The 54,777-nt window shown below is 70.5% G+C and carries 56 protein-coding genes and 1 pseudogene (1 of these 57 only partly in view); 23 read left to right on the top strand and 34 right to left on the bottom strand.

The genetic code is table 11. From position 1 onward, the window contains the following. Positions 1–880: the 5' portion of an acyltransferase family protein gene (locus tag ACK4HH_RS04120; RefSeq protein ID WP_409648547.1), read on the bottom strand. It extends 542 nt beyond the left edge of the window; the window shows 880 of its 1,422 coding nt (coding positions 1–880); the start codon lies at positions 878–880; the stop codon falls past the left edge of the window. 61 nt (positions 881–941) lie between these two features. On the opposite strand from ACK4HH_RS04120, the gene ACK4HH_RS04115 reads away from it, so the two are divergent. Further along, positions 942–1,595, top strand: coding sequence for a TrmH family RNA methyltransferase (locus tag ACK4HH_RS04115; RefSeq protein WP_409648545.1), 654 nt, complete (start codon positions 942–944; stop codon positions 1,593–1,595). Positions 1,596–1,626: 31 nt separating this feature from the next. Further along, a complete protein-coding gene (locus ACK4HH_RS04110; protein WP_409648543.1) occupies positions 1,627–1,998 on the top strand; it encodes a nuclear transport factor 2 family protein in 372 nt (123 codons plus the stop codon). Here ACK4HH_RS04110 and ACK4HH_RS04105 read toward each other — a convergent pair. Both ACK4HH_RS04105 and ACK4HH_RS04100 read right to left on the bottom strand, forming a co-directional pair. Continuing rightward, entirely contained in the window at positions 1,995–2,411 is a 417-nt protein-coding gene (locus ACK4HH_RS04105; RefSeq protein ID WP_409648541.1) for a DUF3253 domain-containing protein, read from the bottom strand. The genes ACK4HH_RS04110 and ACK4HH_RS04105 overlap by 4 nt on opposite strands. A 175-nt stretch (positions 2,412–2,586) precedes the next feature. Beyond that, positions 2,587–3,852, bottom strand: coding sequence for an MFS transporter (locus tag ACK4HH_RS04100; RefSeq protein ID WP_409648539.1), 1,266 nt, complete (start codon positions 3,850–3,852; stop codon positions 2,587–2,589). A 90-nt stretch (positions 3,853–3,942) separates the two neighbouring features. On the opposite strand from ACK4HH_RS04100, the gene ACK4HH_RS04095 reads away from it, so the two are divergent. The 3 genes from ACK4HH_RS04095 to ACK4HH_RS04085 are packed head-to-tail and all read left to right on the top strand — an operon-like array spanning position 3,943 to position 6,526. Next, positions 3,943–4,596 (top strand): TetR/AcrR family transcriptional regulator, encoded by a 654-nt coding sequence (locus tag ACK4HH_RS04095; protein WP_409648538.1) that lies wholly within the window; start codon positions 3,943–3,945, stop codon positions 4,594–4,596. Between the two features lie 40 nt (positions 4,597–4,636). Continuing rightward, the gene (locus ACK4HH_RS04090; protein WP_409648536.1) at positions 4,637–5,923 is read left to right on the top strand and encodes an adenylosuccinate synthase; all 1,287 of its coding nucleotides are present in this window, start codon (positions 4,637–4,639) and stop codon (positions 5,921–5,923) included. Between the two features lie 15 nt (positions 5,924–5,938). Next, on the top strand, positions 5,939–6,526 hold the full coding sequence (locus tag ACK4HH_RS04085; RefSeq protein WP_409648534.1) for a GNAT family N-acetyltransferase: 588 nt from the start codon (positions 5,939–5,941) through the stop codon (positions 6,524–6,526). Here the strand turns inward: ACK4HH_RS04085 and ACK4HH_RS04080 are convergent. Next, the gene (locus ACK4HH_RS04080) at positions 6,523–7,188 is read right to left on the bottom strand and encodes a hypothetical protein (RefSeq protein WP_409648532.1); all 666 of its coding nucleotides are present in this window, start codon (positions 7,186–7,188) and stop codon (positions 6,523–6,525) included. The two genes, ACK4HH_RS04085 and ACK4HH_RS04080, sit on opposite strands and share 4 nt — an antisense overlap. Before the next feature lie 73 nt (positions 7,189–7,261). On the opposite strand from ACK4HH_RS04080, the gene ACK4HH_RS04075 reads away from it, so the two are divergent. Both ACK4HH_RS04075 and ACK4HH_RS04070 read left to right on the top strand, forming a co-directional pair. After that, entirely contained in the window at positions 7,262–7,576 is a 315-nt protein-coding gene (locus ACK4HH_RS04075) for a chorismate mutase (protein WP_409648530.1), read from the top strand. Further along, positions 7,573–8,517 carry a DMT family transporter gene (locus ACK4HH_RS04070; protein ID WP_409648528.1) on the top strand — a complete coding sequence of 315 codons (945 nt, stop codon included), beginning with the start codon at positions 7,573–7,575 and terminating at the stop codon, positions 8,515–8,517. Before ACK4HH_RS04075 ends, ACK4HH_RS04070 begins: the two co-directional genes overlap by 4 nt. On the opposite strand, the gene ACK4HH_RS04065 is transcribed toward ACK4HH_RS04070, so the two are convergent. Both ACK4HH_RS04065 and ACK4HH_RS04060 read right to left on the bottom strand, forming a co-directional pair. Further along, entirely contained in the window at positions 8,438–8,899 is a 462-nt protein-coding gene (locus tag ACK4HH_RS04065) for a hypothetical protein (protein ID WP_409648527.1), read from the bottom strand. The two genes, ACK4HH_RS04070 and ACK4HH_RS04065, sit on opposite strands and share 80 nt — an antisense overlap. Positions 8,900–8,965: 66 nt before the next feature. Then, entirely contained in the window at positions 8,966–10,897 is a 1,932-nt protein-coding gene (locus ACK4HH_RS04060; RefSeq protein WP_409648525.1) for an HAD-IC family P-type ATPase, read from the bottom strand. Positions 10,898–11,068: 171 nt separating this feature from the next. On the opposite strand from ACK4HH_RS04060, the gene ACK4HH_RS04055 reads away from it, so the two are divergent. Then, positions 11,069–12,046, top strand: a complete 978-nt coding sequence (locus ACK4HH_RS04055) for an Abi family protein (protein WP_409648523.1) — start codon at positions 11,069–11,071, stop codon at positions 12,044–12,046. A 10-nt stretch (positions 12,047–12,056) separates the two neighbouring features. Here ACK4HH_RS04055 and purL read toward each other — a convergent pair whose 3' ends face one another. Then, positions 12,057–14,435 carry a phosphoribosylformylglycinamidine synthase subunit PurL gene (gene purL, locus ACK4HH_RS04050; protein ID WP_409648521.1) on the bottom strand — a complete coding sequence of 793 codons (2,379 nt, stop codon included), beginning with the start codon at positions 14,433–14,435 and terminating at the stop codon, positions 12,057–12,059. Positions 14,436–14,621: 186 nt separating this feature from the next. Between purL and ACK4HH_RS04045 the strand changes: the two genes are divergently transcribed. Next, positions 14,622–15,845: a mechanosensitive ion channel family protein gene (locus ACK4HH_RS04045; protein ID WP_409648519.1), complete on the top strand. Its 1,224-nt coding sequence runs from the start codon at positions 14,622–14,624 to the stop codon at positions 15,843–15,845. Positions 15,846–15,860: 15 nt separating this feature from the next. Here the strand turns inward: ACK4HH_RS04045 and ACK4HH_RS04040 are convergent, their stop codons facing one another. From ACK4HH_RS04040 to purD, 9 genes are all read right to left on the bottom strand, one after another. Next, positions 15,861–16,349 (bottom strand): DUF3817 domain-containing protein, encoded by a 489-nt coding sequence (locus tag ACK4HH_RS04040; protein ID WP_409648517.1) that lies wholly within the window; start codon positions 16,347–16,349, stop codon positions 15,861–15,863. Positions 16,350–16,353: 4 nt separating this feature from the next. Then, positions 16,354–17,049, bottom strand: coding sequence for a phosphoribosylformylglycinamidine synthase subunit PurQ (purQ, locus tag ACK4HH_RS04035; RefSeq protein WP_409648515.1), 696 nt, complete (start codon positions 17,047–17,049; stop codon positions 16,354–16,356). Next, on the bottom strand, positions 17,049–17,315 hold the full coding sequence (gene purS / locus ACK4HH_RS04030) for a phosphoribosylformylglycinamidine synthase subunit PurS (protein ID WP_409648513.1): 267 nt from the start codon (positions 17,313–17,315) through the stop codon (positions 17,049–17,051). Before purS ends, purQ begins: the two co-directional genes overlap by 1 nt. A 61-nt stretch (positions 17,316–17,376) precedes the next feature. After that, on the bottom strand, positions 17,377–18,060 hold the full coding sequence (locus ACK4HH_RS04025) for a nucleoside/nucleotide kinase family protein (RefSeq protein ID WP_409648511.1): 684 nt from the start codon (positions 18,058–18,060) through the stop codon (positions 17,377–17,379). 26 nt (positions 18,061–18,086) lie between these two features. Then, positions 18,087–18,848 carry an SGNH/GDSL hydrolase family protein gene (locus ACK4HH_RS04020; RefSeq protein WP_409648509.1) on the bottom strand — a complete coding sequence of 254 codons (762 nt, stop codon included), beginning with the start codon at positions 18,846–18,848 and terminating at the stop codon, positions 18,087–18,089. 44 nt (positions 18,849–18,892) lie between these two features. After that, positions 18,893–19,708 carry an SGNH/GDSL hydrolase family protein gene (locus tag ACK4HH_RS04015; protein ID WP_409648507.1) on the bottom strand — a complete coding sequence of 272 codons (816 nt, stop codon included), beginning with the start codon at positions 19,706–19,708 and terminating at the stop codon, positions 18,893–18,895. A gap of 84 nt (positions 19,709–19,792) precedes the next feature. Next, on the bottom strand, positions 19,793–20,710 hold the full coding sequence (locus ACK4HH_RS04010; RefSeq protein ID WP_409648505.1) for a VOC family protein: 918 nt from the start codon (positions 20,708–20,710) through the stop codon (positions 19,793–19,795). 121 nt (positions 20,711–20,831) lie between these two features. Further along, on the bottom strand, positions 20,832–21,698 hold the full coding sequence (locus tag ACK4HH_RS04005) for a phosphoribosylaminoimidazolesuccinocarboxamide synthase (protein ID WP_409648504.1): 867 nt from the start codon (positions 21,696–21,698) through the stop codon (positions 20,832–20,834). Beyond that, complete coding sequence (purD, locus tag ACK4HH_RS04000) at positions 21,698–22,945, bottom strand: phosphoribosylamine--glycine ligase (RefSeq protein ID WP_409648502.1); 1,248 nt, start codon at positions 22,943–22,945, stop codon at positions 21,698–21,700. Before purD ends, ACK4HH_RS04005 begins: the two co-directional genes overlap by 1 nt. A gap of 35 nt (positions 22,946–22,980) precedes the next feature. Here purD and ACK4HH_RS03995 point away from each other — a divergent pair, with 35 nt between their 5' ends. Together ACK4HH_RS03995 and ACK4HH_RS03990 are read left to right on the top strand one after the other, a co-directional pair. After that, positions 22,981–23,337, top strand: coding sequence for a sterol carrier family protein (locus tag ACK4HH_RS03995; protein ID WP_409648500.1), 357 nt, complete (start codon positions 22,981–22,983; stop codon positions 23,335–23,337). Between the two features lie 34 nt (positions 23,338–23,371). After that, complete coding sequence (locus tag ACK4HH_RS03990; protein ID WP_409648498.1) at positions 23,372–23,695, top strand: hypothetical protein; 324 nt, start codon at positions 23,372–23,374, stop codon at positions 23,693–23,695. Between the two features lie 4 nt (positions 23,696–23,699). Here the strand turns inward: ACK4HH_RS03990 and purF are convergent, their stop codons facing one another. Further along, a complete protein-coding gene (gene purF / locus ACK4HH_RS03985; RefSeq protein WP_409648496.1) occupies positions 23,700–25,157 on the bottom strand; it encodes an amidophosphoribosyltransferase in 1,458 nt (485 codons plus the stop codon). Between the two features lie 73 nt (positions 25,158–25,230). Here purF and purM point away from each other — a divergent pair, with 73 nt between their 5' ends. Then, positions 25,231–26,328 carry a phosphoribosylformylglycinamidine cyclo-ligase gene (gene purM, locus ACK4HH_RS03980; protein WP_409648494.1) on the top strand — a complete coding sequence of 366 codons (1,098 nt, stop codon included), beginning with the start codon at positions 25,231–25,233 and terminating at the stop codon, positions 26,326–26,328. Between the two features lie 4 nt (positions 26,329–26,332). Here the strand turns inward: purM and ACK4HH_RS03975 are convergent, their stop codons facing one another. Next, positions 26,333–26,548, bottom strand: coding sequence for a DUF3073 family protein (locus tag ACK4HH_RS03975; RefSeq protein ID WP_409648492.1), 216 nt, complete (start codon positions 26,546–26,548; stop codon positions 26,333–26,335). 160 nt (positions 26,549–26,708) lie between these two features. Here ACK4HH_RS03975 and ACK4HH_RS03970 point away from each other — a divergent pair, with 160 nt between their 5' ends. The 3 genes from ACK4HH_RS03970 to ACK4HH_RS03960 all read left to right on the top strand — a co-directional run bounded on the left by ACK4HH_RS03970 (position 26,709) and on the right by ACK4HH_RS03960 (position 28,492). Beyond that, complete coding sequence (locus ACK4HH_RS03970) at positions 26,709–27,809, top strand: NAD(P)-binding domain-containing protein (RefSeq protein WP_409648491.1); 1,101 nt, start codon at positions 26,709–26,711, stop codon at positions 27,807–27,809. 83 nt (positions 27,810–27,892) lie between these two features. Then, entirely contained in the window at positions 27,893–28,195 is a 303-nt protein-coding gene (locus ACK4HH_RS03965; protein WP_409648489.1) for a hypothetical protein, read from the top strand. Positions 28,196–28,252: 57 nt separating this feature from the next. Then, positions 28,253–28,492: a hypothetical protein gene (locus ACK4HH_RS03960; protein WP_409648488.1), complete on the top strand. Its 240-nt coding sequence runs from the start codon at positions 28,253–28,255 to the stop codon at positions 28,490–28,492. Here the strand turns inward: ACK4HH_RS03960 and ACK4HH_RS03955 are convergent. Genes ACK4HH_RS03955 through ACK4HH_RS03930 form a run of 6 tightly spaced genes read right to left on the bottom strand, consistent with a single transcriptional unit; the run spans position 28,415 to position 35,008 of the window. Further along, positions 28,415–30,418: an amylo-alpha-1,6-glucosidase gene (locus ACK4HH_RS03955; protein WP_409648486.1), complete on the bottom strand. Its 2,004-nt coding sequence runs from the start codon at positions 30,416–30,418 to the stop codon at positions 28,415–28,417. The genes ACK4HH_RS03960 and ACK4HH_RS03955 overlap by 78 nt on opposite strands. Next, positions 30,415–31,338 carry an SMP-30/gluconolactonase/LRE family protein gene (locus ACK4HH_RS03950; RefSeq protein ID WP_409648484.1) on the bottom strand — a complete coding sequence of 308 codons (924 nt, stop codon included), beginning with the start codon at positions 31,336–31,338 and terminating at the stop codon, positions 30,415–30,417. The genes ACK4HH_RS03955 and ACK4HH_RS03950 overlap by 4 nt, the downstream gene beginning before the upstream one ends. Positions 31,339–31,340: 2 nt before the next feature. After that, positions 31,341–32,078 (bottom strand): SDR family NAD(P)-dependent oxidoreductase, encoded by a 738-nt coding sequence (locus ACK4HH_RS03945; protein ID WP_409648482.1) that lies wholly within the window; start codon positions 32,076–32,078, stop codon positions 31,341–31,343. After that, entirely contained in the window at positions 32,075–33,004 is a 930-nt protein-coding gene (locus ACK4HH_RS03940; RefSeq protein WP_409648480.1) for a hypothetical protein, read from the bottom strand. Before ACK4HH_RS03940 ends, ACK4HH_RS03945 begins: the two co-directional genes overlap by 4 nt. An 18-nt stretch (positions 33,005–33,022) precedes the next feature. Continuing rightward, on the bottom strand, positions 33,023–33,790 hold the full coding sequence (locus ACK4HH_RS03935; RefSeq protein ID WP_409648478.1) for a FadR/GntR family transcriptional regulator: 768 nt from the start codon (positions 33,788–33,790) through the stop codon (positions 33,023–33,025). 18 nt (positions 33,791–33,808) lie between these two features. Next, on the bottom strand, positions 33,809–35,008 hold the full coding sequence (locus ACK4HH_RS03930; protein ID WP_409648476.1) for a mandelate racemase/muconate lactonizing enzyme family protein: 1,200 nt from the start codon (positions 35,006–35,008) through the stop codon (positions 33,809–33,811). 445 nt (positions 35,009–35,453) lie between these two features. On the opposite strand from ACK4HH_RS03930, the gene ACK4HH_RS03925 reads away from it, so the two are divergent. Genes ACK4HH_RS03925 through ACK4HH_RS03915 form a run of 3 tightly spaced genes read left to right on the top strand, consistent with a single transcriptional unit; the run spans position 35,454 to position 38,595 of the window. Continuing rightward, positions 35,454–36,788: an ABC transporter substrate-binding protein gene (locus ACK4HH_RS03925; RefSeq protein ID WP_409648474.1), complete on the top strand. Its 1,335-nt coding sequence runs from the start codon at positions 35,454–35,456 to the stop codon at positions 36,786–36,788. Then, entirely contained in the window at positions 36,785–37,732 is a 948-nt protein-coding gene (locus ACK4HH_RS03920) for a carbohydrate ABC transporter permease (protein WP_409648472.1), read from the top strand. Before ACK4HH_RS03925 ends, ACK4HH_RS03920 begins: the two co-directional genes overlap by 4 nt. Positions 37,733–37,734: 2 nt before the next feature. Next, positions 37,735–38,595: a carbohydrate ABC transporter permease gene (locus tag ACK4HH_RS03915; RefSeq protein WP_255160491.1), complete on the top strand. Its 861-nt coding sequence runs from the start codon at positions 37,735–37,737 to the stop codon at positions 38,593–38,595. A gap of 212 nt (positions 38,596–38,807) precedes the next feature. Here ACK4HH_RS03915 and ACK4HH_RS03910 read toward each other — a convergent pair whose 3' ends face one another. The 5 genes from ACK4HH_RS03910 to ACK4HH_RS03890 all read right to left on the bottom strand — a co-directional run bounded on the left by ACK4HH_RS03910 (position 38,808) and on the right by ACK4HH_RS03890 (position 41,478). Continuing rightward, positions 38,808–39,326, bottom strand: a complete 519-nt coding sequence (locus tag ACK4HH_RS03910; protein WP_409648469.1) for a DUF4265 domain-containing protein — start codon at positions 39,324–39,326, stop codon at positions 38,808–38,810. 11 nt (positions 39,327–39,337) lie between these two features. Further along, positions 39,338–39,565, bottom strand: a complete 228-nt coding sequence (locus ACK4HH_RS03905; RefSeq protein WP_409648468.1) for an HNH endonuclease — start codon at positions 39,563–39,565, stop codon at positions 39,338–39,340. Between the two features lie 370 nt (positions 39,566–39,935). Continuing rightward, positions 39,936–40,793, bottom strand: a complete 858-nt coding sequence (locus ACK4HH_RS03900; protein ID WP_409648669.1) for an IS3 family transposase — start codon at positions 40,791–40,793, stop codon at positions 39,936–39,938. Positions 40,794–40,801: 8 nt separating this feature from the next. Then, complete coding sequence (locus ACK4HH_RS03895) at positions 40,802–41,119, bottom strand: transposase (protein ID WP_409648466.1); 318 nt, start codon at positions 41,117–41,119, stop codon at positions 40,802–40,804. A gap of 140 nt (positions 41,120–41,259) precedes the next feature. Then, complete coding sequence (locus ACK4HH_RS03890; RefSeq protein ID WP_409648464.1) at positions 41,260–41,478, bottom strand: hypothetical protein; 219 nt, start codon at positions 41,476–41,478, stop codon at positions 41,260–41,262. A gap of 371 nt (positions 41,479–41,849) precedes the next feature. Between ACK4HH_RS03890 and ACK4HH_RS03885 the strand changes: the two genes are divergently transcribed. Further along, entirely contained in the window at positions 41,850–42,218 is a 369-nt protein-coding gene (locus ACK4HH_RS03885; protein ID WP_409648462.1) for a hypothetical protein, read from the top strand. 211 nt (positions 42,219–42,429) lie between these two features. On the opposite strand, the gene ACK4HH_RS03880 is transcribed toward ACK4HH_RS03885, so the two are convergent. Continuing rightward, positions 42,430–43,179, bottom strand: coding sequence for a ThuA domain-containing protein (locus ACK4HH_RS03880; protein WP_409648460.1), 750 nt, complete (start codon positions 43,177–43,179; stop codon positions 42,430–42,432). Beyond that, entirely contained in the window at positions 43,179–44,303 is a 1,125-nt protein-coding gene (locus tag ACK4HH_RS03875; RefSeq protein ID WP_409648458.1) for a Gfo/Idh/MocA family protein, read from the bottom strand. Before ACK4HH_RS03875 ends, ACK4HH_RS03880 begins: the two co-directional genes overlap by 1 nt. Positions 44,304–44,396: 93 nt before the next feature. On the opposite strand from ACK4HH_RS03875, the gene ACK4HH_RS03870 reads away from it, so the two are divergent. From ACK4HH_RS03870 to ACK4HH_RS03860, 3 genes are read left to right on the top strand one after another with little or no spacing between them, the layout of a single operon-like run. Then, positions 44,397–46,463 (top strand): alpha-galactosidase, encoded by a 2,067-nt coding sequence (locus ACK4HH_RS03870; protein WP_409648457.1) that lies wholly within the window; start codon positions 44,397–44,399, stop codon positions 46,461–46,463. 33 nt (positions 46,464–46,496) lie between these two features. Further along, entirely contained in the window at positions 46,497–49,532 is a 3,036-nt protein-coding gene (locus tag ACK4HH_RS03865) for an alpha-mannosidase (RefSeq protein ID WP_409648455.1), read from the top strand. Then, the gene (locus ACK4HH_RS03860) at positions 49,529–52,519 is read left to right on the top strand and encodes a glycoside hydrolase family 2 TIM barrel-domain containing protein (protein WP_409648454.1); all 2,991 of its coding nucleotides are present in this window, start codon (positions 49,529–49,531) and stop codon (positions 52,517–52,519) included. Before ACK4HH_RS03865 ends, ACK4HH_RS03860 begins: the two co-directional genes overlap by 4 nt. Here the strand turns inward: ACK4HH_RS03860 and ACK4HH_RS03855 are convergent. Continuing rightward, complete coding sequence (locus tag ACK4HH_RS03855) at positions 52,512–52,874, bottom strand: fluoride efflux transporter FluC (protein ID WP_409648452.1); 363 nt, start codon at positions 52,872–52,874, stop codon at positions 52,512–52,514. The genes ACK4HH_RS03860 and ACK4HH_RS03855 overlap by 8 nt on opposite strands. Then, entirely contained in the window at positions 52,871–53,311 is a 441-nt protein-coding gene (locus ACK4HH_RS03850; RefSeq protein ID WP_409648451.1) for a fluoride efflux transporter FluC, read from the bottom strand. Before ACK4HH_RS03850 ends, ACK4HH_RS03855 begins: the two co-directional genes overlap by 4 nt. Positions 53,312–53,390: 79 nt before the next feature. Between ACK4HH_RS03850 and ACK4HH_RS03845 the strand changes: the two genes are divergently transcribed. Then, positions 53,391–54,038 (top strand): hypothetical protein, encoded by a 648-nt coding sequence (locus ACK4HH_RS03845; protein WP_409648449.1) that lies wholly within the window; start codon positions 53,391–53,393, stop codon positions 54,036–54,038. 285 nt (positions 54,039–54,323) lie between these two features. On the opposite strand, the pseudogene ACK4HH_RS03840 reads toward ACK4HH_RS03845, so the two are convergent. Next, positions 54,324–54,777: pseudogene (locus ACK4HH_RS03840) on the bottom strand (hypothetical protein); the annotation flags it as partial.

The following is a 54,777-nucleotide window of genomic DNA, read 5'->3' as shown; positions in this document are numbered from 1 at the left end:
AGATCTGCATGGCGTTCGTGTTGATCGCGCCGCTCAGCCCGGCGAAGGTCTCGCGCTCGGCGAGGCGGGCGAGCCACGGCCGCAGGAACGCGAACAGCAGCGTCTGCCCGACACCGAGCACGAGAATGGCCGCGGTCGGCGGGTTGAGGTTGTCGTACATGTCGGTCGAGTACCCGACGACGGTGGTGAGGAACAGCAGCCCGCCGAAGGCGGCGAGACCGGCGAGACCGAGCATCCACCGACGGCGCCAGTCGAACCAGCCGTCGGCGAGGCAGAAGCCCAACTGCTGCACGAAGAGCCACACGAACAGCAGGTTGAGGGCGCCGATGAGCGGCTGCACCGTGAGCAGGGCGACCGTGTCGATGATCATGACGGCGCCGAGCATCGTGAGCAGGGTGGCCCACGGCGCGCGCTCGTGCAGGCGGGCCATGAGGGGCACGAGGCCCGAGCATCCGAGATAGACGGCCAGGAACCAGAGCGGCTGCCCGATGCGGAAGCCGACGTCGGCGAGCACCGGGTCGGGCAGGCCGACGAGACCGAGCACCGCGAGCGTGATGCCGACGAGCCCGAGCGGCAGCAGGGCGGGCCGCGCGAGGCGGGCGACGCGGTCGCGCACGTAGTCGGCTCCGGTGACGCCGCGCTCGCGCTGGCGCCGCCAGGCGAGCAGGCTCGAGAAGCCGCCCATGACGAAGAACAGGGGCATGACCTGCACGAGCCAGGTGCTCCAGGCGAAGATCGGATGCCCGTCGAGCGAGTTCGTGATGGCGAGCCCGTCGGTCTCGACCGTGATGCCCGCCATCATGACGTGCAGGCCCACCACGACGACGAGGCAGGCGGCGCGCACGAGGTCGACGGCGTGATCACGGGTGGGTGTTGCCATGATGGCTTCAGGGTACGTCAGCATGCCCGGCGGCGATAGCGGCGCCCCGTAGCCTGGGGGCATGACCGAGGCCGAGCAGACCGGCGAGCCCCCGCCCGAGCCCACCCTCGAGTGGACAACCCACGGCGTCGGCCCCTGGACGGGCCCCACGCCCGACGACCCGCGCCTCGACCCCGAGCTGCTCGCCACCGGCGACACCCGCAACGTCATCGACCGCTACCGCTACTGGTCGATGGAGGCGATCGTCGCCGACCTCGACGCGCGCCGGCACCCGTTCCACGTGGCGATCGAGAACTGGCAGCACGACATGAACATCGGCTCGATCGTGCGTAGCGCCAACGCCTTTCTCGCCGCCGAGGTGCACATCGTCGGCCGCCGCCGCTGGAACAAGCGCGGCGCCATGGTCACCGACCGCTACCAGCACGTGTCGCACCACTCCGACATCGGCGAGCTCGTCGCGTTCGCGCGCGCGAAGGGCCTGCCGATCGTGGCTGTCGACAACGTCGAGGGGTCGAGGCCGGTGGATGCCGCACCCCTGCCGCGCGCGTGCATCCTGCTGTTCGGCCAGGAGGGCCCCGGGTTGAGCGACGACGCGCTCGCCGCCGCCGACGAGGTGGTCGAGATCCGGCAGTTCGGCTCGACGCGATCGATCAACGCGAGCGCTGCGGCCGCGATCGTCATGCACGAGTGGTTGCGGGCGCACGCGAGCCCTTGACGAGCATCCACCCAGCCGATGGACTGAGCGCATGACCGCGATCACCGACGATCTGCCCGCCCTTCTCATTCACCAGGAGCACGACCTGTGGGAGGCGATGCGGCACGGCGACGGCGGCACGCACCTGCAGCAGGCCATGACGGCGGATGCGGTGCTCATCGACGACGGATCGCTCGTCGAGCGTTCCGCCGCGATCGTGGCCCTCGACGGCACGACGTGGGGTGCGGCGACGATGAGCGACCAGCGCGTCGTGCGGCTCGGCGACCGCGCGGCCATGCTCGCCTACCGCCTGCGCGGCGACCGGGGCGGCGAGCCCGTCGACGTGTGGGCCACGACGACCTACGTCTACACCGAGGGCCGCTGGCGCGTCGGCGCACACCAGCAGTCGCCCGCCGCCGACTAGGGCCGCGCGCGCCGCACGCGGATCGGGCCTTTCGCCGTCGAGGGATCGACGACCCGGCCGCCCTGCGTGATCTCGACCTCGCCCGCCGCGACGAGGCGCCGGGCCGCGCGCCGGGCGGGTTCCATGAGCTCGCGCCAGGCGTCGTCCTCGTCGCCGCCGACCGCTCGGGCCGCCTCGCTCGGGCAGATGGTGGCGTCTCCGGCGCGGCCGGCGAGCAGGCTCCGGATGCTCTCCTCGAGCGCGCGATCCACGGGCCGCACGCCCCGAGCGCGGCAGGCGTCGCTGCACCAGCGCACGGCCTCCCAGTCGCGCGCCCAGCGCGCCCGCCACTCGATGCGGCGGCCGCACGAGCCGCAGGTCTTCTCGGCGCGCACGTCGGGGGATTCCCCGTCTCGATCACGCTGCCGACCCATGCCGCCAGTCTCGCCGCTCTGGCCGAGCGCGCGCCGAGCATCCACCCCCGCCTGCCCCGCTGTTCTCCACAATTCAGGAGTCGCCGCGTGGACCCGCACGGCAGTTCCGCCCGCGCACACCGCACGACGGCGTGTCGGCGGCTCGTGCGCTGCCGAAACTCCTGAATTGTGGAGATCAGCCGCGGCGCTCGCGGGCGAGCATCAGCCCGACCGCAGCGATGACGGCGACCGCGATCGCCGTGCCGCCGAACAGCAGCAGCGCGCCGCCTGCCTCGTAGGCGAGGCCTGAGACGCCGGCCGCGATCGTCGCCGCGGCGAGCCCGATGCCGCGCAGCAGGCCCTGCGCCGAGCCGGCGCGCGCCGGATCGACGGCGTGCGCCATCGCGGCCGCGGCGCCGATGAAGGCGAGCGCCTGACCGGTCGACTCGACGAAGCCCATGCCCGTGGCGATGAAGGGGTTGCCCACGAAGCCGTAGAGCGTGACGATCGGCAGCAGGATGAGCAGGCCGCGCGTGTAGGCCGAGACGCCGCCGCGGCGATCGGCGAGGCGACCGGCCCAACCGGCGACGAGCACGTAGGGCACCGCGAAGAGCGCGTAACTTGCGGCCGTCAGCACCGGGCCCGCGCCGATGTCGGCCATGAAGCGCGGCCACACGCCGTCGTAGGCGCCGGTCGGCACCATGACGGCGGCGTAGAGCAGCACGATGCCGATGATGCGCGGCGAGCGCAGCAGGTCGAGGCTCGTGCGCGGGGCGCTCGCACCGAAGCGCAGCGTGCGGTCGGCATCCGTGCCGTCGAAGCCGATGACGCCCGCGGCGATGCCGCCGGTGGTCGGGTGCGGGTCGTCACCGCGGAACGCCGAAGCGCTCGCCTCGCGGAACCCGACGAGCACGGGAACGAGCGCGAGCAGCACGACGACGGCCGAGACGGCCAGGATCGCGCTCGGGCCGGCGAATGACAGCGCGAGACCCGAGGCGAGCGGGCCGACGGCGATACCCGCGAGCTCGGCGGCGCCGAGGCGGCCGAGCAGCTCGCCGCTGCGCCGGTGGTCGAAGCGCACGATGAGGGCGCTCGCGGCGATGACGAAGATGCCGAAGCCGAAGCCGCCCACGGCGCGGCCGGCGATGAGCTGCCAGCCCTCGACCGCTATGGCACTGAGGCCGAGCGACGCGGCGACCATGATGACCCCGATGACGGCCATGAGGCGGGCGTGCCCGCGGTCGGCGGCGGGGGCGACGAGCAGCTCGGCGACGAGCGCCGACGCGAAGCCGGCCGCGGCGAGGTAGCCGATCTCGGCGGTGCTCACGCCGAGCGAGCCCTGCAGGGCGGGGATGAGCGGGAAGATCACGAACGACGCCGACGACAGCAGCACCATGGCCGTGACGACGCTCGGCACGAGGAGGCGTGCCTGCCGGTGCTGCGCGTTCATGATGACGATCATCCCGTTCGTGTGTTATCCAACTGGACAACAACGCTAGCACGCCCTATCCGGTTGGACAATATCGCGCCCCTGCGGCCTATGCTCGACGCTGTGGCAGAACGGAAGAACGCCGAGCGCAAGTCGAGCGATGAGCGTCGCGACGAGATCGTGCGCGCCACCCTGCGGCTCGTGGCCGTCAAGGGCTTCGCGGGCGTCACGCTGCGCGAGGTCGCGACCGAGGTCGGCGTCGTGCACGGGCTCATCCGCCACTACTTCAGCAGCCGCGACGAGCTCGTCGCCGCCGCCTTCGACTTCGCCGTCACGAGCGAGCTCTCGAGCGACCGCGCGCTGCTCGACGGCCTCGACCCCGTCGCGGCGCTCGCCGGCTGGCTCGCCGCGACCCCCGAAGACCACTACCGCGTGTGGATCGACGCGTGGAGCGAGGCCCCCCGCACCCCGCCGCTCGCCGCCGCGCTCGACCGCCACCATCGCGACTGCGAGCGCATCCTGACTGCCGTCATCGAACGGGTCGTGGATGCCGGGCTCGGCGCGAGCGCCGACCCCGCGGCCGACTCGCGCCTGCTCACCGCCGTCGCCGACGGCGTGGCCGTGCAGCACCACGCCGTCGGAGTCGTCGACGTGGACGAGGCGAACGCGATCGTCTTCGCTGTGGCCGAACGGCAGCTGGCGCTCGAGCCCGGCAGCCTCGCGCGCGCCAACCCCGTGCCCGCCCGCGGGCAGTGGGCCGAGGGCGCCGCCCGATAGACTCAAGGGCAAGCCCTCACATCTCTCGAAGGGACCACCCATGCCTGCCGTCGTCATCATCGGCGCCCAGTGGGGCGATGAAGGAAAAGGCAAGGCGACCGACCTTCTCGCTGGCCGCATCGACTACGTCGTCAAGTTCAACGGCGGCAACAACGCGGGCCACACCGTCGTCGTCGGCGACGAGAAGTACGCACTGCACCTGCTGCCCAGCGGCATCCTCACCGAGGGTGTAACCCCGGTCATCGCGAACGGCGTCGTGGTCGACATCGAGGTGCTGTTCGGCGAGCTCACGGCGCTCAGCGCGCGCGGCGTCGACGTGTCGAAGCTGCTCATCAGCGCCAACGCGCACGTCATCACGCAGTACCACCGCACGATGGACAAGGTGACCGAGCGCTTTCTCGGCAAGCGCCAGATCGGCACGACGGGCCGAGGCATCGGGCCCGCCTACGCCGACAAGATCAACCGCGTCGGCATCCGCATGCAAGACCTCTTCGACGAGAACATCCTGCGCCAGAAGGTCGAGGGCGCCCTCAACGTCAAGAACCACCTGCTCGTCAAGGTCTACAACCGCCGCGCGATCACGGTCGACGAGGTCGTGGAGGAGCTGCTGAGCTACGCCGAGCGCCTGCGGCCCATGGTCGTCGACACCGGCCTCGTGCTGCACCAGGCGCTCGAGCGCGGCGAGACCGTGCTCTTCGAGGGCGGCCAGGCGACCATGCTCGACGTCGACCACGGCACCTACCCCTTCGTCACCTCGTCGAGCGCGACGAGCGGCGGCGCGGCGACGGGTTCGGGCATCGGGCCCAACCGCATCGATCGCGTCATCGGTATCGTCAAGGCCTACACGACGCGCGTCGGCTCGGGCCCCTTCCCGACCGAGCTCTTCGACGAGTCGGGCGAGTTCCTCCGCAAGACGGGCTTCGAGTTCGGCACGACGACGGGCCGCCCGCGCCGCTGCGGCTGGTACGACGCGCCCATCGCCCGCTACACCGCGCGCGTCAACGGCGTCACCGACTTCGTCATGACCAAGCTCGACGTGCTCACGGGCCTGACGAGCATCCCCGTCTGCGTCGCCTACGAGGTCGACGGCGTGCGCGTCGACGAGGTGCCCGTCTCGCAGAGCGACTTTCACCACGCTAAGCCCATCTACGAGAACCTGCCGGGCTGGTCAGAAGACATCACGGGCGCCCGCACCTTCGACGACCTGCCGAAGAACGCGCAAGACTACGTGCTCGCCATCGAGGCCATGAGCGGCGCGCGCATCTCGGCCATCGGCGTGGGGCCGGGCCGCGACGCGATCGTCGTGCGGCACGACCTGCTCGACTGAGCACGGGCTGCGCTCATGACCGCCGCTGACCTGCCTTACACCGCGCTCGAGGGTCACGGCCTGCGGCTCGAGCCCTACGAACCGACGCATCTGCCGGGCCTCACCGCCGCCCTCGGGCGGCCCGAGGTCTTCGCGGGCGGCTGGGGCGGCGGGCCCGCCGGCGCGCGCTCGGGCGACGAGTTCGCCGCGTGGCTACCCACCTACCTGCCAGTCGGGCGCGCCCACGTGTATGTGGTGCTGGATGCTCACCGCACGATCATCGGCACCTCGACCATCTTCGACCTCGCCCCCGCGGCCGAGTCGGCCCACATCGGGTACACCGCGTACTCACCCGACCAGTGGGGATCATCCGTCAACCCGGCGGCGAAGCTGCTGCTGCTCGGCCACCTCTTCGACCACGGCTACGGCCGCGTCAAGCTGCAGGCCGACGTGCGCAACGCGCGCTCGCGCGCGGGCATCGAGAAGCTCGGGGCGCAGTTCGAAGGAATCGCCCGGCGCGACGCGCAGCGCGCCGACGGCTCGTGGCGCGACGCGGCGGTGTACTCGATCGTGATCGACGAGTGGCCCGCCGTGCGGGCGGGGCTGCTCGAGCGGCTCGCCTAGGCCGCGGTGGCGGCGGCCACGGCCCCGAACCAGGCGATCCCCAGCGCGATGCCGGCGAGGGTCGGAACGATCGCGGTGACGAGGGCGAGAATCCAGTCGCCGGCGGTCGGATGGTTCTCGCCGGGGGCGGGCGGCGTGCGCAGCGAGAGGGCGTGCGGGCGTGCGGGGTGGGCCTCCCAGAAGGGGCGGCCCTGGGCATCCACCCGCCCCAGCAGCATGCGCTGCGGCGCCGAACGCAGCATCAACACGAGCGGGGCGAGCCCCATGACGACGAACATGATGCCGATGAGCAGGCCCGAGAGGTCGGCGTAGAGCAGGAACGAGCGGAAGAACGTGACGGCGAGGCTCACGAAGAGCGCAGGCCACGCGAAGGCGAGCATCGAGACGCCGAAGCCCTGCGCGAGCACCGAGCCGATGAACACCGCCACGAGACCGCCGATGATGCTCGTGGGGGTGAACGCGACGATCGCATCGGTGCACTCGACCGCGATCTCGAAGGGGCCGCCGCGGGCGCAGTAGCCGCCGAGGTCGGAGAGCGCGGTCACGGCCTGAAAGAGCAGGGTGATCGCGAGGGAACCCGCGAACCAGCCGAAGGCCGAGCCGAGAACGCACGTCGCCGGGTGGTCGCGCCCGGTGCGAGGGGTGGGCGCATCCGTCGTCATGGCGACACTGTAGAGCCCCGCGGCGCCGCAGTTCCAGAGCCAGCACGGGGCTCTCGGGCGATACGCTCGAGCCATGGATGACGCAGGCCTCGCCGAGCTCACGTCGCTGCGGCGCAGCATCGACAACATCGACGCCGCGCTCATCCACCTGCTCGCCGAGCGGTTCAAGAGCACCCAGGCCGTCGGCCGCCTCAAGGCCGCCACGAACATGCCGCCGAGCGACCCCGAGCGCGAGCGCGTGCAGATCGAGCGCCTGCGCGCCCTCGCGATCGAGGCGCAGCTCGACCCCGCCTTCGCCGAGAAGTGGTTCAACTTCATCGTCGCCGAGGTCATCCACCACCACGAGCAGATCGCCACCACGGGCACGATCGCGACCGATACCGAGTGAGCACCGCGGCCCCACCCCGCTCCTCCGACGCCTGGATCGCGCTGCAGTTCACCCTCGCCGGGGTCGTCTGGGGTGCGAGTTTTCTCTTCATCGCCCTCGCGCTCGAGGGCCTCTCCCCCGTCCAAGTGGCGACGGGTCGCACGCTCTTTGGCGCGATCACCCTCGGGCTCATCGCGCTCGTCACGCGCGATCGTCTGCCGCGATCGGGGCGCGTTTGGGCGCACCTGCTGCTGCTCTCGGTGACCTTCGCGGTCATCCCGTACATGCTCTTCGCCTGGGCGCAGCAGTATGTCGCTTCGGGCGTCGCGAGCATCTTCAACGCGACGACGCCCATCATGACGGCGCTCATCGCGGGGCTCGCCTTTCGCATCGAGAGGCTCTCGCGCGAGCAAGTGCTCGGCATCGTCGTGGGCATCATCGGCGTCGTCGTGATCGTCGGCCCGTGGCAAGGCATCGAGCCGGGCTCGGGCGGCATCGTGCCCTACCTCGCCCTGCTCGGCGCAACCGCCTGCTACGGCTTCAGCCTCTCGTACATGCGGCGCTTCCTCGCCGACAGCGGCGTGAGCGCGATCGTGTTCAGCTTCGTCATGATCGGCCTCGCGGCGGTGTGGATGCTGCTGCTGACGCCCGTCATCGGCGCCGACCCCGTCACGCTCACGCCGACGGTGATCATCGCCATCGTGCTGCTCGGAGCCCTCGGCACGGGCCTCGCCTACGCCTGGAACCAGAACGTCGTGCGCGCCTGGGGACCAACGCGGGCCGCGACGGTCACCTACATCTCGCCGCCCATCGGCGTGCTGCTGGGCGTGCTCGTGCTCGGCGAGACCCTCGTCTGGAACGAGCCCGTCGGCGCCGTGCTCGTCATCCTCGGCGTGCTGCTCGCGCAGCGGCGGTTGCGGCTGCCGAGTCGTCGCCCGCGCGCGACACCAGACGGTGCGTGATCTCGAGCGCGACTGAGCCGATCGCGCTCGCGCCCACGGCGACGAGCAGCAGCTCGAGCGGCGGGGCGCCGAGCTGCAAGAAGTCGGTGACGATCGGGATGAGCAGCAGCACGGGCAGCCCGAGGTAGGCCGCCACCACGACGAGGCTCGTCACGAGCGTGAACGGGCGCGACAGGATCACGAGCACCCACAGCGCCGTGAGCGTGAGGGTGATGACGGCGGTGGTCTGCACGACCGCGGCCTCGGCGCCCCCGAGGTAGGCGTAGGCGACGACCGAGATGAGCGTGCCGCCGACGATGAGGCCGGAGGGGATGCAGAACCGCGCAGCGCGCCTCAAGAAGCCGGGGCGGTAGCGCTGGATGTTCGGCAGCAGCGCGAGCACGAGCGCGGGCAGCCCGATCGTGAGGCCGTCGACGATCGACAGCTGCCGGGGCAGGAAGGGGAACGGTCACAGCAGCGCTCCGAAGACGACCGCGAAGAGGATGGCGTAGGTCGTCTTCGACAGGAACAGTTTGGCGAGCCGCTCGACGTTCGCGATGACCTGCCGACCCTCGGCGACGATGCGCGGCAGGCGGCTGAACTGGCCGTCGAGCAGCACGAGGCGTGCAACGGCACGCGTCGCCGCCGCGCCCGAGCCCATCGCGATGCCGAGGTCGGCGTGCTTGAGCGCGAGCGCGTCGTTGACACCGTCGCCCGTCATCGCCACGGTGTGCCCGAGCCGCTGCAGCGAGAGCACCATGGCCTTCTTCTGTTCGGGGGTCACGCGCCCGAAGACGCGGTGCTCGGCCATCACGGCGTCGAGCGCGGCCTCGTCGGTCGGCAAGGTGCGCGCGTCGAACCCGGGGCCCTCGTGCAGGATGCCCGCCTCGCGCGCGACCGCGGCCACTGTTCGCGGGTCGTCACCCGAGATGACGCGCAGCTCGACTTCTTGCTCGCGGAAGTAGCTGAGCGTCTCATGCGCGTCGTCGCGCACCTTCTCGCGGAACGACACGAGGGCGACGGCGCGCAGGCCCGCGGGCAGCTCGGGCTCGGGGGCCCGCTCGCCCTCGGCAGGCTCGACCGTGGGGTCGAGCACGACGTCGGTGCGCGCGAGCACCACGGTGCGCTCGCCGGCCGTCGCGCGCGCGGCGAACCGCGCGAGAGCATCCATCGAATCGGGCACATCGGCCAGTACGATGTCGGGCGCGCCGACCACCCAGGTGCCGCGGGCGGGGCCGTCGGCGAAGGAGACGGCGCTCCACTTGCGGCGGCTCGAGAACTCGATCGCGCGCACCCCGGTCTCGCGGGGAGGGTTCGCGAAGCGCTCGGCGAGGGCGCGGGCTGTGGCGTTGGCGTCGCGATCGGCGCCCATCCACGAGAGGGCGGCCTCGGCGGCAGGGTCGAGCTCTGTCGTGGTCAGGGGCTCCACGCTGTCCAGCACCATGCGGCCCTCGGTGAGCGTGCCCGTCTTGTCGAGGCACAGCATGTCGACGCGCGCGAGGCCCTCGACGGCCGCGAGCTCTTGCACGAGCACCTCGCGGCGGGCGAGCTTCACGGCGCCGACCGCGAGGGCAACACTCGTCATGAAGACGAGCCCCTGCGGGATCATCGCGATAAGGCTCGCCGCCGAGGCCACCGTCGCCTCGCGCCACGCGCCCGTCGCGATCGCGACCTCCCAGCCGCCGACCGCCTGCATCTGCCCGTTGACGACGATCGCACCGACCGGCAGCAGCAGGATAGTGATCCAGCGGATGATGCGCGCGATGCCGCTGCGCAGCTCGCTGCGCACGAGCGAGAACTGCTTGGCCTCGGCGGTGATGCGCGCGGCGTACGAATCGGCGCCGACGCGGATGACCCGCGCGAGCCCGCTGCCCGCGACGACGCTCGACCCCGACATGAGTTCGCGCCCGGCGGGGGACGCCACCGGGTCGGCCTCGCCCGTCAGCAGCGACTCGTCGACGTCGAGCCCATGCGCCTCGATCACCTCGGCGTCGGCCGTGACCTGGTCGCCTGCGGCGAGCACGAGCACGTCGTCGAGCACGACCTCGCCGACGGCGACCTCGCTCACCGCGCCGTCGCGCAGCACGCGGGCCCTCGGGGCGTTGAGCACCGCGAGCCGGCTGAGCGTGAGCTTCGCGCGGAACTCCTGCGCCACCCCGATCACCACATTGGCGATGACGAAGAAGCCGAACAGCGCGTCTTGCCAGTAGCCGAGCACGAGCAGCAGCGCGAAGCTGCCGCCGACGATGAGGTTGAAGAGCGTGAACAGGTTGGCCTGCATGATGCGCCAGAACGAGCGGCCGGTGTCGTTCGGCATCACGTTGGTCTGGCCGAGCTGCGTGCGCGAGCGCACCTCGACGAGGCTGAGCCCTGCGGGGGAGGTCGCGCCGGAGGTCGTCACGGGCGCGAGCCTAGTGGTCACAGCTAACGAAGCTTGTAAGTCAAGTGTGGCGATGTCCCCGCTCTCGAGTATTGTTCTAGGTGTTACGACCAGCCCGTTCGGTAGGAGCATCTCCTGCCCCGGGCTGGTTTTCTTTTTGGTCTTTACTCACCTTGTGCGTAGTGTTCGGACATGGGTACGAGGTACACCAAGCCCCACCTCTCATTCGAAGATCAACTGGCCAAGCTCGAAAGTCGAGGCTTGGTGGTGAATGACCGCGTGAGCGCCCTCCGGTCATTGAAGGACATCGGCTACTACAGGCTCACGGCCTACCTCCACACGCTTCGCGGGTACAAGTCGGACGCACTTCCAGGTCACGACGATCGCCTGGACACGTACGTCCCAGGAAGTACGTTCGAGCTCGTTATCGAGCTTTGGCGGTTCGATCGCCGCCTCAGGCTGGACCTCCTAGATGGCTTGGAGCACGTAGAGGTGGCACTTCGTACGTCGGTTGCCTACCAGGCGGGCTTGCTCGACCCGTTCGTCCACCACAAGCCTGAGTTGCTCGCTCCGGAGTTCACGGCCCAGCCGCCCACGACAAGCCAAGCTAGGCACAGCCGCTATGACGAGTGGCTCATTCGCTATCTTGAACGACTTGGGAAGGCTGAGGACGAAGCCTTCGTTCGTTGGTTTGCGCACAAGTACGAGGGTCTGCTGCCAATCTGGGTCGCGACGGAGCTCTTGGAGTTCGGCCAGACAAGCAGGCTCCTGCAAGGTCTTCCCCTAGCCCAGCGTCGCGCAATCGCTCTAGATTTCGGCGTCGATGAGCCGAAGACGTTTACGTCTTGGATCGCTTCGCTGAATGGGCTCAGAAACGTAGCTGCCCATCACTCCCGCCTGTGGAACAGGTCTCTAGTCGCCGTTGCCCGCCGACCAAAGCCCAACCGCATAACCGCACTTGACCACCTACAAGAGCTCGACAACGTTGCACGTGTGAAGGTCTATGTGCCAATTGCCATCGTGGTGTGGCTGCTTCGCGAACGTGCAGAGGGTCGCGAGTGGCGAGAACGAATCCGAGCCACCATCGAGACTTTCCCGGCTCTTCCTCAAGGCTCACTTCTCAACGCTGGCTTTCCAGCTGACTGGCAAGACCTGGATTTGTGGCGCTGAGAGATTCGCCTCAGCCGCCGACGACAGGCCCGAAGCGCGCGGGCAGCGTGTCGCGGTGCGCGTGCCGCAGCTCGGCGAGGCTCAGCGTGAAGCGGTCTTGGATCTCGAGTCCGTCGACCTCGCTATCGGTAACGCCGACGCGCAGCACGGGCACATCCCGCCCCTCACAGAGGCCGCGGAACTTCACGTCGTCTTCACGAGCCACCGACACGAGCACGCGGGCCTGCGACTCCGAGAGGAGGGCGGCGAGGGCATCCACCCCATCGCGCTCCATGAGCTCGGTGAGCCAGACGCGCGCGCCGAGACCGAAGCGCAGCACGCCCTCGGCGAGGGTCGCGAGCAGACCGCCCTCGGAGAGGTCGTGCGCCGAGGTGACGAGCGCCTCTTCCGCCGCCGCGGCCATGAGGCCCGCGAGGTTCTTCTCGGCCGTGAGGTCGACGCGGGGCGGCAGGCCGCCGAGGTGGCCGTGCACGACGTCGGCCCACACCGAGCCGTCGAGCTCGTCGCGCGTGATGCCCAGCAGGTAGAGGTTCTCGCCCTCGTCTTGCCAGCCCGAGGGCAGGCGGCGGTCGACGTGGTCGATGACGCCCATGACGGCGACGACGGGGGTCGGGTGGATGGGCACGTCGCCGGTCTGGTTGTAGAACGACACGTTGCCGCCCGTGACGGGGATGCCCAGCTCGAGGCAGGCATCGGCCAGGCCCGTCACCGCTCGCTCGAACTGCCACATGACGTCGGGGTTCTCGGGGCTGCCGAAGTTGAGGCAGTCGCTGACGGCGCGGGGCGCGGCTCCCGTCGCGGCGACGTTGCGGTACGCCTCGGCGAGGGCGAGCTGCGCGCCGACGTAGGGGTCGAGCTGGCAGTAGCGGCCGTTGGCGTCGGTCGCGAGCGCGACGCCGAGCCCGCTCACCTCGTCGACGCGGATCATGCCCGCATCGTCGGGCGTCGCGAGCGCCGTGTTGCCGCCCACGTAGTAGTCGTACTGGTCGGTGATCCAGCTTGTGTCGGCGAGGTTCGGGCCGCCGAGCACCCGCAGGGCCTGCGCGCGCAGCTCGGCGTCGTCGGCCGGGCGGGCGAGCCGGGCGCTGCCGTCGGCCTGCAGGGCGTCGAGCCAGGCGGGCCGCGCGAACGGCCGGTGGTACACGGGGCTGTCGATCGCGACCGTGCGGGGGTCGACATCGACGATCGTCTCGCCCTGCCAGTGGATGATCAGCCGACCCGTGTCGGTCACCTCCCCCAGCACGCTCGTCTCGACATCCCACTTGGCGGTGACGGCGAGGAAGGCGTCGAGCTTGCTCGGCTCGACGATCGCCATCATGCGCTCCTGGCTCTCCGACATCAGGATCTCTTCGGCCGTCAGCGAGGGGTCGCGCAGCAGCACCTGGTCGAGGTCGACGACCATGCCGCCGTCGCCGTTCGACGCGAGCTCGCTCGTCGCGCACGAGATGCCGGCGGCGCCGAGATCTTGGATGCCCTGCACCAGATCGGCCGCGAACAGCTCGAGGCAGCACTCGATGAGCACCTTCTCGGCGAAGGGGTCGCCCACCTGCACCGCGGGCCGCTTGCGGCTTTTCTGGCCGGCCGCCGCTCCTGCGGCCGGCTCGCTCCGGGCGCCGTCAAGGCCGCCTTCCTCCGCGCTGGCCCCGTCAAACGACTCGCTGGCCAGAATGGATGCTCCGCCGATGCCGTCGCCGCCCGTGCGCGCCCCGAACAGCACGACCTTGTTGCCGACCCCGCGCGCGTTCGCGAGGTGCAGGTCGTCGTGCCGCAGCACGCCGACGGCGAGCGCGTTGACGAGCGGGTTCGCCTGGTAGACCGCGTCGAAGACGGTCTCGCCGCCGATGTTGGGCAGGCCGAGGCAGTTGCCGTAGTGGCTGATGCCCGAGACGACGCCGGGGACGACGCGCGCCGTGTCGGCGTGGTCGATGGCACCGAAGCGCAGGGCATCCATGACCGCAACAGGGCGCGCGCCCATCGAGATGATGTCGCGCACGATGCCGCCGACGCCCGTCGCGGCGCCCTGGAAGGGCTCGATGTAGCTGGGGTGGTTGTGGCTCTCGATCTTGAAGGTGACGGCCCAGCCCTCGCCGATGTCGACGACGCCCGCGTTCTCACCCATGCCGACCATGAGGTGCTCGCGCATCTCGTCGGTGACCTTGCTGCCGAACTGCCTGAGGTGCACCTTGCTCGACTTGTACGAGCAGTGCTCGCTCCACATGACCGAGTACATCGCGAGCTCGCCGCTCGTGGGGCGGCGGCCGAGCAGATCTTTGATGGCCTGGTACTCGTCGGCCTTGAGCCCCAGCGCCTCGAACGGCTGCACCTTGTCGGGGGTGGCGGCGGCGTTGGCCACGGTGTCGGGAGCGGGAATCTGCGCGGGGCTCGTCACGGCATTCAGCCTACCGGCGGGCCTAGGCTGGTCAGGTCGACCCCGAACCGCCGATGGAACCGCCCCTGGGAGCCCCGCATGAACGCTCGCACCATCTGGACCTACGCCGCGATCGGCGTGCTCGTGTTTCTCGGCGCCATGTTTCTGGGTCTCGCGCTCAACCAGTGATCGCGAGATGCTGAGCGCATGAGCCCGCTGACGCTGTTCGACCTCGTCGACGCCGAGGGGGTGCCCGAGCGCGGCTGGGCCTTTCTCATCGTGCTGACGGTGCTCATGCTCGCGGTCGCCGTCGTGGTCATCGTGCTCGTCGAGCTCGTCGTGCGCCTGAGCGCGCCGCGCCAGCCGTGGACGGCCGTGCTGCTGCGGCACACGCGCCGCGCGCTGCGCCTGCTGCTGCTCGTCGTGGCCGTGTGGATCGCCGTCGACCTCGCGGCGCCCGAGACCCGGTTCTCCGAGGCGATCGACCGCGCCTTGACGATCGGCGTCATCGGCCTCTTCGCGTGGCTGCTCGTCGAGACCGTCGACTTCGCCTTCGAGGGCGCCAAGAGCCGGTTTCCGATCGGCGCCGACGCCACCCGCGGCGCTCGCCGCGCGCACACCCAGCTGACCTTCTTGCAGCGGCTCGTGATCGTCGTCATCATCGTGGCCGCCGTGAGCGCCGCCCTGCTCACGTTCCCCGAGATGCAGGCGCTCGGCGCGAGCCTGCTCGCCTCGGCGGGCCTCGCCGGCATCGTTGCGGGCCTCGCCGCGCAGTCGACCCTGTCGAACGTCTTCGCGGGCGTGCAGATCGCCTTCAGCGACGCCATTCGCGTCGACGACATCGTCATCGTTGAGGGCGAGTGGGGGCGCATCGAAGAGATCACGCTCACCTACGTGGTGGTGCGCATCTGGGATGACCGGCGCCTCGTCGTGCCCTCGACGCACTTCACCAGCACGCCCTTCGAGAACTGGACGCGCACGGGCAGCGAACTGCTCGGCTCGGTCGAGCTCGACCTCGACTGGCGCGTGAGCCCCGCCGCGATGCGGTCGCGGTTGGCCGAGATCCTCGACGGCACGCCGCTGTGGGATCGCCGGGTGTCGGTGCTGCAGGTCGCCGACGCCGTGGGGGGCCTCGTGCGCGTGCGCATCCTCGTGAGCGCGGCCGACGCCGGATCGCTCTTCGATCTGCGTAACTACGTGCGCGAGCAGCTCGTCGAGTGGGTGCAGCTCGAGAGCCCCGGCGCGATGCCGCGTACGCGCGTCGTTATGGTCGATCGTGCCTCCGCCGAGGACACGGCGCCTGCCGTCGATCCCGCCGACCAGTCGGCGAAGCGCCAGCTGTTCAGCGGAACGCCCGAGGCCCAGCAGCGCGCCGAGCAGATGCTCGCACCCTCGGCCGACCCGGATGCCCCGAGCCGCGCGGGAGCCTGAGCGCCTCGACGCCGGCTAGGCCTTGGGAACCGGCGGGCCGAGGATCAGCAGCACGGTGAAGAGCACCACGACCGCGAGCAGAATGAGTGCGGCGAGCAGGTACGGGTGGTTGAGCATCCACCGCACCAAGCGGTCGAACCAGCGCTGATCACGCGGGTCGTCCGACGCCTCGCGCCGCCAGTCGCCCTCGAGCTTGCCCGTGCGGTGTGCCCAGATGTCGAAGGGGATCGTCGCGTAGGGCACGATCGCGGTCGCGACCGCGAGCAGCCCGAGGCCGACGCCCCAGCGCTGGTTGATCGCCGTCAGCACGGCCGTGGCGCCGTAGGCGAGAAAGACGAATCCGTGGATGCTGCCGCCGATTGTGACCGCGATGTCGAGCCCGATCGTGGCGCGAAGGATGAGGCCCGTGATCAGGAGGGTCCACGTGATCGCCTCGGCGATCGCGACGATGCGGTAGAGCTTTTTCGGGGTCAGGCGGGATGCGGGGGCCGAGGTCGTCGTCACGCCACTAGCTCAGCACGCTCTGCTTGATCACCGATGTGAAGAACGTCAGGCCGTCGACGCCCGAGCGCATGGCCGCGGGGGTGTTGGGGCCGAAGCCCGGCTCGACCGCGTGCTCGGGGTGCGGCATGAGGCCGACGACGTTGCCGCGCTCGTTGCGCAGGCCCGCGATGTCGCGCAGCGAGCCGTTGGGGTTGACGTCGAGGTAGCGGAAGGCGACGAGACCCTCGCCCTCGAGGCGATCGAGCGTGGATTCGTCAGCGATGAAGCCGCCCTCGCCGTTCTTCAGGGGGATGGTGATCTCTTGCCCCTGCGCGAAGCCGTTCGTCCAGGCGCTATCGGTGCTCTCGACGCGCAGGCGCTGGTCGCGCCGGATGAAGTCTCCGTGATCGTTGCGGATCAGCCCGCCGGGCAGCAGGTGCGCCTCGACGAGAATCTGGAAGCCGTTGCAGATGCCCAGCACGGGCATGCCGCTGTTCGCCGCATCGATGACCTCGGCCATGATCGGCGAGCGCGCCGCGATGGCACCGCAGCGCAGGTAGTCGCCGTAGCTGAAGCCGCCCGGCAGCACGATCGCGTCGACGCCCTGCAGGTCGTGGGTGCCGTGCCAGAGCGCGACAGGCTCGGCGCCCGCGAGGCGGATGGCCCGCTGCGCGTCGCGATCGTCGAGCGAGCCCGGAAAGGTGACGACGCCGATGCGCACTAGCGGGTCTCTCCGGCGACGCCGTCGACGTGAACACTGATGACGTCTTCGATCACACCGTTGCTGAGCATGTCGGCCGCGAGCTGCTGGGCCGTCTCGAGCAGGGCCGCGTCGACCTCGCCGTCGACGTGCAGCTCGAAGCGCTTGCCGATGCGCACATCGCCGATGCGCTCGTGACCGAGGCGGTGCAGCGCCCCCGCGACGGCCTTGCCGGCCGGGTCGAGCAGTTCGGCCTTGGGCATGACCTCGACGACGATGGTGGGCACGGTGGACTCCCCGGGGTGGGTCGGCGGGTGGATGCCGCCAGTCTACCGAGCGGGCGCGGGGCTACCGCGCGGCGAGCACGTGGTCGGCGCGCTCGAGCGTTGCCGCGATCGCGGCCGCGTTGCGCTCGTCGGGGCCGAGCGCCCAGGCGCGCGCCGCATCCGGGCTCTTGCCGAAGGCGATGTGCCGGGCGATGAGGCGGTCGTGGCGCGTGGCCTCGTCGAGCACGACGCCGACCGTGACGTCGAGCAGCGGGGCGACGCGGTGCCAGCCGTGCTCGCGCAGCAGCAGGTAGTTGCCCTCGACGATGATCGCGCCCACCTCGGCCGCGCCCGCGGCCGGGTCGCCGGTTCGCCGTTCAGGAAGCAGCTCGATCGCGTCGGGCACGGGCTCCTCGACACGCCGGTCGAACCCGGGCGCGCGCACCGCGCTTCCTGAACCGCGTGCATCGCGCAGGGCCTCGAGCAGCGCGACGAAGGCGTCGACGTCGAAGGTGTCGGGGGCGCCCATGCGCTCGCGGCGTCCGAGCCGCACGAGCTCGGCCTGCGGAAGGTGAAAGCCGTCCATCGGCAGCACGCGCGAGCCGGGCAGCAGGGCGGCGACCTCGGCGGCCGCGGTCGACTTGCCGGCGCCGGGCGCCCCGGCCAGGCCCACGAGCAGCGGGGTGGATGCCGTGCGCGCGGCGAGCATCCCCTCGACGATCGCGGCGAGGGCGGGCAGGTCGATCGGCGCGCGGCCCCCGGACACCGCGGCTTCTCCGCTCTCGCTCCCGCTCACGCCGGGATGCGCGCCGCGATACCGTGCGCCACGGCGTCGTCGACGATGAACTGCGCCCACTCGATATTGCCGCTCGCGCTCGCGTGGAAGTCGTCGGTGGCGAAGTGGTCGGGGCCGTAGGGCGGCAGCGGCGGGGTCATGTGGGCGCGCGGGAAGCGCTCGAAGGCGCGGCGCGCGCTCACCTCGAGCGACTGCGCGTGCAGGGCGAGCGTGGTGCGCAGCGGTTCGGGCAGGAGGCCAAAGCGGTGGAACGCCGGCAGCGCGCTCATCAGCACGATCGCCTCGGGGTGCGCGCTGAACACCGCGCGCAGAATTCGGGTGATGTCGCGGCGGAAGGCGCGGTGCGAGCGGATCTGCATCGAGTCGTTCGCGCCGAGGCTGATGACGACGACGTCGGTGGGCTCGGCGAGCGCGTCGTCGAGGTGGTCGCGGATGACGTCGCGCGCCGTCGCCCCATTGCGCCCGCGGGCCCGCCAGCGCACGGGCCGCCCGGTCGCGGCGGTGAGCTCGGCGGCAAGGCAGCCCGCGAGCCCGTCGGCGGCGTCGTCGACCCCGACGCCCACCGCGAGCGAGTCGCCGAGCACGAGCAGGCGGATGGGGTCGGTTCCGCCGCCGCCCTCCCAGGGCTGGGGCGGCTCGGGCAGCAGGGGCACGACCCGCCGCAGCTTGACCGTCTGGGGCACGATGATGGGCGCGAGGGCGAGCACGATGGCCCGGCTGAGGCGGCGGCCGCGCAGCGGGCGAGGGCTCGAGGTCATGGGCGCGAGTCTAGGCCGGTCGTGGCGCTGTGCAGGCGCGGCGGTCAGTGATCGTCGAGCAGCCGTCCAAAGCCGACGCTCCACGCGTCCTCCACCGCGAAGTCGGCCCAGTCTTTGTAGCCGATCGCGCTCGGGTGAAAGTCGTCGCTCGCGAAGAAGCCCTCGGTGTACGGCGGTGGGGGCGGCGACATGTGCGCGCGCGGCGCGGCCCCGACGAGCTGCCGCGCCTCGCGCTCGAGCGCCTGCGAGTGCCGGTAGAGGCTGCGCCGCAGCGGTTCGGGCAGCAGCTGGAACCGGAAGAACGCCGGCAGCGACGACATCAGCAGGGCGGTCTCAGGATGCGCGGCGAAGGTGCGCTCGAGAATGCGCCGGATGTCGCGGCGGAACGCCCGCGCCGACCGCAGCGCGAGCGCATCGTTGGCGCCGACGGTGAGGAAGACGAGGTCGGTGGGCCCCTCGAGCGCGGGCCGCAGGTACTGCCGCACGAGATCGCGCGCCGTCGCGCCGTTGCGCCCTGCCGCGCGCCAGTGCACGGGCCGCCCGGTGCGCGCGGCGAGCGCCTCGGCCAGTCGCCCGCCGAGGCCGAGGTCGGCGTGGTCGACGCCGACGCCCGCGGCCGTCGAGTCGCCGATCACGAGCAGGTGCAGGGGGCGGGATGCTCCGCCCGGGTCATCGCACCCGTCGCGGTCGCCGCCGCCCTCGACGCGCCCCGCGACCACACCGGACCACGGCAGCGGCGCATCCGGAAGCCGCGGGGTCTCGCGCCGCAGCCGGCGCCCCTGCGGCAGCAGCACGGGAGCCTGCGCGGCCGCGATCGCGCGACTCAACCGCAGCCGGCGCGGAACTCGGTACTCGTCCACCCACCCAGCCTAGGCGCCCCTCCCGTGCCAGATCTGGGGCACAAAGGCGCTTAGGCCGAACGGTTCCGCCACTCTGGGGCAAATCTAGACTGGCTCTGCCAAGGGGGTCAGTCGCAGCAGCGTGCCCCAGGGGTCGTCGAGCTCGAGGGTGCGCCCGTCGTCGCGCACCGCGACCCCGTGGTGCTGCAGCCGCTCGGCCGTGGCGCCGAGCTCGTCGGCGCTCGGCAGCACGAGGTCGACCTGGCCGAGCCCGAGCGCGGGCATCCGGCGACCGGCACCGCTGCTGCGCCACACGTTCATCGCCATGTGGTGGTGGTAGCCGCCGGCGCTCACGAAGATCGCCTGCTCGCGGTAGGCGTTCGTCAGGTCGAAGCCGAGCTGGTCGACGTAGAAGCGCCGCGCGGTGGCGATGTCGCCGACGCTGAGGTGCACGTGCCCGACGACCGCGGGCGCGGAGCCGTGCGCGGCGAGCGCCTCGTCGGTGAGGTGCTCGCGCAAGAAGCCGTTGGGGTCGAGGAAGAGCGTCGCCATCTCGACCGTGCCGTGCACCCACGACCACTGGGTGCGGTCGCGATCCCAGTAGAGCTCGACGCCGTTGCCCTCGGGGTCGTCGAAGTAGAAGGCCTGGCTGACGATGTGGTCGCTCGAGCCGGTGAAGCGGTTGGGGTGCGTCGTCGCGACCGTGTAGACGGCGGCGGCGAGGGCCGCCTGCGTCTCGAACAGGATCGCCGTGTGGAACAGCCCGGCCTCGCGCGGCCCCGCGTGCCGCAGGGTCGGGCTGTGCCGCAGTACGACGAGCGGTGTGGATGCTGCACCGCCGTCACCCGCGGCGCCGTCCGCGGCGCGGCCGGCGCGCCCGAGCGTCACGACCGGCCCCGCCGAGTCGAGCACGCTCAGGCCCACCGCGTCGCGGTAGTACGCCGTCATCGCGTCGAGGTGGGCCACGTCGAGCGTCACCGGCCCCATGGAGGTGTCGGCGGCGAGCCGGGTGGAGTCGGTCATGCCCGAGTCAACCGCCGCGCATCCCGCGCCATTCCCTGCCCAGAGCAGCCCAGATTCGCCCTAAAACGGCGAATGCGCGCGGCCGAAGCGCCCTTCTGCCCCAGATCTGGAGAGGAACGGGCTACGCGCAGAGGCGGTCGATGAGCTCGCGGTACCGCGCGGCCGTGCGCTCGACGATCTCGGCCGGCAGGGCCGGGGGCTCGCCAGTGCGATCCCAGTGGGCGGCGAGCCAGTCGCGCACGATCTGCTTGTCGAAGCTGTCCATGCGGTTCGGGCCGCCGCCCGCGTAGAGCGCCGCGTCCCAGTACCGCGAGCTGTCGCTCGTCAGCACCTCGTCGGCGAGGGTCAGCACGCCCGTGGCCGGGTCGGTGCCGAACTCGAACTTCGTGTCGGCGAGCAGCACGCCGCGCTCGGCCGCGATGGCGCTCGCCGCGGCGAAGATCGCGAGCGACGCATCCCGCAACTGGGTTGCCCGTTCGAGACCGACGAGCTCGACCGAGCGCTCGAAGCTGATGTTCTCGTCGTGCTCGCCGAGCGGCGCCTTGAAGGCGGGCGTGTAGAGCGGTTCGGGCAGGCGGTCGCCGTCGTGCAGCCCGGCGGGCAGCGGGATGCCGCACACCGTGCCCGAGGCCTGGTACTCGGCCCAGCCCGAGCCGGTGAGGTAGCCGCGCACGACGCACTCGATCGGCAGCATGTCGAGCCGCCGCACGAGCATCGCGCGGTCGGCGAGTTCGGCCGCCACCGCGGGCAGGTCGTCGCCGACCGCCAGGTGGTTCGGCACGGCCAGCCGCTCGAACCACCAGTGCGTGAGCCGGGTCAGCAGCGCGCCCTTGCCGGGGATGCCGGGCTCGAGCACGTGGTCGAACGCGCTGACCCGATCGCTCGCGACGACGAGCATGAGGGTCAGATGCCCGGCATGCGCGTAGAGGTCGCGCACCTTGCCCGAGTAGACGTGGGTCCAGCCGGGCGCGGTGAGAGCATCCGGCATCAGACGACCCGCGCGGCGATGTCGGTGCGGTACTGGCCGCCCTCGAGTCCGATGCGGCCGATCGCTTCGTAGGCGCGGGCGCGGGCCTCGGCGAAGTCGGCGCCGGTGGCGACGACGCTCAGCACGCGGCCGCCCGTCGCGACAAAGCCGTCGGCCGAGCGCGCGGTAGCGGCGTGGGCGATCGTGACGCCCTCGACCGCGGCCGCCTCGTCGAGCCCCGTGATGGGGCGATTAGGCGCGGCGGTGACGGGGTAGCCCTCGCTCGCGAGCACGACCGTGACGGCCACCTCGTCGCTGAACTGCGGGTGGGCGACGCCCGCGAGCTGGCCCGTGCTCGCCGCGAAGAGCAGCTCGCTCAGCGGCGTGACGAGCCGCGGCAGCACGACCTGCGTCTCGGGGTCGCCGAAGCGCGCATTGAACTCGATGACGCGGATGCCCTGCTCGGTGACGATCAGACCGCAGTAGAGCAGGCCGATGAACGGGGTCTTTTCGCGCTCGAGCTGGCGCACCGTCGGCTCGGCTACCGTGCGGATGACCTCGTCGACGAAGCCCTCGGGCGCCCACGGCAGCGGCGAGTACGCGCCCATGCCGCCGGTGTTCGGGCCCGTGTCGCCGTCACCGATGCGCTTGAAGTCTTGCGCCGGGCTCAGCGGCACGACCGTGTGGCCGTCGCTCAGCAAGAAGAGACTGACCTCCTGGCCGGCCAGGAACTCTTCGACGAGCACCCCGCCCTGCTGCAGGTAGTGCGCCGCGTGGTCGACGGCGGCGGCGCGGTCGTCGGTGACGATGACGCCCTTGCCCGCCGCGAGCCCGTCGGCCTTGACGACGTAGGGGGCGCCGAGCTCGTCGATCGCGGCCTCGGCCTCGGCGAGGGTGCCGGCGCGGATCGCGCGCCCCGTGGGCACGCCCGCCTCGTCCATGATGCGTTTCGCGAAGGCCTTCGAGCCTTCGAGCTGGGCGGCAGCCTGGCCGGGGCCGAACGCGGCGATGCCGCGGCGGCGCACAGCGTCGGCGACGCCGGCGACGAGCGGCGCTTCGGGGCCGATCACGACGAGCTCGATGTCGTTGTCGACCGCGTAGTCGGCCACGACGTCGCCGCGCGTCGCGTCGAGCGCGACCGTCGGCACGACCGTGGCGATGCCGGCGTTGCCGGGGGCCGCGGTGATCTCGTGCGCAGAATCCTCGCGTAGCAGGGCCGTGATGATGGCGTGCTCGCGGGCACCCGAACCGAGGACGAGGATTCTCACGCGGTCAGCCTACCCAGCGCCGGTACCCTCGCAGCATGGCCCGAGCGCGCATCGACGAGCAGACGGGGCGGGATGCTGTGCGCGCGGTGCTCGCCGGCACCGCCGAGCGTTCCGACCTCGCGATGGCCGTGCGCTACCTGCTGCAGGCGCTCGCCGAGGCCAGCCCGGGCCGCAGCGTCGAGGTGCGCGTGCCGCCCTTCGGCGCCGTGCAGGCGGTCGAGGGCCCGCGGCACACGCGCGGCACGCCGCCCAATGTGGTCGAGCTCGACGCCGAGACCTTCGTCGCGATTGCGACGGGATCGCTCGTGTGGGTCGAGGCGGCGTCGGCGGGCCGCGTGCACGCATCCGGAGCCCGCTCGGATCTGTCGGCGCTGTTCCCGCTCGCGTATTGACGCGCCGTTCAGCCCGGTGCGCCAAGATGGACGCGTGAGCGACCCCACCGAACCCGCCCCGCAGCGCGAGACCGTGCAGGTTCGTCGAGCCCCGAAGATTCCGGCCTTCATGGCGGTGGGCGGGCTCGTCGGCTTTCTCGTCGTGCTCATCGTGACCCCGCTCTTTCCGGCCGACCCGCTCGTGGGGCTGCCCGCGCTCGTCGGGTACTTCTCGCTCTATGGCGTCACGATCGGCGTCGTGGTCGGCGCCCTCATCGGCATCGTGCTCGACCGCCGCTCGCGCCGGCAGGCCCGCACGGTCGCGGCCGAGCGTCACGTGGTCGACGCCGCCCCCGTCGAGGGCGAGCTCGAAGACTGAGCCGCTAGCTCAGCTGGTTCTGCTCGACCCAGCGCAGGTACTCGGGGCTCACCGTGCCGGTGACGTAGTCGCCCGTGAAGCAGCTCATCTCGAGCGACTCGATGCCGCTGCCCTCGACGATGGCGGCCTGCATGTCGGCGACCTCTTGGTAGATCAGGTAGTCGCTGCCGAGCTCGGTGTTGATCTCGGGAATCTTGCGGCCGTGCGCGATGAGCTCGGTGCGCGTCGGCATGTTGATGCCGTAGACGTGCGGGTAGCGCACGGGGGGCGCGGCCGAGGTGAAGGTGACCTTGTTGGCGCCGGCCGCGCGGGCCATCTCGACGATCTCTTTCGAGGTCGTGCCGCGCACGATCGAGTCGTCGACGATGAGGATGTTCTTGCCGGCGAACTCGCTCGACATGGCGTTGAGCTTCTGCTTGACGCTTTTCTTGCGCTCGGCCTGCCCCGGCATGATGAAGGTGCGGCCGACGTAGCGGTTCTTGTAGAAGCCCTCGCGGTACTCGATGCCGAGCTTCTGGGCCACCTGCATGGCGGCGGGGCGCGACGAGTCGGGAATCGGCATGACGACGTCGATGTCGCCCTTGGGCGTGTATTGCGCGATCGTGTCGGCGAGGCGGTCGCCGAGCCGCAGCCGGGCCTCGTAGACCGAGATGCCGTTCATGATCGAGTCGGGCCGGGCCAGGTAGACGTACTCGAACGAGCAGGGGATGAGGCGCGGGTTCGCCGCGCACTGCTTCGACACCATCTCGCCCGAGGCCGAGATGAACACGGCCTCGCCGGGCGCCACGTCGCGCACGGTCTCGTAGCCGGCGGCCTCGAGCACGAGCGACTCGCTCGCGACGACCCATTCGTCGCCCGTGAGGCCCGTCGTGCGGCGGCCGAGCACGAGGGGGCGGATGCCGAAGGGGTCGCGGAAGGCCAGCAGCCCGTGGCCCGCGATGAGCGCGATCGCGGCATACGAGCCCTCGACGCGCTCGTGCAGGCGGCTGATCGCCGCGAACACCTGGTCGGGATCGAGGTCGTCGCCCGTGACCTGGGCCTGCAGCTCGTGCGCGAGCACGTTGACGAGCAGCTCGGTGTCGCTGTTGGTGTTGAGATGGCGGCGGTCGACGTCGAAGAGCTCGCGCGTGAGCTCGCGCGTGTTCGTGAGGTTGCCGTTGTGCACGAGGATGATGCCGTACGGCGCGTTCACGTAGAACGGCTGCGCCTCTTCTTCGCTGGATGCTGAACCGCGGGTGGCGTACCGCACGTGCCCCAGTCCCATGGTGCCCAGCAGACTGCGCATGTCGCGCGTGCGGTAGGCCTCGCGCACCTGGCCCTTGGCCTTCGCCATGTGCAGCACGCGGCCCTCGGCCGTGGCGATGCCGGTGCTGTCTTGCCCCCGGTGCTGCAGCAGGGCCAGCGCGTCGTAGACCTGCTGGTTGACGGGACTCGACGAGACGATGCCGACGATGCCGCACATGCGGGGCGTGCTCCAGACCGTAAGGTTGACGGTGACGCAGGCCAGTCTGTCAGACCGCGGAACGGATGAACGAATGACGAATTCTTATGCCGCCGCCGGCGTCGACACCGCGGCCGGCGACCGCGCGGTCGAGCTCATGAAGGCCTCCGTCGGCGCCACGCACGGCCCCGAGGTGCTCGGCGGGGTGGGCGGCTTCGCGGGCCTCTTCGATGCGAGCGTGCTGCTCGGCTACCGCCGCCCGCTGCTCGCCACGAGCACCGATGGCGTCGGCACGAAGGTCGCGATCGCGCAGGCCCTCGACATCCACGACACGATCGGCCAAGACCTCGTGGCGATGGTCGTCGACGACATCGTCGTCGTGGGCGCCAAGCCCCTGTTCATGACCGACTACATCGCGTGCGGCAAGGTGCACCCGCAGCGCATCGCCGACATCGTGCGCGGCATCGCCGAAGCCTGCGCCGCCACCGGCACGGCGCTCGTCGGCGGCGAGACCGCCGAGCACCCCGGCCTGCTCGGCCCCGACGACTACGACGTCGCGGGTGCCGCGGTCGGCGTGGTCGAGGCCGACGACGTGCTCGGGCCCGAGCGCGTGCAGCACGGCGACGTCGTCATCGCCATGGCGAGCTCGGGCTTGCACTCGAACGGCTTCTCGCTCGTGCGGCACATCCTCGCCTCGCGGGGCATCGGCTACCACGACGAGCTGCCCGAGTTCGGCGGCGTCGTGGGCCAGACCCTGCTCACCCCCACCGCGCTCTACACGGCGCCGCTGCTCGACACGCTCGCCGAGCTGCCCGGCGCGATCCACGCCCTCAGCCACGTGACGGGCGGCGGCATCGCCGCCAACCTCGCGCGCGTGCTGCCCGTGGGCAGCTGGGTCGAGGTCGACCGCGGTTCGTGGAGCCCGCCCGCGGTCTTCCGCGTGCTCGCCGACCTCGCGGGTGACAGCCTCGAGTCGACCGAGGGAACGTGGAACCTCGGGCTCGGGATGCTCGCCGTCGTCGCCCACGACACCGCGAGTTCGGTCATCCGCGCGCTCGAGAGTCGTGGCGTTCCCGCGTGGGTCGTCGGCCGCGTCTCGACGGCCGCGCGTGACCTCACCGGGTTCGAGCAAGGCGCGAAGGGCGTGAACGGCGGAGCCGTGAAGCTCGTCGGCTCGTACGCCGCGAGCTGACGCTCTAGGCGGTCTGGGCCGCCGGGTTCGCCGCGTCGTCGTCTTCGTCGTCGAGGTCATCCTCGTCATCGACGAGGTGCGCCCACTTGTCTTCGTACTCGTCGGCGTGCGCAGCAGCCGCGAGCTCACGCTCGAGCGCCGTCAGGTTCGTGTCGGGAGTGAAGTACTTCAACTCGCGAGCCACCTTGGTGTGCTTCGCCTTCTGTCGGCCGCGCCCCATGCGTGACCCCCTCACAGTGTGTCGTCGGGTGAGCTAGGGAGAACCCCAGAATGCCGAGTCGGGACGGTAGAAAAACTGTGCGGAAGTTTAGCACGCACGGCCCGTGAGCCGACCCGGTTGCCCTGCCGCAGCATCCCGCGCACGGGGTAGCGTAGGGCAGGTGACTGCCCCCGACCTGACGACCTCGTGCGTGGTCATCGGAGCGGGGCAAGCGGGCCTCTCGGTGGCCTACTACTTGCGGCGGCTCGGCCTCGAGGCGGGGCAAGAATTCGTGCTGCTCGACCGCGGCCCCGGCACGGGCGGCGCGTGGCAGTTTCGGTGGGAGGCGCTGCGCCTCGGCTCGGCCCACCGCGTCAACGACCTGCCCGGCATGGACGAGCTGGGGCTGAGCTTCACGACTGCCGACCACCACGCTCCGGCGCGCGAGGTCGTGGCCGACTACTACCGGCGGTACGAAGAGTACTACGGCCTGCAGGTGGTGCGCCCCGCCGCCGTGACGCAGGTGGAGGACCTCGGCCGCGACCTGCTGGTGCGCCTCACGACCGAGAACGGGCCGCTCGAGCTGGGCGCCTCGACCGTCGTCAACGCCACCGGCACGTGGGGCTCGCCGTTCGTGCCCTGGTACCCCGGGCGCGACGGATTTCTCGGCCGGCAGGTGCACACCGCCGACTACGTGGCCGCCGAGGAGTTCGCGGGCCTCAACGTCGTCGTCGTGGGCGCGGGCACGAGCGCGATCGGGTTCATCCTCGAGCTCGAGGGCCACGCCGCGAGCATCACGTGGGCCACCCGGCGCCCGCCTGAGTTCCTCGACGAGGTCGAGCTCAACCTCGAGGCCGCCGAGCAGGCCGTCGCGGCGCAAGACGAGGCCGCGCGCGCCGGTCGCGCTCTGCCGAGCATCGTCTCGGGCACGGGCGTGCCGCGCACGCGCCGCATCCAGGCCGCGCTCGATCGCGGGGTGCTCGACTTCAAGCCCATGTTCACGGCGATCGAGCCGGATGCTGTGGTCTGGCAGGACGGAACGCGCCAGGCCGCCGACGCCATCATCTGGGCCACCGGCTTTCGGCCCGAGCTGCGCCACCTCGCCCCGCTCAAGCTGCGCGAGAAAGAGGGCGGCGTCTCGGTCGCGAGCCACCACTCGGCACGTGATCCGCGCGTGTTCTTCGCCGGCTACGGCCCGGCCGCCTCGACCATCGGCGCGAACCGCGCGGGTCGCAACATCGCGCGGCAGGTTGTGGCGACACTGAGCAAGATGGGGCGCTAGGCGCGCGCTGTCCGGCGGTCGTCGCGCGAGCATCCACCGATCGGGGGATGCCCACCGGGCCGCGCACCTGCTTGCCTGGGGGCATGACTACGAGCCCCGCCCCGCGCCCTCGGTTCGTCGAGCGGCATCGCACCGCGCTCGCCGTCGGCGGGCTCGTGGTGAGCCTCGGCCTCGCCGTGCTGTGGCTGTTCGTCGTGCCCGAGCGCGCCGCGTTGACCACGGGGGTGCAGTCGTGGCTCATCCGCTTCGGGCACTCGATCTGCTGGGCGCTGCTCGCGACGACCGCGGCGCTCGTGCTCGCCCGGGCGCCGAAGCGCGCGATCGACGTCACCGCCTGGGCGGCGCTCGCCGCCTACGCGGCCTTCCTCGCCGCGACGCTTCTCTGAACGACGCGGCTCGGAGCGGGCGGGCGCAGCGCCCGCGGGCGGTGTCATGCTGAGCGCGTGGATCTCTCGATCATCGTTCTGCTCACCGCCGCCGTGCTCGGCGTGCTGCTGCTCGTGCTGCTGGCCGTCGCCGTGATCGTGCTGGGCCCGGCCGTGCGCCGCTCGCTCGCCGAGCGCGAGGCCTCGGGCTCGCAGCCTTCGAGCGAGCAGGCGCAGCGCTCAGAGCCCGACGTCGACCGACCGGTCGCCGACGCGCAGCCCGCGCACGGCGACGGACCCGAGGCCCCGCAACGGTGACGAGTGCAGGGCGCCGGCCGCAGCATCCGGTCGCAGCCCCAGGGCCGCGCTGAGCACGGCCACCGACGCCGCCGCCGACCACGCCTGTGGGCGGCAGGCGGCGGGGTACGGCACCGGCAGGCCGACCTCGTCGACCGGGTCGCCCGAGTGCAGCTCGGGCATGCGGTAGTCGAAGCCCTCGGCGGAGCGCAGCAGTCCGCGCGCGAGCGAGGTCGCCACCGTGTCGTGCCCTTCGCGGGCGAGCCCCAGCACGGCGATGGCGGTGTCGTGGGTCCACACCGAGCCGCCGTGGTAGCTGAGCGGCCAGTAGCCGGCCGAGTCGGTCGACATCGTGCGCAGGCCGTAGCCCGAGTCGAGCTGGGGCGAGCCGAGGCGGGCGGCGACGAGCGCCGACTGCTCGGCGTCGAGCAAGCCCGTGCCGAGCAGGTGCCCGAGGTTGCTCGTGACGGTGTCGACAGGGCGCTTCTGCGCGTCGAGCGCGATGGCCGGGTAGGGGCCGAGGTCGCCGCAGCGCTCGGCGTCGGTGATCCAGAACGCGGCGTGAAAGGCCGTGCGCAGGCGCTCGGCCCAGGCCCGCCACTCGTCGGCGCCGGGGCGGTCGAAGGCCTCGAGCAGCGCCGCGCCGCCCATGGCCGCCTCGTAGGCGTAGGCCTGCACCTCGCACAGCGCGATCGGGCCCTCGGCGAGCGAGCCGTCGCGCCACTGCACGCTGTCGCCCGAATCCTTCCAGCCCTGGTTGGCCAGGCCGTGCCCGCTGCGATCGATGTACTCGAGCAGGCCGTCGCCGTCGGCGTCGCCGCTGTCGCGCATCCAGCCCAGGGCCGCCTCGAGGTTCGGCAGCAGGGCGCGCACCTCGTCGTCGGGCAGGCCCCACTGCCAGGCGTCGTGCAGCAGGCACACCCAGAGCGGGGTGGCGTCGACGGTGCCGTAGTACAGCGGCGGCAGGGTGATGTCGTCGTCGATCACGAGCGACTGTCGGCGCAGCTCGTGCATGATCTTGCCCGGCTCTTGCGCCGACTCGGGCTCGTCGCGCGTGCCCTGCAGGCCCGCGAGCACGCGCAGGGTGCTGCCCGCCAGCTGCGTGCCGAGCGGCAGCATCATGCGCGCGGCCCACAGCGAGTCGCGACCGAAGAGCGTGAAGAACCAGGGGGCGCCGGCGGCGAGAAACGTCTCTTCCGGATGCTGCGCCGTGGTCATGCGCAGCGCGTCGAGATCGTCGAGCGCGCGGTCGACCCAGCGCGTGAGGCGCTGGTCGCCCGCGTGCACCTCGGGGCGGCTCCAGGGCACGGGCCGCGCGTCGCCGCGCACGGCGCCGATCGCGTCGTCGGCGTCGAGCCGCCATGCGACGCTGGCCGACCCGCGAGCGGGCACCGTCACGTCGGCCCGCAGCACCAGACCGCTGGGGGTCACGTGGATGCTCAGCCCCTCGGTCGTCAGCGTCGCCGTGACGCGCTCACCGGACCAGCGCGCCGTGTCGCCGTCGACCTCGACCGACAGTTCGAGGGCCGGAGGCAGGCCCCGCTTGAGGGCGTCGATGAGGGTGGCGTCGGGGTCGAGGTGCACCTCGACCGTGGTCGCGATCGCGGCGTCGTGCCGCGTCGACAGGGTGATCGTGTCAGCGCACCCGCCGATCGTGACGACACGGTCGAGCCGCACGCGCACGCCCGGGTCGGGTGTGGGGTCGTCGAGGTTGCGCAGCAGTGCGTGCACGCTCGCACGATCGGCCGAGGGCGTCGCAGTGCGGATGTGCTCAGGAACCTCGCCCCCCACGATCATCCGCAGCGCGCGCACGATGCGCACGTCGGAGTGGGCGATGCCGTGGATGGCAGCAGCGCCGATCGTTCCGTCGGTCGCCGACCAGACCTGGGTCGGCGCGCGCAGGGTGACGAGCTCGTCGTGCAGCAGGGGCTGGCGGGGGTGGGTCATGGCAGCTCCAGAATCGTGATGCGGCCGGTGTCGACGCGCATCGCGAGGTTTTCGTCGAGGCTCGCCGTGGCGACGGCGACGCGGTGGCGGGTGGTGCGGGCGGTGTCGCCGGGCGCGGGGTCGGGCAGCCCGGGGTCGGGCAGCACCGCGCAGTCGTAGACCCCGAGCGGGCCGGCCCCGGGGCCGGCGGTAATCGGCTCGGCGCGGTAGACGATCGTGGGCTCCGCATCCGGCGCCGCGTCGCTCTCGGTGGGGGAGGCCGGGGCCAGGCGCGCGAGGGCACCCGCGAAGGCGAGCGCGACGTAGACGGTGCCATCGGGCGCGATCGAGAGCCCGTCGGGCCCGCTGCCGGCGGGAAGCCGTGCACGCAGTGTGAAATCCGTTTGACGCCAATACGTCTTGACACAGTCGGCGAAGGTCTCGGCTACCAGCAGGGCGCCGGTCGCGTCGCGCTCGCAGCCGTTGGGGAAGACGAAGACGGATGCGGTGGTCGAGACCGTGCCGTCGGGCGCCACGCGCACAAGCGGCGAGGGCACCGGCTCGTCGTGCTCGGGGTCGAATCCGTAGCCGCCGACCCACGCCGTGCCGTCGGGATCGACGTGCATGTCGTTCGCGGAATGCTTCATGAGGTCGGCGAGGTCCGCGTGCACCGTCACCGCGCCCGCGGCGCGCCCGTCGGCGTCGAGCGGAACCCGCAGCACGCGGCGCTGCTCGCAGTCGACAACAAGCAGCGATCCGTCGGGCAACCACCCGAGCCCGCCCGGCACGGTCGGCCCGCCGCCCGCGGCGTCGAGCAGCACCACAGCAGGCGACCCCGGCACCCAGCGCATCACGCGCGAGCGGAACATGTCGCTGAACCACAGCGCTCCGCCGCGCCAGCGCAGCGCTTCGGGGAAGCCGAGGCCGTCGAGCGTCGTCACGGTCAGAACGTCATGGTGAGGCCGCCGTCGACGGTCACCACCTGGCCGGTCGTGTACGAGTTGTCGCGCGAGCTGAGGAAGTCGACGACGGGCGCGATCTCGGCGGGCATTGCCGCACGACCGAGCGGCAGCTTGCCGCTCGCCACATACTGCTGACGGAATGCGTCGGTGTCGGTCTCGTCGGTGCCGTCGGGCAGCAGGCTCATGCGCGTGCGCACGAAGCCCGGCGCGACCGTGTTGGCGAGCACGCCGTGCGCGGCGAGGTCGAGCGCGGCCGAGCGCGTCGCCGCCTCGAGGCCCGCCTTCGACACGTCGTAGGCGAGGCATCCCGGTTGCGCCTGCCGAGCGTGCACGCTCGTGATCGTGACGATGCGGCCGAACCCCTGGGCCACCATGTCGGGCGTGAGTATGCGCATGAGGTCGAGCGGAGCATCCAGATTCACGGCCCACACCGCCCGCCAGTCGTCGAAGCCGCTGTCGTGAATCGAGCCCTGGCGAAAGATGCCGGCCACGGTGACGAGCACGTCGACGCCGCCCAGCCGTTCCGCCGCGATCGCAGCGCCGCGCGCGCGGGCCTCGGGGTCGGCGAGGTCGGTGATCACGACATCCTGACCGTCTTCGCGGTCGAGGCCGATCACGTGGTCGCCGCGCGCGCGAAGGCGGTCGGCGATCGCCGCGCCGATGCCGTTCGCGGCGCCCGTCACGATCGTGCGCAGCGGTGCGCCAAGAGGGGCGGTCATGATGCCTCCGATTCGTCGAGGGGGGTGGATGCCCACCGCACGCTCAGCGCCACACTCCAGTCGAGCGTGCCGCCGGGCGGCAGTCGCACCAGGTCGAGGTCGAGCGCGGTGCTGGCGCCGTGCGGGGTCGAGGTGGGTTCGATGCCGAGCGCGATGACCTGCCCGTTCCAGGGCTGCTCGGGCGAGGCCCCGAGCTCTTCCCACAGCAACGCGTGGGGCAGGGCGGCGCCCTGCCACTCGACGTGCACGTCGACGTGCGGGCCGCGCGCCCCGATGCGCTGGGGCTGCACGCCTGCGAGCCCGGTGACGCGGGCCGGGGTCGCTCGGTCGACGACCGTCCAGCGATCGGCCGGGTCGCCCGGCCACGGCAGCGGCGCACCCTCGGGCAGGCCGGCGTAGTCGAGCGGCCGCAGCTGGGTACCCGCGGGCACGTCGAGCGTGAGGGGGGCGGCGAGCACGTCGCCGCCGAGGATGAGGTGTTCGGCCACGACGAGCACGCGCGTGGTGTCGCCCGCGTTGTGCACGCGCGTGGCGACGGCGGCACCGTGGTCGGTGAGCCGCCAGAGGCGCTCGGCGCTCAGCCCCTCACGGTCGGCCCACCCAAGAGCGACCGTGTCGGGCGCGCGCGAGACCTCGAGCCAGGGAGCTTGCGAGGCCGTGCCGTGAAAGCCTTCGACCACGGCGGCGAGCGGGTTCGGCTGCCCCGCGGTCGGAAAGCACAGCTGCCAGCCGCCGCGCCAGCGCTCGACCCAGGTCGACTCATCCGCCGCGGGCCGGGCCCCGGGCAGCACGGCCGAGCCCCACGGCGTCGCGGTGAGCACGGGCCGCCCATGCACGAGCAGGTCGAGCAGCACGCCGCCCTCGTCGGGCAGCACCGTCGCGCTGATGCCGCCGCGCTCGAGGCGCACCGCGGGTTGCGCGGTCATCCGAAAGCCCCCGAATGCTCAGGCAGCGCCAGCGCCATCGCGCTGCTCGCTGAGGGCCTTGATGAGCGCGTTCTTGCCGTCGAGCACGACGCGCAGCATGGCCTCGGCGGCTTTCTCGCCGTTGCCGCCGTTGATGGCGTGAAAGACGGCGGCGTGGGTCTCGGCGTCTTCGGAGAAGACCTCGTCGTCGGCCGCCGTAGCCTGCTGCACCGTGAACGACGAGTACATGAAGTCGGCGACGACGCTGCCGAACTGCCGCAGCAGCACGTTGTGCGAGGCGGCGTAGACAGCGAGGTGAAACTCGACGTCAGCGTGCGCGTAGCCCTCGCGGTCGGTGGCGTTGGCGACCATGTCGTGCAGGGCGTCGTCCATGCGACGCAGGTCGTCCATCGACGAGCGGCCCGCGGCGAGGCGAGCAGCGGCGGGCTCCATGATCTGCCGCACCTCGACGAGGTTGCGCATGATCTCGTCGCCGCGGCCGACCTCGCTGTGCCAGCGCAGGATGTCGCTGTCGAAGACGTTCCAGTTCTCGGGCTGGCGCACGCGCGTGCCGATCTTCTGGCGAATGTCGACGAGGCCCTTCGCGGCGAGCACCCGCATGCCCTCGCGCACCGAGGTGCGCGAGACGCCGAACTGCTCGGTGAGCTCGGCTTCGCGGGGCAGTAGGTCGCCGGGCGCGTACTGGCCGCCGATGATCTGTCGGCCGACCCCGTCGATGACCCGGCCTTGGAGGCCGCGCATCGAATAGCCGGCACCGCGTTCGGCATCGCCGACGATCTCTGCCATGCGCGGGCCTCCTTGCTGCTAGACGACGTGACTCACCTTATTCGGCACCTCGGGGCTCGTGTACACGGGCTCGTGGTCGATCGAGATCTCGACGTGCCGCAGGTAGGGCAGCAGGCCGATGAGGTCGACCTCGATGCCGAGCCCGGGAGCGTCGGGGGCTCGCACCTCGCCGTTGGCGTCGGGAAGGATGTGGTTGCTCGAGATGGCGAGGGCCACGGGCTTCGGCTCGACGGGGTACTCGCAGATGCGGTGGTCGGCGAGCCCCGCGAAGGGCTGCAGCGAGGCCGAGAGGGCGAGGTGCGAGGTGAAGGTGTGGTTGACGTAGGTCGTGCCGTGCCGCACCGCGTGGTCGGCCACCGCTTTCGAGGGGCCGATGCCGCCGATGCGCGCCGCATCCACCTGGATGAATCGCACGCCGCCGTAGTCGATGAGGTTCGTGGCCATGTGCACGGTGTGCGCCCCTTCGCCGCCCGCGATGCCGACCGTGCGGGCGCGCGACGCGAGCGCCGCGTGCGCCACGTAGGCGTGCGGCACGAAGGGCTCTTCGAGCCACGTGGCGTGCGCGTTCTCGAGCGCCTCGAGCCGGGCGATCGCCGCGTCGACGTCGTCGCCCCAGATCTGGCCGGCGTCGATGAGCAGCTGCGCGTCGTCGCCGAGGCCTTCGCGCGCTGCGGCTACGTGGTCGGCGTCGGCCGCGGCCGTGCCGGTGCCGTAGCTGCCCCAGCCGAACTTGACGGCGCGAAACCCGTTGCTGCGGGCCAGTCGCGCGCGATCGAGCGTCTCCTGCGGGGTGTCGCCCATGAGCATGGATGCGTACGGAAGCTTCGCGTGGTTCTCGGTGTACCCCAGCAGTCGCCAGACGGGTTCGTCGCGCACCTTGCCGAGCAGATCCCACAGCGCGATCTCGATGCCCGACCAGGTGTGGCCGGCCTGCAACAGGTCCATGCTGTTGCGCGCGACAAGGCGGGCGATGCGGTGGATGTCGTCGGGGCCGTCGAGCCGCTCGCCGATGACGGATGCTTCGACGGGCTGGCACACGCCGTGCGAACGCGGCGTGACGAACGCGGCGATCGAGGTGAGCGGCGAGGCCTCGCACTCGCCCCAGCCTTCGTGCCCGTCAGCCGTGACGCGCACGAGCAGGGCGTCTTGACTTCCGTCGGCCTCGAGGGTGACCTCGGGCATCGACGCGTAATAGAAGTCGACGGAATCGATGTTCATGTGCCGTGTGCCGCCTTCGCGCTGGATACGTGGTGCATGCTCCTCGCGCGGCGGCTGCGGCGTGCTGCCGTGCTCGCCACCGTGCGATGCATCGTTAGATCATACGTTACAACCAGAATGTGCGGTGAAGGTGGTAACAATTCCGTATCCGGTCTTGCCAAGTGCGTGGCTAGGTATGATGTAATGACTCCACGAACATGGCTCAGGCCATCGTGCGAAGAAACGGGACGATGATGTCGCAGACGCTGAACCGCCGCCTGGCACCCGCCGGCCGCGCGCGCCTGCACGCCGCCCGCCCGCACGCTCCTCACCCTTCGGCGGGCCACCCAGCCCGCCCGAAGCTCGCCGCACAGACGACGGCCCGGCGACGTGCCGACGCTGCGCGCGCGATTCCCGACCCGACCGGGGCCACCCGGTCGGGTGCTCCGATAGGAAGGACACAGCAATGAACAAGCGACAGGTGGGGGCACTCGTCCTCACGGCGAGCCTCATCGCAGGGCTCTCGGCCTGCGCGCCGGCTGAAGAGCCGGCTGCCGAGCTCGGCGGCGACCTCCTGGTGTGGGACACCGGCATCCTCGGCCGCACCCTCGAGAACGGCGACCCCGACCTCGAGAACTCGTTCATCGACAAGATGGCCGTGGCGTTCGAAGAGGCCAACCCCGGCACCAACATCGAGGTTGTGCAGCAGGGTGGCGACATCACCTCGGCGGCCGCGCAGTTCCAGGCGGCGTCGATCGCCGGCGACGGCCCCGACATCCGCATTCAGTACGCGGGCGGGCCGACGCTCTCGTTCGGTGACTTCTTCACCGACCTCGACGAACTGATCGACGCGGATGTTCTCGACAAGCTCGCGGGCGTCAACGTCAACCGCGAGGGCTACAGCCCCGACGGGCGACTGCTCGGCATGCCCTACGGCGCCGGCAACCTGTTCACCGTCTTCCAGAACCACGCGGTGCTCGAAGAGGCCGGTCTCGACCCGGCCAACCCGCCCGCCACGTGGGAGGAGATGATCGCGAACGGCCAGCAGGTCGTCGACAACACCGACAAGAACGGCTTCTGGGTCGCGAACCTCGAGGGCTACGTCGGTGCCTGGATGATCTCGGCGCTCGTCGGCGGTCAGCTCGGTGAGACGGTCTTCACGCAGATGTATGCGGGCGAGATCCCCGTCGACGACCCGGCCATGGTGCGCGCCTACGAGGCGTTCGCCGAGTGGGGCGCGAGCGGGCTCACCAACCCCGACGCCGGCCAGGTGTCGAACGGCGAGTCGACCGCGGGCTTCGTCAACGGCAGCAGCGCGTACTACCTCGTCGGTAGCTGGGAGAACAACAACATGCTCGACGCCTTCGGCGCCGACGGCGTGAGCTCGTTCTTCATCCCGACGCTCGAGGGCTCGGACTACCCGGCCATGGGTGCCGGCGGCCCGGAGATCGCGCTGTCGATCACCGAGTACAGCGAGAACAAGGAGCTCGCCGCGGCGTTCCTGACGTTCCTGGCCCAGGCCGAGAACCAGGACGTGTTCGTCGAGCTGTACCAGACGCAGGGCTCGAACCACGTCGACGGCGACCCGTCGAAGATCGAGAGCCCGCTGCTGCGTCAGCAGTTCGAGCAGCTCGCGCTCGCGACCGACGGCGTCACCTTCGCCTTCGACAGCGTGATGCCGCAGGCCACGATCGACCTGTTCTACCGCGTGAACGCCGGTGTCTTCACCGGCAGCATCACGCCGGAGGACGCGGTCGCGCAGCTCAAGGCCTCCTACGAATCCGAGATCGCGAACCAGTGACCTCGGCTGCTCTCACCTCGCGCGTGGGCGCCGCTTCGGCGGCGCCCACGGGCGGGGCCCTCTCGCCCCGCAAGCCCGGAGGAATCCGCCGGCGTGACCGCATCGTCGGTCTCCTCGCGGTTCTTCCGGCCTTGCTCGTCGTGGTCGGCTTCATGGCCTTCCCCGTCGCGTTCGCCCTCTTCATCTCGTTCACGAAGACCAACGGTCTGCGCTTCGAGTGGCGCTGGTTCGACAACTACATCGCGCTGCTGAACGACCCGATCGTGCACCAGGTGTTCCTCAACAACCTGAAGTTCCTCATCTCGGTGCCGCTCGTCATCTTCGTGGCGCTCATCGTCTCGGTGCTGCTGTTCGAGCGGGTGCGCGGCTGGAAGTACTTCCGCGTCATCTTCTTCCTGCCGAACGTGCTCTCGGTCGCCGTCATCGGCATCATGTTCCGCAACGCCTTCGGCTACTACGGCGGCGTCAACCAGGCCCTCGCGCTCTTCGGTGTCGAACCCATCCAGTTCTTCACCAACGGCACGACGGCCATCGCCATCATCATCCTGGCGCTCGTGTGGGCCGGCTTCGGCTACCAGTCGCTGCTGCTGCTCGCGGGGCTCACCGCCATCAACCCGGCCGTCTTCGAGGCGGCCGCGATCGACGGTGCCGGCTGGTGGAAGCGGCTCTGGTACATCACGCTGCCGAACATCCGCCGCGTGCTGGGCTTCGTGTTCATCATCAACGTGATCTACACGTTCTCGTCGCTCTTCGGCTTCATCTACGTGATGACGGCGGGTGGCCCGGGCTTCGACACCACGACGATCGACTACCTGGTGTACCTGCGCGCCTTCTCGAGCACGAATCTCGGTTCGGGTGCGGCGCTCGCGGTCATCCTGTTCCTCTTCATCGGCATCCTCACCCTCGTGCAGAACCGGGTGTTCAAGCTCGGAGAGGAGGACTGATCATGGCCACCACCGAAGACGACGTCGTCATCAGCAAGCGCATCTCGTCGGGCCGCACGCAGTGGCCCATCTTCATCGCGCTGCTGCTCGTGGCGGCCACGATCGTGTACCCGCTGTACTTCGTGATCATCACGTCGTTCCGCCCCAACAGCGACTACCTGCAAGACCCCTTCGGGTTGCCAGGGGTGTGGACGTTCGAGAACTACCTCAACCTGGCCAACACCTATGGCATCGGGCAAGCGTTCTTGAACAGCCTGTTCGTCGGCACGGTGTCGGTGAGCGTCATCCTCGTGCTCGCCTCGCTCGCGGGGTACGCACTGGCGAAGCTGCCGGTGCCGGGGCAGAAGTACATCACGGCCACGTTCGTGTCGGTCATGCTGCTGCCCGGGCCCGTGCTGATCATCCCGATCTATCTCATGCTCGCGCGCCTCGACCTGGTCGGCACCTACACGGGCCTGATCCTCGTCTACGTGGCCACCGGGCTGCCGTTCGCCACGTTCTTCTTGACGCTGTCGTTCCGCGGCATTCCCGACGAGGTCATCGAGGCGGCGCGCATCGACGGCGCCGGCTTCTTCCGCATCATGTGGTCGATCGTTCGGCCCATGGGCTCGAGCGGTCTCGCCACCCTCGCGGTGCTGCAGTTCTTGGGCGCGTGGAACGAGCTGATCTTCGCGGTCATCCTGATTCCCGAAGAGTCGATGCGACTGCTCACCCCGCAGCTCGCGAGCATCGGCGAACGCTTCCTGACCGACCAGCCGCTCGTGTCGGCGGGCCTCTTCATCACGGCCTCCGTGCCGCTGATCCTGCTCGCCTTCGCGTCGAAGTACATCATGCAGGGCCTGCAGGTCGGCGTCAGCCGCTAGGCATCACAGACCTCGCGGGGCTGGGCTGCCCGAGCGCCCAGCCTCGCGAGTCCGCATGTTCAGCACCACGTGCGAAACTTCAGAGACAACCCGGAAGTTTGGATTCCAAGGATCCGCGGTCGAATCGTCCACCAATATGTTGATCGCGCGAGATCTGCCATGCCCTCGCGTGAGAGCTGGAAGGTCTCGTTGGCGCCGGAGTCCAAGAAAAGTCAGCCGGGAGCCTTCGACACTTCAATTTCTAGGAGCCAGCGACTTTCAAATGAGCCGACCATCCCTCGAAGCTGAAGCATTCTGGCGTGATCCGACAGATCAACGGCAACGAGTCGATGGCCCCACCACTCAAACAGGAAGCCCGTTTCTTGAAGCATCGCCGTCAGCTCCGACTTGCGTTCGTGCGCTACGCGCGGCTCGCTGCTGTCGTCGGAAAACCAAATGCGGGCGACACCGCGTCCGCTCGGCTGAACTATGTCATGCAGCATGAAGGAGCCAAGACGCGGAAATCTAGGGTCGGAATGCGTGCTAACGATGTCACCTAGAGCTAAGTCGTAGCACAGGAAGGGAACAACACAGTTCTCGAAGACCGACTCGTCAAGCTTTCGAACTCGCAACTGCTCGAAGGACACCGCGTCGTCTTCGTGCGGCAGCGCAGAGGCGATCACGAAGTCTGCCAGATGATTCCACACTGGTTGATCGTGCTGAAACCAGGTCTCAACGACGTCCTCCGACATACTCACGTTCCCTAGTCCCAATGGTCAGGAGGCCACGGTCCAACGTAGCCCGGTGGCGGGTTTACTGGATACGGTCGCGGCCCTTTAGAGAGATTGCACCATGAACATGCAATCACCGCGTTCTGCGGAGTTGCATTGCCTCCGAGTACACGAGGGATCCGATGGTCGACATGCGGATTGGTTGTTTCCATTCGGCAGTAGACGCAAGTGGATGGGTTCACCTTCTTGATCTCCCGCATGGTTGGCCTACTGAATCGCTGGCCAGCGGTCGAGCCACCGGAGGCGCCGGCCGAAATCGATGGTGCACTCGCGCTTTGCCGGGTGCTTGAAGAGGCCTGCCCCGAGTATCGGGCGTACGAAGCGGATGCCGATCGCCCATACTCGGCGCGCAACCAACTCGGAGCAGAGTAGCCAGAAACACTTCCTCCTCTGCCGGCGCTGCAAGTGTTAGCGCGCGGCCGCGGGAACGACTGGCATTCGCCGGTGAGGTCGAGTTTGTTGATCGGGTCCGTCGGATACACATACGAGTTATCCACCCCACCCTCGACCGGATCCACACTCAGGAACCTGACCTGCCCTGGGTTTCTCGGACAGTTTTCTAGTACTTGATCATGCCGCCTTCTCGAGTTGCTTGTGAAGGCTCTCGAACTCGATCGGGCTGCGATACCCCAAGGCAGAATGCCTCCTGGTCGGGTTATAGAAACCCTCGATCCACTCAAAGATCGCCTGCCCCAGCTCGGCACGGCTGACCCAATGGCGGCGGTCCAGTAGCTCGATCTGCATCGAGCCGAAGAACGACTCCATCAACGCGTTGTCATACGCCGAGGCAACTTTCCCCATCGACCCCATGAGCCCGGCTTGGCGAAGGCGAGAGCCAAACAGCCACGAGGTGAACTGAGCGCCACGATCAGAGTGCACGATCGTGCCGACGGGTTTGCGTCGCCACCTGGCCATATCCAACGCATCCACGATCAGCTCGGTGCGCAGATGGTCCGCGATCGACCAGCCCACGCAGCGGCGGGAGAATACGTCGATCACGGCCGCGCAATAGACCCACCCTTCGGCCGTGCGATGTTGGGTGATGTCGGTCACCCAGAGCCGGTCAGGCTGATCGGCAACGAAGACGCGTTGCACGTGATCATCGAACACGGCTGGCTGGCGGTGCCCGCCATGGCGGAAACGACGCCGATGCACGCCCTGCAACCCTGCCTGACGCATCAATCGCTCCACACGGCACCGACCGACCGTGATGCTTCGCCCCAGAGTGAGCTCAGCGTGAACACGACGAGCTCCGTAGGTTCCTCGAGCCATCACGTGAATGTCTTCGATCGTGGCCAGCAGTTCACGGTCAGAAACTGCTCGAGGCGACGGAGCTCGCTTCGCCCAGTCATAGAACCCGGATGGGGAGACTTTCAACACCCGACAGAGCACGCGGATCCGGTATCGGGAGGGATCCTGCTGATGCAGTTGCGCGATCAGTCGGTAAGTCCTTTTGGGAGGACGTTCTCCTTCGCGAAATACGCTGCCGCTTTCTTCAGGATCTCGTTCTCCAACTCCAACCGTCGAACGTCTCGACGCAGTCGCACCACCTCGGCGCGGTCATCGGTGGCGATGCCGGGCATCTCGCCAGCATCGATCGCTGCTTGCCGGTTCCAGTTCGTCAGTGACGTGGCCGAGATCCCGAGCTCTTTCGCGATGCTCTCCATCGACCTACCGCTGGAGCGATACAAGGCAACCGCACGCTCCTTGAACTCACGCGGATACGCGTCCTTCCTGGCCATCACGGACTCCATTCCTCGGGCTCATCCCGATGTTAGGTGTCCGAGAAACCCAGGGCAGGTCGGGACCCGATCAACAAGCTCGACCTCAGCGGGAAGCGCGCCCGCGCCGCTCATGATGGCAGCGGTGGTGCGTATCGGTGCGGTCACAGGAGTCATGCCTGCGCGATCCAAGAGATCGCTCGTGCCAACAAAGTCACGACTGCCGTTGTCTTGAAGAGATTGACTGCCGCATCGAAAACTTGGAATGCGATCAGGGCGGTGCGGAACGCACCGGTCAGTGCTGTTGCAATGGCGATGGTTGAATTTGTCGGCGGATCCTGTGAGGCGACGAACAGTCGTGGCATTACAACGTGCGTCACCTCGGAAAACATTGGGTACTTCGGGGGTGGTACTCAATATGGGAACGTGTTCGTCAGCAATCGCATAACTTCCCCGTCAGTCCTGATTCATGAGGATCGCCACGCAACTCAGTGGGCGGTTCTCGGTGCCGACGTATTCTTAATTGCCTACATTGGCGGCGGACCTTGGGCTCCTTGTGACCACTGGGCTGAGATCGATGCCGGTCTAGCGGATGGTGGCTACACAAGGGCACCGCACAACTGTTAAAAAGTGAGGGAAATTGCATAGGCGAGTCGCGGGGCGAAGTGCAGGGACTGGGATTGTCCTTGGGGCAACCTGCCTAACACTGTTGGTTGCATGCGTGCCCGTCGACCAGGTGTACATGAAGGTTGAGGGCTCGAGCGTGATCTTCATCACGTGTGAGCCGATTGAGGCTGAGGCACTTACCGTTCAACGGATCCCCGTCGGGTCGCGCGACGTGACTCTTTGGGAGGATGCCTGGGTTGCAGAGGGCAGATCCAACCTTGAGCCTGCCGCCGAAGTGATATTCGGTGAAGCGCCGGAGGGAATGCAAAACGTCATTGAGCCGAGCTCGCTGGTGGTGGGCAACTGGGATGTGAAATTGATCGTTGACGGTGTCGCGGAGGATGGCCGCTTGATCAACATCGTCGGCGAATGGCAGACGTCTAGAATTGAAGAAGGAATCTGGTACTCCGACGACGGAAATAATCCAGAAACTGCGCCTTGCGAGGATCGGCGAGACGAAAGGTAGCCCCGCTTTGTGGCGGTTGGCAACGGTTTGTGGTTGACGGCGGGGGCGAACTCCTGCTGGGGCTCTGTTGTCGCCCGAGTAGGCGGTCCCGGGTTGAGTAAATCAACCTATGCAGGGTTGCTAGGCAAGGACGCAGCCAGTTGGCCTGGTTCTAGCGCCGCCTTTGGGGGCCTGGCGCAAGCTGTCGAGACCGCGACCGACTCCCGTGCCACTAGTGCTCCGCGTCGAACCAGCCGCGCGGGTGGAAGGTCGCGTCGAGGGCGGGGCCACGCCGCGTGGGGGCGGCCCACTGCACGCCGTTGGCGAGCACGCGGTGGATGCTCGGGTCGTGGTACACCGGGTACTCCTGGTCGCCCGGCGAGAAGTAGAAGACCCGCCCGTGGCCGCGAGTCCAGGTGGCGCCGGAGCGAAAGACTTCGCCGCCCGAGAACGACGAGATGAAGATGAGCTCGTCGGGGGTGGGGATGTCGAAGAACTCGCCGTACATCTCTTGCGCCTCGATGACGAGGGGGTCGGGCACGCCCTGCGCGATGGGGTGGGTCGGGTCGACCGTCCACACCACCTCGCGGTCGCCGTCGTTGCGCCAGCGCAGCGAGCAGCTGGTGCCCATGAGCTTCTTGAAGATCTTCGAGTAGTGGCCCGAGTGCAGCACGATGATGCCCATGCCGCCGAGGACGGCGTCGTAGACGCGGTCGACGACCTCGTCGCGCACCTCGGGGTGCGCCTCGTGGCCCCACCACAGCAGCACATCGGTCGAATCCACCACCGACGCGGGCAGGCCGTGCTCGGGCTCGTCGAGCGTCGCGGTGCGCACCTCGACCTCGGCGCCGAGCAACGAGGTGAGCCCCGCGGCGATCGCGCCGTGCATCCCCGTCGGATACAGCTGGGCGGTGAGCGAGTCGGGGTAGTTCTCGTGCCGGTTCTCGTTCCACACGGTCACCCGCAGCGGTGCAGCAGTCATCAGGGCTCCAGTCGAATCTCGCGGCCTTCGGCGGCCGAGCGGTAGCAGGCGTCGAGCACTTCGGTGCGGTGCAGGGCGAAGTCGCCGCGGTGGTGCTGCCACTGCCCCGACCGCACGTGCTCGATGAACTCGGCGATGACGAGGGGATGCTCGCCGCCCGGCACGTGCACGTCGGGCGCGATGTCGACGGGGCGGCCCGCCACATCGCGGAAGATGCGCAGGGTGTCGTCGCTCGCGTAGCGCGGCACGAAGACGCGCAGCCCGCCGTCGACGCCGAGCAGCTCGATCGAGATGTCTTCGTCGTCGACCGTGTGCCCGGCCCACGTGATCTCGAAGGCGGCGCTCGAGCCGTCGTCGAAGCGGAACAGCGCGCTCGCCAGGTCTTCGACCTCGAAGGCGCCGGTGTCGGAGGCCATCTGCTCGCTGCGATCCATGGCGCCGTAGCCCGCTCGGCCGAGCTCGCCGTGCGCGACCGCGCTCACGGCGACGACCTTGCGCTCGCCGAGCAGGAAGAGCAGCGAGTCGAGCACGTGCGGCCCGAGGTCGATGAGCGCGCCGCCGCCCGCCATGCGCTTGCTTGTGAACCACGAGCGCAGGCCCGGGATGCCCGCCCGCCGCTTCCACGACGCGCGTGCGTGGTAGATGCGGCCGATGCCGACCTCGTCGAGGTAGCGCTTGGCGTACTGGATGTCGGCGCGGCGCCGGTGGTTGAAGGCCACCTCGAGCACGCGGTCGTGCTCGACCGCGGCCGCGACCATCTCGCGCGCCTGCGCGGTGTCGAGGGCCAGCGGCTTCTCACAGAACACATGCTTGCCCGCGGCGAGCGCGGCCATCGTGATGGGGTGGTGCAGGGCGTTGGGGGTGGCGATGCTGACGATGTCGAGGTCGGGCAGCGCCACGAGGTCGGCCCAGTCGGCCAGCAGGTGCGGCACCGCGTACTCGGCGCCGAGCTCGGCGAGGCGGTCGACCTCTTTGCCCGCGAGCGCGATGACCTCGACGTCGGGCATCGCCGCGTAGGCCTCGACGTGCACCGAGCCCATGCCGAGGCCGACCACGCCGACGCGCAAGGGGGTGCCTGGGGAGGAAGAACGGGATGCCGGGCCGGCAGAGGGGGAGGATGCCACGGGCGGTTTCTTTCGGTGAGAGGAACGGCTGCGGGGTGCCGCGAGCAGGCGCCCTTTAGGTATGATGTAAAGCCTACAGGTGAGGAACCGAGAATGAACGACGCAATGTTGCGCGCCCGCCCCGACGATGGCGGGCGGCTCGATGTCGCCCTCGCCGACACCATTCTGAGCGATACCTCGCCCGTGCTCGTCGAGGTCGACCGGCAACCGGTCGACCGCTGGGCCGAGCCGAGCGTCTCGAACTCTGCTGACCTCGTGACGATCGACGGCACGCTCGCGGGCACGACCCTGCACGCCGCGTGGAGCGCGCGCCGTGTGGCCGACCAGCCCGTGTGGGAACTCGCGCTGACGCTGCGCAACGACGGCGAGCATCCGGTGACCATCACGCGCATGGACCCGCTCTCGCTCGACGTCGGCGCCGACTGGCGCACGCACGGATTCCACAGCGCGTGGGGCGACGAGTTTCGCCCGCTGCGCGGCCACGCCGGCCACCACCTCGTGCTCGAGAGCCGGTCGGGGCGCAGCTCGCACGGCAAGATTCCGTGGCTCGGCCTCGAGCGCGGCGGCTACGTCGCCCCCGGCGTGCGCCGCGGGCCCGGCGACGGCGAACCGCCCGCGGCCCTGACCATCGCCCCCGCCTACAGCGGCAACTGGCACATTCACGCCATGGCCGGCGGGTTCGTCACCGCGGGCATCTCGCCCTGGCAGTTCTGGGTCGACCTGGCGCCGGGAGAGTCGGTGACCGCCCCGAGCGTCGTGCTGACGGTGGCCCCGTCGCTCGATACGGCGAGCCTCGCCCTGCAGCGCGCGGTCACCGCCGACTGGCTGCCGCGCACGCCCTTCACCGACGCGCTGCCCGTCGAGTGGAACCACTGGTGGCCCTACGAAGACCAGGAGGTCGACGAGCACGTCATCGTCGACAACGCGCGCATCGCGCAGCTGCTCGGCATCGAGGTGGCCACCGTCGACGCCGGGTGGTTCGGTGCCGCCGACCCCACGAGCTACTGGCAAGAGCAGCGCGGCGACTGGTCGAGCGTCAACACCGCGCGGTTCCCCTCGGGGCTCGAGGCCCTTGGGCAGAGCATCCGCGACGCCGGCGTGCTGCCGGGCATGTGGATCGAAGCCGAGGCCGTGGGCGCGAACTCGAAGCTGCGCGCCGCCCACCCCGAAGCCATGGCGCACTCGGTCGAGGGCCGGCGCGCCGACCCCTCGTACCGCGTGCAGACCGAATCGCTCGACCCCGACGACCCCACCTTCTTGGGCTACGTCTGCATGGGTTCGCCCGCGGGCCGCGCCCACGTGCTCGAGTCGATGAGCACGCTCATCACCACCACGGGCGCGCGCTGGATCAAGCTCGACTTCAACATCGACCCCGACGCCGGCTGCACGCGCACCGACCACGGCCACGGCGCGGGCGATGGCCTGCTGCGGCACTACGAAGGCCTCTACGCCGTGCTCGACGAGGTGCGCGCCCGGCACCCCGAGATCATGCTCGAATCGTGCTCGTCGGGCGGGCTGCGCATCGACCTCGGGCTCGCGCGCCACGTGCACGGCTTCTTCTTGAGCGACCCCGACTACACCGAGCACCACCTGCAGGTGCTGTGGGGCGTGCGCCACCTGCTGCCGCCCATCGGCATTCTGCACTGGTCGTGGTCGCAGTGGCGGGGCGACTACCCGCCCTCGTGGCTCGACTGGCAGATCCTCAGCGCCGACGACTTCGACACCACGCTGCGCGCGGCCATGCTGCACCGGTTCGGCGTGAGCCTGCGCCTGCCCGAACTGCGGCCCGACCTGCTCGAGCGCCTGCGCGTGCACGTCGACCTCTTCCAACGCGAGCTCGAGCCCTTCGTGCGCGAGGGCGTGCTGCTGCCCCTGAGCGAGAGCCCCGAGCGCGGCGGGTACGGCGAGCGTGCCCCGAGCATCCAGATCAGCCACCCCGACGGCCGCGTGCTCGTGGCCGCCTTCGTGCTCGACGGAGGCTCGCGGCCCCGACCGCTGTGGCCTCGCGGGCTCGAACCCAACAGAACGTACACGGTGACCGACCTCGCCGACGGCGACGTGCGCCGCACCACGGGCGTCGAACTGCTCGAGGTGGGCATCGTGCCGCTCGGCGAGTACGACCTCACCTCGTGGTTGCTCATCATCACCCCCGAGCCGTAGCCCGCCCGCCCCCACCCCGACCGAAAGCTCGCCATGCACAACGACCACTCGCTCGTCGAGGCCCGCCTCGATCGCTTCGTGCGCGATCACCTGACGCCCGCGCTGTATCGGGATGCTCGCCCGCTCGCCGCGACCGCGTGGCCGGTGGATCGCGAGCCCGTGCCCTTCGAGACCGCGGTCGAGCAGACTTTCGAGCCCGTGCCGCTCGGCTGGCGCTGGGGCCGCGCGTGGTCGACCGTATGGTTGCGCGTCACGGGCGAGGTGCCCGCCGAGTGGCTGCCGCAGCCGCCCGCGGGCACGCGCATCGAAGTGCTCGTCGACTTCGGCTACAACCGCTCGCGCTCAGGGTTTCAGGCCGAGGGCCTCGCTTACCGGCCCGACGGCTCGCTCATCAAGTCGATCGCTCCCCTCAACTCGTGGCTGCCGGTCGCGCCCGGCGAGCGCCACATCGATGTGCTCATCGAGGCGGCCGCGAACCCCGACGTCGCGGGCGAGTACACCTTCGACCCCACGCCGTACGGCCTGTGGGAGACCGCGCCCGACGAGCCGCTCTACGAGCTCAAGCAGCTCGAGGTGGCCCTGCGCGACGAGACCGTGTGGCACCTGCTCGCCGACGTGTGGACCCTGCGCGGCCTCATGGCCGAGCTGCCCGAGGGCTCGTCACGCCGCCACGAGATACTGCGTGCGCTCGAAGACATGCTCGACGTGCTCGATCCGGAGGGCATCCCGCAGACGGCGCAGGTCGGCCGCGATGCGATCGCGGGCGTGCTCGCGAAGCCCGCCCACGCGAGCGCGCACCGCGTGCTCGCCACCGGCCACGCGCACATCGACTCGGCGTGGCTGTGGCCCCTGCGCGAGACCGTGCGCAAGTGCGCGCGCACGTTCACGAACGTCATGGACCTCATGGACGAGCACCCCGACTTCGTGTTCTCGTGCTCGAGCGCGCAGCAGTACCTGTGGATGAAGGAGCACCACCCCCGCGTGTTCGCCCGCATGAAGGAGAAGGTCGCGGCCGGCCAATTCGTGCCCGTCGGCGGCATGTGGGTCGAGAGCGACACCAACATGCCCGGCGGCGAGGCGATGGCGCGGCAGTTCATCGCCGGCAAGCAGTTCTTCATCGACGAATTCGGCGTCGAGTGCGAAGAGGCCTGGATGCCCGACTCGTTCGGCTATTCGGGCGCCCTGCCGCAGATCGTGGCCGCGGCCGGCTCGCGCTGGTTCTTGACGCAGAAGATCTCGTGGAACCAGATCAACCGCATGCCCCACCACACCTTCTGGTGGGAGGGCATCGACGGCACGCGCGTCTTCACGCACTTTCCGCCCGTCGACACCTACATCAGCGAGCTGTCGGGCAAGGAGCTCGCGCACGCCGAGCGCAACTTCTCAGAGAAGGGGCGCGCGACCATCTCGCTCGTTCCCTTCGGCTGGGGCGACGGCGGCGGCGGGCCGACCCGCGAGATGATCGCCGCCGCGCACCGCACGGCCGACCTCGAGGGCTCGCCGCGCGTCACCATGGGCTCATCGCGCGACTTCTTCGAGGCCGCCGAGGCCGAGTACCCGCAGGCGCCCGTGTGGAGCGGCGAGATGTACCTCGAGCTGCACCGCGGCGTCTTCACCTCGCAGCTGCGCACGAAGCAGGGCAACCGTCGCAACGAGTCGCTGCTGCGGCAGGCCGAGCTGTGGGCGGCGACGGCGGCGCTGCGCACGGGTTTCGCCTACCCGCGCGAGGCCCTCGCGCGCGCCTGGCAGACCGTGCTGCTGCTGCAGTTTCACGACATCTTGCCCGGCAGCTCGATCGCCTGGGTGCACCGCGAGGCCGAGCAACGCCACGCGGCCGTGACCGAGACGCTTGAGGGCATCATCGCCGACGCGATCGCGGCGCTCGCCGGGCAGGGCGGCGAGCACGACCTGCTCGTCAACGCCTCACCGTTCGCGCGCGAGGGCGTGCCGGCGCTGGGGGCGGCGACGCTCGTGGCATCGCATCCGGCGGTCACCGCGACGGAGGGCGCCGACGGCGCGACCGTTCTCGACAACGGCATCATTCGCGCGGTGGTGGATGCCCGGGGCCACGTCACCTCGCTCATCGCTCACGCCGACGGGCGCGAGGCGATCCCGGCCGGGCAGCCCGCCAACGTGCTGCGCCTGCACCGCGACCTGCCGAACCTGTGGGACGCGTGGGATCTCGACCAGCACTACCAGCGCACCGTGACCGAGCTGCTCGAGGTCGACGAGCGGCACGTACGCACGGTCGGCGACACCGCCACCGTCATCACGGTGCGCCGCGTCGGCGACTCGCTCATCGAGCAGCGCCTCACCCTGCGCGCGGGCGAGAGCGCGCTCGAGATCGAGAACCGCATCGACTGGCGCGAGCGAGAGAAGATACTCAAGCTCGCCGTGCCGCTCGACGTGCACGCCGATCGCATCGCGGCCGAGACGCAGTTCGGGCACCTGTACCGCCCGACCCACACCAACACCAGTTGGGACGCCGCGCGGTTCGAAGCCTGCCAGCACCGCTTCGTGCACCTCGGCGAGCCCGGCTACGGCGTGGCCATCGCCAACGACTCGACCTACGGCTACGACGTCGGGCGCGACACGCGCGCCGACGGCGGCACGACGACGACCGTGCGGTTCTCGCTGCTGCGGGCCCCGCTCTTCCCCGACCCCGAGAGCGATCAGGGCGAGCACCTCATGCGGTTCCGCATCGCGCCGGGCGCCACGATCGGCGACGCCGTCGCGCTCGGCTACGACCTCGCGACCCCGCTGCGGGCCGTGCGGGCCGCCGCGCCCATCGCGCCCATCGTGACGAGCAGCGACCCGGCCGTCGTCGTCGAGACCGTCAAGCTCGCCGAAGACGGCTCGGGCGACCTCGTCGTGCGGCTCTACGAGTCGCGCGGCGGGCGGGCGCACACCACGCTGACGCTCGACGGCACGGCTGTGACGATCGAGTGCACCGACCTGCTCGAGCGCACCCTCGACGGCGAGCCGGCCGGCACGGGGGCCAGTATCGAGCTGCCCTTCCGGGCGTTCCAGCTGCGCACCGTGCGGTTCCGCGGGGTGAGCGCGCGATGAGCGTCGTCGTTCCCCGCCCTGCCGGGCCGCACCCGCTCGACGACCCGCGCCCGGCGCCGGGGGCGCTCGCGCCCGTCTGCACCCTCGACACCGACGCGCGCGTGCTGCGCCTCGACGGGCAGTGGCGGTTTCGGTGGGCGCCGAGCGCGGGGGCGGCCGAGGCGGGCATCGAGCGTCCCGACTTCGACGACAGCGCGTGGGGAACCATCGCGGTGCCCTCGAGCTACACCATGCCCGCGCACGACGCCACCGTCGGCGGCCCGCACGGCGCCCCGGCCTACACGAACGTCAAGTACCCGTTCCCGGTCGACCCGCCCTTCCCGCCCGATGCGAACCCCGTGGGCGACCACCGCCTGCGGTTCGCGCTCGAGCAGGTTCCGGCGCGCGCGCACCTGCGCTTCGAGGGCGTCGAGGGCGCGGGCGACGTGTGGCTCAACGGCATCTTCGTCGGCTCGACGCGCGGCAGCCGCCTGCCGACCGTGTTCGAGGTGGGCGACCTGCTCGCGGCCTCGAACGTGCTCGTCGTGCGCGTGCACACCTTCAGCGCCGCCTCGTACCTCGAAGACCAGGACGAGTGGTGGAACCCCGGCATCATCCGCTCGGTGACCCTGCGCGAGCGGCCTGCGCTCGCGATCGACGACGTGCACGCGGTGGCGGCGTGGGGGCAGAACGGCGCGAGCCTGCGGGTCGACGTGCGCACCGCATCCGATACCCCGCTCACGGTCGAGATCGTCGAACTGGGGGTGTCGGTCGCGCCCGGCGTCGAAGTGGCGGTTGTGGATGCTCAGCCGTGGTCGGCCGAGAGCCCCCAGCTGTACACGCTGCGGGTCGCCTCGCCGCACGAGGTCGTGACGACCCGCATCGGCTTCCGCACGATCGCCATCGTGGAGGGGGAGTTCACGGTCAACGGCGCGCCCATCCAGCTGCGCGGGGTGAACCGGCACGAGCACCACCCCGACTTCGGCCGGGCGGTGCCGCGCGAGACGCTCGAGCTCGACCTGCTGCTCATGAAGCGCGCGAATGTCAACGCCATCCGCACCTCGCACTACCCTCCGCACCCCGACATGCTCGACCTGGCCGACGAGCTCGGCTTCTGGGTCATCGACGAGTGCGACTTTGAGACGCACGGTTTCGGCGACGTCGGATGGCGCGGCAACCCCACCGACGATCCGGCGTGGGAGGCCGCGCTGCGCGATCGCGCCGCCCGCATGGTCGAGCGCGACAAGAACCACCCGAGCATCATCATGTGGTCGCTCGGCAACGAAGCTGGCACGGGCCGCAACCTCGCCGCGATGGCCGACGAGATGCGCGGCCGCGACGCCACGCGACCCCTGCACTACGAGGGCGACCAGGAGTGCCGCGACGTCGACGTGTGGAGCCGCATGTACGCGCCGCACGACCAGGTGGCGGCGATCGGCTGGCACGAAGAGCCGCCGCTCGACGACCCTGCCCTCGATGCGCGGCGTCGCGCGATGCCGTTCGTGCTGTGTGAGTACGTGCACGCGATGGGCACCGGGCCGGGCGGCATGACCGAGTACCAGCAGCTGTTCGACGGCCACCCGCGCCTGATCGGCGGGTTCGTGTGGGAGTGGCTCGAGCACGGCATCCACCGCCCGCTGCCTGATGGGCGCACGGGCACCTTCTACGGCGGCGACTTCGGCGAGCCCGTGCACGACGGCAACTTCGTCATCGACGGCCTCGTCGCCGCCGACCGCACGCCGCGCGCGCAGCTCGCCGACCTCGCGGCCGTCTTCGCTCCTCTGGTGATGTCGGTGGATGCGGAGGCCGGAGTTCTGCACGTGCACAGCCGCCTCGACCACACCGACACCGCGCGGTACCAGCTCAGCTGGCGGGTTGCCTCGGCGCAGTCGTCGGTCGACGCGGATGGGCTCGACGAGGACGGCGTGACGCAGGGTCGCGCCGGGGTCTTCGCCCACCAGCCGGTGCCGCCGCGCGGGAGCGCCGAGATTCCGTTGCCGCCGCCGCTGCTCGAGCACGTTCGCACGCCGGGGCTAGTCGTGACGGTCGAGGCGAGCGAGTCCGACTCGGCGGTGCCCGGCATGGGCGGCTGGGTGGTCGCGCGGGCGCAGGTCGTGACGGTGGGGGCCGAGCAGGTGCGGCCGGCCGCGGTGCCGGCGGCGGGCATCCTGTCGCTGGACGATCTGGTGCTCGACACCGCGACGGGTGCGGTCACCGCGTTCGGCGAGCAGGCTGTGGAGGACTGGCGGCTCGAACTGTGGCGCGCGCCGATCGATAACGACTTCGGCATCGGCTGGGATCAGCCCGACACGCGCCCTAACGCCGAGCGCTGGGCGGCCCTCGGGCTCGACCGGCTCGTCTCGCGCCTGGTGTCACTGACGCGCTCGTCTGACCGCGTCGAGGTCGTGACGCGCATCGGCGCCGCGGCGACGGATGTCGGCGTCACCGCCCGCTGGACGTGGACGGTGCGCGAGGGCGCAGTGCACCTCGCGCTCGACGTGACGCCGGATTCCCCTGTGGGCGCGGCCGTCGACTGGGCGCGCGTGGGCGTCTCGTTCGCGCTGCCCGGCACGGCCGCGGGCGTGCAGTGGTTCGGGCGTGGTCCGGGCCCGGCCTACCCCGACACGGGGCAGGCGGCGCACTGGGGCTGGTTCTCGCGCTCGCTCGATGAGCTGCAAGAGCGCACGGTGCGCCCGCAGGAGTCGGGGGCGCGCGCCGATGTGCGTTGGGCGCGGGTCGCGCTGCCGGGCTCGGCGTCGTCGGCACCGGATGCTGCGCTCGAGATCGCGTCGCCCGAGGGCGTCGCGCTCACGGTGCGGCCCTGGTCGACCGAGACGCTCGCTGCGGCGACGCACGACCACCTGCTTGAGCCCGACGGCCGCACGCACATCGTGCTCGACCTCGCCCAGAGCGGAGCCGGCACCGGCGCCTGCGGCCCCGGCGTGCTGCCGACGTACCAGCTGCCCGCGCAGCACGTTGTGGGCGAGCTGGAGTTCCGCGTCAGCTGAGCAGGGTCGCGAGCCCGAGGCCGGCGAGCGCGGCGGGGATGCCGAGCGTGAGGTTGAGCGCGACGCTCGCGGCGGCCGCGCGGTGCTTGCCCGCGAGCACGAGCTGCACGGTCTCGACCGACAGGGTGCTGAAGGTCGTGAAGCCGCCGCAGAATCCGCTCAGAATGATGAGTTGCCAGGCCGGGTCGAGGGGCAGCCCGAGCGCGAGCCCGGCGAGGAACGACCCAACGACGTTGGCCACGAGCACGCCCCACGGAATGCGGCCGCGGCCCGCGAGGCTCACCGACGTGAGCTGACGCGCGACGGCGCCGAGGGCTCCGCCCACGGCGACGGCCAGCAGCACGAGCGGGGTCACTCTTCCGACTCCTTATATTCGGGAGTCTGCCCGGGGGCCAGCCGGGCACCGAGGGCGAGGCCCGCCCCTGCGGCGAGCATCCCGAACCCGATGCTCAGCACGATCGACAGCGCCGCGCCGACGATCTCGCCGTTCTGCGTGAGCGCGACGACCGAGACGGCGAGCGCCGAGAAGGTCGTGAACGACCCCAGAATCCCCGGGCCGAGCCCCACGCGCACCCACCCCGGCACGCGCGGCCAGAGGGCCGCGACGAGCAGGCCGAGCACGAAGGCTCCGACGACGTTGACGAGCAGCGTGCTGAGGGCGAACTCGTCGAGGTCGTGCACGATCACGAGATCGAGCGACGCCCGCAGCGCGGTGCCGATGAGCCCGCCGACGAACACGGCGAGCAGGTCGCGCGGCGACGCGCCCACCCTGCTGCGCGCCTCGACCGTCACGAGCGCGAGCCTAGCGCCGTGCCGCGGAACGGGACCAACGGCTGGGGCGCCACCGAGCCGCGCTCCGTACACTGAGCAGGTGACCGACGCCCCCTCTGCCCGCCGTCGACGCTGGCCCTGGATCGTCGCCGCCATCGTCGTGGTGCTGCTCGGCGTGATCGCCGCGATCGCGCTGCCGATCGTGCTGCACGCGCCGCAGGGCTCATCGGGTCAGGCGCGCGTGCCCGCCGGCGAGTATCCGACCGAGGTCACCGCCACGGGCGACGACGAGCGCACGCGCACTCTCTCGGTGGCGACCGAAGACGGCACCGCGCCCGACCTCTCGACGGTGACCGCGGGTGACCGCCTCGTCGTGACGGGCGCCGGATACGACGGCGACCGTGGGCTCTACGTCGCGGTCTGCAAGGTTCCCGACGAGATCGACGGCAAGCCCGGCCCGTGCCTCGGCGGCGTCGGCTCGCAAGAGGTCGAGCAGTTCGAAGAAGGCGTCGTGCAGTGGGCGCCGTCGAACTGGATCAACGAAGCCTTCGCCTGGCGCCTCTTCGGCGCCCGCAGCTTCGACGACACCCCCGCGGGCGCGTTCACCGCCTACATCGAGCTGCCGCCCGTCACCGACGGTGTCGTCGACTGCGCGGTCGATCAGTGCGGCCTCTACACGCGCAACGATCACACCGCCGCGGGCGACCGCGTGCAAGACCTCTACCTGCCGCTGCGCTGGGCCGACTGAGCAGCGTCCGCCTCGCAGCGGCGTGCCGTTTGCCCTAGTCGTGCGCCGCGCGCGTATCGCGGGGACCACCCGTTGCGACGCGGGAACCACCATCGGGGCAGGGGCGACCAGCGCCGGGCTCCTTCAACGGATTCGGAAATTCATGAATGTGATTCGTTAACTTCCGAATCCGTTGAAGGATTCCAGGGGCACTGCTCTACAGCACACGCATCGGGGCATGGCTCGGCGCGAGACCGGATGGCGCGTGTGTCAGCGGCACGAGCGCGCACTCGCCGCGCCAGCCGCTCAGCCCAGCTGCGAGCCGATGTCGGCGCGCAGGCGCGAGAGTCGCGCCTCGAGCTCGTCGACCGTCGCCCGTAGATCGGCCCCGCGCGCGGCCGCACCCCGCAGCTCGGTGCGCAGGTCTTGCCGGAACTCGGCCAGCAGCACCTCGGCCCGCTGCAGCTGCGCCCGGCTGTCGGAGCGCGACTCCGAGATCGTCGAGTGCAGCGAGGTCGTCGCGTCGCGCACCGCCTGCGCCGCAGCATCCGCCGCCTGCGACGCCGCGGCACCCGCGGCGCTCGCCGCCGCATGGGCAGCCGCATCCGCCGCACCGGCAGCCGCACCGGCTGCTGCACCCGCCGCGCCCGCAGACGACCCTGCACTCCGCGCATCCGCCGCCGCGAGCCCGGCCGCCTCTCTCGACAAGGCCTCCCACACCGACAGCACCACCACAACTGGCACGCTCCCCACCCAAACC

Source organism: Microcella sp. (assembly GCF_046296455.1).
In the GTDB taxonomy this organism is placed as follows: Bacteria; Actinomycetota; Actinomycetes; order Actinomycetales; family Microbacteriaceae; genus Microcella.
This window is presented reverse-complemented; position numbering and strand designations above follow the sequence as displayed.

What these genes read in the sequence shown, in the direction of transcription:
- ACK4HH_RS04055 (WP_409648523.1), top strand. Translation starts at nt 11,069, where the DNA reads ATGGGTACGAGGTACACCAAGCCCCACCTCTCATTCGAAGATCAACTG.
- ACK4HH_RS04010 (WP_409648505.1), bottom strand. Translation starts at nt 20,710, where the DNA reads ATGACCGACTCCACCCGGCTCGCCGCCGACACCTCCATGGGGCCGGTG.
- ACK4HH_RS03860 (WP_409648454.1), top strand. Translation starts at nt 49,529, where the DNA reads ATGAGCGTCGTCGTTCCCCGCCCTGCCGGGCCGCACCCGCTCGACGAC.
- ACK4HH_RS04045 (WP_409648519.1), top strand. Translation starts at nt 14,622, where the DNA reads ATGAGCCCGCTGACGCTGTTCGACCTCGTCGACGCCGAGGGGGTGCCC.
- ACK4HH_RS03865 (WP_409648455.1), top strand. Translation starts at nt 46,497, where the DNA reads ATGCACAACGACCACTCGCTCGTCGAGGCCCGCCTCGATCGCTTCGTG.
- ACK4HH_RS03895 (WP_409648466.1), bottom strand. Translation starts at nt 41,119, where the DNA reads ATGGAGTCCGTGATGGCCAGGAAGGACGCGTATCCGCGTGAGTTCAAG.
- ACK4HH_RS03880 (WP_409648460.1), bottom strand. Translation starts at nt 43,179, where the DNA reads ATGACTGCTGCACCGCTGCGGGTGACCGTGTGGAACGAGAACCGGCAC.
- ACK4HH_RS04090 (WP_409648536.1), top strand. Translation starts at nt 4,637, where the DNA reads ATGCCTGCCGTCGTCATCATCGGCGCCCAGTGGGGCGATGAAGGAAAA.
- ACK4HH_RS04115 (WP_409648545.1), top strand. Translation starts at nt 942, where the DNA reads ATGACCGAGGCCGAGCAGACCGGCGAGCCCCCGCCCGAGCCCACCCTC.
- ACK4HH_RS03925 (WP_409648474.1), top strand. Translation starts at nt 35,454, where the DNA reads ATGAACAAGCGACAGGTGGGGGCACTCGTCCTCACGGCGAGCCTCATC.
- ACK4HH_RS04105 (WP_409648541.1), bottom strand. Translation starts at nt 2,411, where the DNA reads ATGGGTCGGCAGCGTGATCGAGACGGGGAATCCCCCGACGTGCGCGCC.
- ACK4HH_RS03965 (WP_409648489.1), top strand. Translation starts at nt 27,893, where the DNA reads ATGACTACGAGCCCCGCCCCGCGCCCTCGGTTCGTCGAGCGGCATCGC.
- ACK4HH_RS04005 (WP_409648504.1), bottom strand. Translation starts at nt 21,698, where the DNA reads ATGCCGGATGCTCTCACCGCGCCCGGCTGGACCCACGTCTACTCGGGC.
- ACK4HH_RS04085 (WP_409648534.1), top strand. Translation starts at nt 5,939, where the DNA reads ATGACCGCCGCTGACCTGCCTTACACCGCGCTCGAGGGTCACGGCCTG.
- ACK4HH_RS04020 (WP_409648509.1), bottom strand. Translation starts at nt 18,848, where the DNA reads ATGACCTCGAGCCCTCGCCCGCTGCGCGGCCGCCGCCTCAGCCGGGCC.
- ACK4HH_RS03890 (WP_409648464.1), bottom strand. Translation starts at nt 41,478, where the DNA reads ATGTTTTCCGAGGTGACGCACGTTGTAATGCCACGACTGTTCGTCGCC.
- ACK4HH_RS04080 (WP_409648532.1), bottom strand. Translation starts at nt 7,188, where the DNA reads ATGACGACGGATGCGCCCACCCCTCGCACCGGGCGCGACCACCCGGCG.
- ACK4HH_RS03910 (WP_409648469.1), bottom strand. Translation starts at nt 39,326, where the DNA reads ATGTCGGAGGACGTCGTTGAGACCTGGTTTCAGCACGATCAACCAGTG.
- purM (WP_409648494.1), top strand. Translation starts at nt 25,231, where the DNA reads ATGACGAATTCTTATGCCGCCGCCGGCGTCGACACCGCGGCCGGCGAC.
- ACK4HH_RS04100 (WP_409648539.1), bottom strand. Translation starts at nt 3,852, where the DNA reads ATGATCGTCATCATGAACGCGCAGCACCGGCAGGCACGCCTCCTCGTG.
- ACK4HH_RS03995 (WP_409648500.1), top strand. Translation starts at nt 22,981, where the DNA reads ATGGCCCGAGCGCGCATCGACGAGCAGACGGGGCGGGATGCTGTGCGC.
- ACK4HH_RS03975 (WP_409648492.1), bottom strand. Translation starts at nt 26,548, where the DNA reads ATGGGGCGCGGCCGACAGAAGGCGAAGCACACCAAGGTGGCTCGCGAG.
- ACK4HH_RS04075 (WP_409648530.1), top strand. Translation starts at nt 7,262, where the DNA reads ATGGATGACGCAGGCCTCGCCGAGCTCACGTCGCTGCGGCGCAGCATC.
- ACK4HH_RS03905 (WP_409648468.1), bottom strand. Translation starts at nt 39,565, where the DNA reads ATGCGGGAGATCAAGAAGGTGAACCCATCCACTTGCGTCTACTGCCGA.
- ACK4HH_RS03945 (WP_409648482.1), bottom strand. Translation starts at nt 32,078, where the DNA reads ATGACCGCCCCTCTTGGCGCACCGCTGCGCACGATCGTGACGGGCGCC.
- purF (WP_409648496.1), bottom strand. Translation starts at nt 25,157, where the DNA reads ATGTGCGGCATCGTCGGCATCGTCTCGTCGAGTCCCGTCAACCAGCAG.
- ACK4HH_RS04110 (WP_409648543.1), top strand. Translation starts at nt 1,627, where the DNA reads ATGACCGCGATCACCGACGATCTGCCCGCCCTTCTCATTCACCAGGAG.
- ACK4HH_RS03930 (WP_409648476.1), bottom strand. Translation starts at nt 35,008, where the DNA reads ATGAACATCGATTCCGTCGACTTCTATTACGCGTCGATGCCCGAGGTC.
- ACK4HH_RS03940 (WP_409648480.1), bottom strand. Translation starts at nt 33,004, where the DNA reads ATGACCGCGCAACCCGCGGTGCGCCTCGAGCGCGGCGGCATCAGCGCG.
- ACK4HH_RS03955 (WP_409648486.1), bottom strand. Translation starts at nt 30,418, where the DNA reads ATGACCCACCCCCGCCAGCCCCTGCTGCACGACGAGCTCGTCACCCTG.
- ACK4HH_RS03935 (WP_409648478.1), bottom strand. Translation starts at nt 33,790, where the DNA reads ATGGCAGAGATCGTCGGCGATGCCGAACGCGGTGCCGGCTATTCGATG.
- ACK4HH_RS03870 (WP_409648457.1), top strand. Translation starts at nt 44,397, where the DNA reads ATGAACGACGCAATGTTGCGCGCCCGCCCCGACGATGGCGGGCGGCTC.
- ACK4HH_RS03915 (WP_255160491.1), top strand. Translation starts at nt 37,735, where the DNA reads ATGGCCACCACCGAAGACGACGTCGTCATCAGCAAGCGCATCTCGTCG.